We start from the raw sequence: 57,214 nt of genomic DNA on the forward strand, positions 1-57,214 counted from the left end.
TTTACGAGGGGGGCTTATTTCTCACATCGCCTTAAGCCGTTCGATACGGCTCTCAATCGGCGGATGGGTCGCAAACCAATTAGTCTTCTTTTGTTTCTTGCCGAATGGATTGGAAATATACATCGAGGCAGTTGCATCTTTAACATGCTTCATGCCTTTGTCATCACTGCTGATCTTGGTCAGCGCGTTGATCAATCCCTGCGGATCACGCGTCAATTCGACCGCCGAAGCATCGGCAAGGTACTCACGATTGCGTGATACGGCGAGCTGAACGAACTGTGCGACAATCGGTGCGAGAATGATCAGAACAAGCGCAATGATCATAAAAATCGGATTTGATTTTTCATTGTTGCGTTTATTGCTGCGGCCGCCGCCCCAGAAGAACATTCGCTGGCCGATGTCCGCGACAACAACAATAACGCCGACAAGTGCAATACAAAAAGTCATTAAACGAATATCATAATTTCGAATGTGGGAAAACTCGTGTGCGGCAACCGCGGCGATCTCCTCACGGTTGAGACGTTCGAGCAGGCCGCTGGTGAACGCGATTACACTGGATTCCGGCTTCATTCCGGTTGCAAATGCGTTCGGTGATGGATCATTGACAATGTAAATTTTCGGCATCGGCACATTAGCCGCAAGTGCCAGTTCTTCAACTACATTGAAGACCATCGGGTTGTCGCTTTTCTTGATCTCGTGCGCTCCGGCCATGCTCAGGACTTGGGCACGCGCACTGGCAAATGTGATCGGCACATAAAACGCGAGCACCACCGCAGCGATCACCGGCCCGGTCAGCATGTCCCCGTTCAGAAAATAGCCGACCGCCCAGCCGATCACAAGGACGAGGAAACAGAAAAAGGTGAGCAGCACAAGCGTTTTTCGCTTATTTTGTTGGATTTGTTGATAGAGCATGAGCGGCCTCCGTTAAAAGGTAACCTTAGGCACATCACGTTCAGCCTCGGGAATTGTGAGCAGCTCTTCTCTTTTGAAGTTGAACATACCGGCGATAATGTTCGATGGAAACGATTCACGCTTAATGTTGTAATCCTTCACCGTCTTGTTGTACAGCTGACGCGAATAGGCGACCTTATTTTCCGTCGTTGCCAGTTCTTCCTGGAGCTGCAGAAAGTTTTGGTTCGCCTTCAGATCCGGATAGGATTCTGCGAGTGCAAAAATCGATTTCAGCGCGCCCTCGATCTGGTTGTCCGCTTCGATTCGCTGCTGCGGCGTGCCGCTGATCAGGCCGTTGCGTGCTTCAATCACCTGATTCAGTGTTTCTTTTTCATGTTTCGCATAGCCTTTAACCGTCTCCACAAGGTTTGGAATCAAGTCATGGCGCCTCTTCAATTGTACATCGATCTGACTGAACGATTCCTGGACCCAGTTGCGCAGCTTGACTAAACCGTTGTATTGAGCAATAAAATAAATCACGATAATGGCTAAGATGGCAATAATAATCCATGTGGTCATAAGTTCCGCTCTCCTTCTATTCATGTTGCTTTAAGTATAGCATTTGTAAGTCATTCATTGCCTATTCATGTAATAATTCCTATAAGAAGAGGAAGAAAAAAATAAGAACTACGAAAAACAGCTCCTTACAATGTTGGAGGCCAGCTGCAAAACATGTGCATAAATTCAAGCCCTATTAATGACGTTGATCGTTCCATCCGGATATTCTTCATCAATGATACACGGAACCATAAGAAAAAAACGAGCGAGAAACACCTGGCCCTTACTTCCACAGGATGCGGCGGCCTTCGCGTTGCCCGTATAAAATAAGCGGAGATTTTCCGGTTACATGCATCGTAGTCTGTGTTTCGCGGGTACATAAGGATAATTTTTCCGCTTATGCACAGCGAAACTCTCCATTTTCACGTTTTTCGATTCGATAAGCGAAAATTCTCCGTCTATTTAAGCGATTTTTTCATTCATTTTCGAATTAAGCGGAATTTTTCCGTCTATTTCTCAGATTGGAAATCAGCATCTTATGACGTTGATCGTCGTGTCAGCAAGGCAAAACGATAAACGTTCTTTATCTGGAAGAAAAATCGGACAAAAAACGTCTGATCAAACCCACGCCTGGTTTTTAATGCGCCCCGGTTGCTCGCATCAACTAGTGCAACCGCGGGCAGTCCGGGAGTCTCCTCAAACAAGCAAGTGCCGGCGGGGGCGTCTCCCCCGGCCTGCACTCCCACGATAGTCTGGCACCTGCAATTTGTTCCACGACCTTTTGCTTTGAGAAAAAAGACAGCTTCTTCAAGCCGCCTTTTTTCAAATTATTCCAAACAAAAATCTTTAATCCGTTCGCGTTCGGCACGGGTGATACCGAACTCTCGTTCCAGGTACTTGCCAAACTTGCCGTAGTTGCCGAAAATAGAGCTGATCGAGGCATCCAGATATTCCTCATGCAACAAGAAACCTTCTTCAAAATTTTTCAGCTGCTTGCCGGATACATACTGCGCTGCCTCAGCAAACATTTCCCGATGATAAGTAACCAAAGTTTTATTCGAGAGCAGATAATCCTCCATAATCGTCTCGAAAGTCACACCCAATGTTCGCAAAAGCAGCATTGCGCCGACGCCGGTCCGGTCACGACCGCCCGCACAGTGGTGAAGCACTGGCAAATTTTCTTCCGGCTTCTTAAACAGCTGCATCAGCCGTTTATAGGATCTGTTCCGAATCGGCATTTCTCGATAAACCTGTGCAAATTTATCACGCGTAAACGTTTTATAAAAAGTCTCCGGATCCCATTCATCTCTGGCGGTCGATTTATCTTCCCCATTGACCGCGATCCGTTCATGCCGTTCATTTCCAATTTGCGGGTCTGGTTTAACAGCAGCTTCCGCCTTATCACGGTAATCATAGACGAGCTTGAGATTCAGGGGCTTAAGATTTTTCTTATCTTCATTCGTCATTCCGGTCAATTCCGCCGAACGAAAAAGGAGCCCTTTCTTTACTTTCCGTCCGTCCTTTGTCTTAATTCCGCCCATATCGCGAAAATTGTACACGCCTTCCAGAGGTAGCACCCGTTCCATCAATGCATCGCTTGCCATCAGCATCCCCTCTTCCCATTCACTGTTTCTTTTTCATTTATTCTATCATAATTTGTTGCTTCATTTGTTGCAGTCATGAAAATGATTTGTCAGTCTTTTATGAATGCTGATAAAAAAAAACTGAAACGATCTTGAAGCGGAACGAAATCATTTACACTATTTTTGACATAGTGTATGCAATGGATCAGACAAGTTTCTCTAATGTAACTTAGGACTGAGATGATCAATATGTGTTTAATCAAACTGCGTCACCCAGTTTTTATCACTTGCCGCTTTAAAACACATTTTGATCTGTTCCTGAGTATTCTTTTCCTCGGCAAGCGGCGGCAGCTCGTCAATCTCAAAGTACCCAGTCTCAGTGGTCTCAATGTTTTTCTCAAATTGTCCGCCAATGAGCGAGCAGAGTACAAACACCTTGCACACGCCATAGGCATACACCGGTCGATTATGGGCGTTGCGGTCTTGGACAGCAATAAGTCGAATCGGATCGACGTCCATTCCGGATTCCTCCTTGACTTCTTTGATCGTATTCGATTTTATCGACTGGTCCACGTCGACCCACCCACCCGGAAGCGACCATGTGCCAGCATTTTCCTTGACCAGCAAAATCCTGCCTTTTTGGAAAATCGCCGCGCGTGTATCAAGCTTCGGTGTCTGATAGCCCGTCTCATTGCAGAAAATCTCTTTGACATGATCAATTGAGAAGCCGGTTTTCAGGCTCAGCATTTCCGCCGCAATATCGCGGATACGCATGAATCGTTCCTGATCAAAGCAGTCTGTTGAATAGGCGAGACCGGCCTGTGCCAAGGCTTGAAGCTCCATCGCCCAGCTCAGCCAAGGCTTGTCCTTAAAAAGCTCGCTGTTTCTCTCATTCATGGAAATCCCTCCGATACATTATCTATGAAAAACGAATACAATCATGTACGATGATGGAAAGCACTTATCTCAATTTGAATTGAGGGTTCAGAATGAATAACAGTGACAAATTTACAGGTAAAGCCTCCATCTATGCGCGCTTCCGTCCCAACTATCCGCAGCCAATGATTGATTACCTGCTCACCGATACGAATCCGCAATTTACTGTGGCCGATATCGGATCTGGTACAGGCATTCTGACCCGGCAGCTACTTGATCGCGGTGCCAAAGTGATTGCTGTTGAACCTAATGAAGATATGCGTACGGCCGCGGAAAAATCACTCAGCGCGTATGCTCCGTTTACGTCAGTCCCCGGCAGTGCCGAGCACACGCAGCTTCCCGACCATTGCGTCGATCTGATCACAGTCGCGCAGGCATTTCATTGGTTTGATGCGACTCGTTTTAAGAAGGAATGCCGCCGCATTTTAAAGCCGGACCAAAAAGTCGCTCTCATTTGGAACAGCCGCATACCGGACGCGCCGCTTATTAAAGAAACCGAAGAAATCTGCAAAACATTCTGTCCAAATTTTCGTGGCTTCTCCGGCGGTAGTGACAATGATCGTTCAATTTTTTGCACTTTTTTCCGCAATGGCAAGTATTCTGTGAAGACCTATAGCCATCCGCTACAATATATGCTCGATGAGTTTATTGGCCGTCATTTATCGGCTTCCTATGCACCAAAGCCGGACAATGCAAACCACCAGCCGTTTGTTCAAGCGTTGGCACAGCTGTTTTACCGCTACGAACAAAACGGCGCAGTCTCGTTTCCAAATGAAACACGCTGCTATTATGGATGCGTCTAAAGATCAATCGCAGCCTTCATGCTCTGTGAAACAGGCAAGCCAATTTAGTTTATTTTTTTGAAGAACGGAGACTATAATAATCTTTGTTAGCATGATGGATGTTTCTGACGGTGATCGGATCGTGCGCCATCCTAGGCAACGTTCGATTCGGATCTATTTTATATTGTGAAAGAAGAGAAGTTAAGTCATGAATCAGACCATGAACAAGGACCAAGTCAAAACAACCGTTTTATCCGCATTCCGGTTCAGACACGCCTGCAAACAATTCAATCCGACAAAGAAAATAAGTGATGAGGATTTTCAGTTCATTTTGGAAGCCGGACGTTTATCGCCAAGCTCATTCGGCCTTGAACCGTGGAAATTTGTCATCGCGCAAAATAAAGACCTGCGCGCCAAACTCGCACCGGCAGCGTGGGGTGCAACCGAAAAGCTGAAAACTGCAAGCCACTTCGTGCTGATTTTGTCTCGGCTTCAATCCGGTCTGGATGCACATTCTGATCATGTTCAGCACATAATCAATGACATTCAGCAATGTCCGCCAGAGGTTGCCAAAACGATGACCGGTGCGATTGCTAACTTTCAAAAGGTGGATTTCACTCTCACCGATAATGAACGCGTCTTCTTCGAATGGGGCTGTCGTCAGTGTTACATTGCGCTTGGCAACATGATGACTGCCGCCGCGGAAATCGGTATTGACTCCTGTCCGATGGAAGGATTCAACAAGAAGCAAGTTGAAAAGATCCTTCAGGGCGAAGAAATTATTAACGGCCATGATTTCGGCATTGCCTGCATGGCCGCCTTCGGTTATCGTGCCAAGGAACCGCGTCCGAAAACGAGACAGCCGCTTGAAGACGTCGTCACGTGGAAAAACTAAGCCTTACTATAGAAGAGCCTGTGTACCTTTCATTGCACAGGTTCTTTTTATTTAACAATTTTATTACTTACTTTTTATAATCAAATGGAAAGAGGTGAAACGGTGAGCTATTTATATAAAATCGCCAGACCGGAAATGATTACCGAAACGACACTGATCCTTTTTACGATGCATGGCGTCGCCTTCAATTTTTACGACCTCAGAACCATTTCCGAAACCGGTGAAAAAAATTCGTACAGATTGATACGCAAAGTGGCCGGCCGTGTGGCTCCGGATTCATGTATTATGTGCCCGGTTTTTCGAAACAGACCGACAAACCTCCAAAATGGACCGATATTCGGCCAAATCACTGTCCCGTTTCGATCAGTGTCATTCTTTTTTGGGCGACCGTATCACGCATCTGTTTAAGCTCGGTAATCTTTTCATCCAATTTGCTAAGAAGTTCGTTCGTCTGATGCAGCATTTTTCTCGTCTGAGTCTCTGAGTTTTGAATTTTACTGTGTACCATCCAATCGGTCACAATGTTATCGAAAAAGTAGTCCGCGAAATTCAATAATTGATCATTTTCTAGATTAGAAAGCGCAATATCGGTAACATCGCTCAATTCATTCTGAAATTGTCTGAGCACTTGCTGGGCCTCGTGAATATCGCCACGGGCGTCATCCATTTTTCCATGTTTCATCGCTGTCGAGATGAAGCCCCCGCCGAACAGATCCGAATTCGACCAACTCTCCGCAGACCCCAATGATTTTAATGCGCGTTCAAGTGCGTCGCGCGCCTGGGTTCCTGCCGTGAACGCCTCACCATATTCTTTAAGGCTTGCACGGAGATCAGCCTCTTGATCCATCAACGCATAGAGTTCTTCGCTGAGCGGTGATTGAGCATCATGAATGAGCCGCTCTTTCTCCCGCATCCACGCAGCATAGCGCGCGTCCGCATGCTCCACGGATGTTAATCGGCTTTGCAGCTCCGTCAGTTCCTTTTTTATGTCTTCTGTTGTTCGGAGCGCCTCCTGATACTTCAGTTCCGCCGCCGCTGCTTCCTGCTTCTCTTTATCGATTTTTTCCAGTTTCCGTCCAATGATTGAATAAAGAATTGCCGGTATGCTGAATGACTCGATGCGATCAACATCCTTTTGTTCTTTATGAAGCATGGATTTCAGCATATGCACTTTTATCTCCTGCTGCTCCGCCTCATCTTGCAGACGCCCGAGTTGATCCTCCCATTTTTGTTTCTGTTTCATTTGTTCTTTGATTTCTTGAAGCTCTTTATCGAATCGATCCAGCATGGTAATCCCTCCTAATAATTAATCCATTTTCCAGCGAGTCGAAATAATACCGAAATAGCCAAAAGTAATAATACAGCCATGATAACTGTCGCACCTATAAAACCGGCAATTGATAATAATTGGGATTGAAAAGCATTTATGATCAGCAGTCCGTTAACTGGCACAAGCAGCAAAAGTCCGGTCATCAATCCCGGTGAGTACTTTTTTTCAATGATCGTCGATGACAGATGAACCAGCAAGACATTGAGAATCATCGCGCCGACATAACCAAAATAGGCGTATTTCAAAAACCACTGATCGGGATAAAAAAGATATAATGCCGTAATCAGCACCGCAACAGCTGTGACAAAAAGAACGGCAAACAAAAATTGATCCTGCGTCGGCCGTGGCCGCCTTTTCATTTTCAACGGCTGTGCGGATGCTCTCACAAGCCAGACGGCTTCCTCAGCATTATGAAGAAAAAAAGCAAGCAGGAAAAGCAGTAAAAGGTACGGGGCCATGGTAACCTCCTTATTTTTCAAGACATTTTATACCTGCAGAAAATCACGAAGCATGCGTATGGACTGAATGCCTAATTTTGCCGCTTCTTTACCATTGCACGCACTGTCGTCGATGAATCGTGCCTCTTGCGGTTCCACGCCCAATTCGTCCAGTACCGCTTGATACATCCGAGCATCCGGCTTCATCCCCCTAATTTTGATGAAACGATGAATGAAGAGAAATAGTCTCTCAGCCCCGCCTCAACAAACACGGCTTCAAGAGACGGCCATGCAACGGATACAACGGCCAGCTTGAATAAATGGCTCAACTCCGGGGTGTACGTGTAAACTTCTTCAAAAAAGATGTACTTTCTGCGATTAAAAACGAGATCCTCAGCCAAAGCCTGAATCGCTTTTCATCTAAATGTAATTCAGGTAAAATTGAATAAAATGGCTATATTCCCCCTCTTTGCTCTTGATTAAGGATTGGTGGTTCATGCAGGTTACCGCCATTGCGGACGCATGCCATCTTTTTTAAAAGAAATGGAGTGAAATTTGTGTTTATCGATGCAGGAATACAAATGCGGAGAAATAAACCAATGACCTGATGCAGGTTCATTCAAGATACGCCCTGAATCAATGAACAACGTCCGAACCTTATTCGCCATCGTCAATGGCTCCCCTCGCATCCTTTGTTTCATTTTTCTTTTCCGTCCATTCCGAGTCCAGCATGCCATAGACGATGTGGTCGACATAGCGATCGTAAAGCCATTCGGCCTGACGGATACAGCCTTCTTGCTTAAATCCGAGCCGTTCGGGCACCGCACGGCTTTTGGTATTTCCGACAGCGGCACGAATTTCCACCTTGTGCAGACTGAGTTCTTGAAATGCGATATCTGTCAGCGCACGGGCGGCACGCGTCATGATGCCATGTCCTTGATGACCCGCTCCAAGCCAATAGCCGATTTGCGCCGTTTTATTCATCGAATTGATCATGTTTAATCCGATTACCCCGACCGCCACTCTGTCGCATAAAATGACCATTGTCATTCCACGGTTCTCTCCATAATCTCTTTGCGCACCTTGAATGAACGTACGTGTATCGCCGACGGTTCTTGTCACATCGAGCCACGGCAGCCATTCACGCAAATAATTACGGGACTGCTCGCTCAGTTCGAAGATTTTCTTCGCATCCCGCAGATCAATGAGCTTCAATTCAAGTTCATTATCAACCTTGTGGATAAACATATGACGCATCCTCTCATTTTTTCTATTGTAGCATGCATGAGAGAAGTATATAGATTAAAATAGTTTAAAAACTGTATCAACATTGGAGGAAGTCTGATGAAAAAGGTATGGTTGCTATCACTCTTTCTACTGTTCTTGTCCCTATCTGCCGGATGCTCATCGGAACAGGAACCACCAAATGCCACGGTCAAGGTGCGTCATTCACAAGTAGAAACGGGAAAGGGCACGTACGAGTGGCGGTATGGATTTTTCTATCATAACGCGGCTGTTGCAGATGCCATTTCTCCATCGAAAATCGCAAAACGCATAGAGACTCGGCCGGTCGCTAGCGGCGATAAAGCGGTCATTTCGTTCTCCGATCAATCGCATCCAAAACTTACGGCACACATTTGGGACCATGAAAAAGCAAGAACAGAGCTGCCAGTTCACCAAAACCGGCTTACTCTGCCGACAAAGCCGGGAACCTATGTTGTTCTTCTCCACGCAAAATGGATACGTGGAAATTCTGATTATGTACTCTTTGTTAAAGTGTCCAAATAAATTTTATGCTGTCAAAGGAGATTTCTGCATGAGTCGTCATCCGAAAAAAACCGTCATTTTCATCACCGGTATGTCCGGCACTGGGAAATCAACAACGCTCGCCGAACTGGCGCGCAGAGGATACACCATTGTTGACACCGACTACGGAGGCTTCAGTATAGAAATGTCGCTTCCTGACGGACAAAGCTTTGAGCAGCTATGGCATGAGGAGCGTGTACGCGAACTTCTTGCCAAGCATGATGAAGGCATCCTGTTCCTCTCAGGATGCGTTCCCAATCAGGTTCAATTTTATCCTCAATTCGATGCCGTTGTACTCTTGTCCGCGCCTCTTGACACCATTCTCGAACGCGTCGCGTCGCGCAAAAACAATCCATTTGGGAATTCGGAAGAAGATCGTGAACAAATTAGAAGGGATTTCATTGCATTTGAACCGCTTCTGCGCGACGGGGCGACGGCCGAAATCGATACGTGCAGGCCACTTAATGAGGTCGCTGACAAACTCGAGGCAATCGCTAACGCCATTCACTAACCCATGGATTAAGAAAAACCGGGCAGAAAGTGCCGATCCTCACTTCCGCAGGATACCGTGGCTTTCGCGTTGCCTGCAGGACGCATGCGTAATTAGCGAAAGTTCCTTTTCTGTTAGTGAAAATTCTTCTACTCCAAAAGCGTTTTTGAATCATCAACCTTGTCTCGAACAGACATTTCTGTTTTTCACAAATCATTTTGATCCTTAATTAAGTAACGAGTAAAATAAGCGGAAATTTTCCGGTTATTTGCATCTTGGCGCTTCTTTCGCGGGTAAATAAGGGTATTTTTTTCGCCTATTTAAGCGATTTTTCCATTCATTTTCTAATTAAGCGGATTTCGTCCGTCTATTTCTCAGATTTGGCGCTTGCCTGATCGCCTAGCCGAATCTTATGACGTTGACTGTCGTACCAGCAAGGCAAAACGATAAACTTTCTTTACCTATGAAAAAGACGGCTTAGCATTCATTTTGAATACCAAGGCGCCCGTTTTGTTTAACATGTTTATTTTTCAAATCGCATCATCATTCTTATTTTTTCTGTAGCATCTCATACACTTGCTCCACGTCTTTATCCCCGCGACCGGAAAGGTTGACAATGATGCTCTCATCCTTTGGCAGTGTCTTTGCCAGCTTCATTGCGTAAGCAACGGCGTGCGCGCTTTCCAATGCCGGAATGATTCCTTCAACCTTCGAAAGGTTCAGGAATGCATCCAGCGCTTCCTGACCGGTCACCGTCACGTATTCGCCGCGGCCGGATGCCTTCAGATAGCTATGTTCCGGTCCGACGCCCGGATAATCCAGACCCGCGGCAATAGAATACGTTGGTTTAGGATTATTGTTTTCATCCACCAGCGCGTAACATTTGAAGCCGTGGATAATCGCCGGCACGCCTTCTGCAATGCTTGCCGCCTCAACCGGCTCCACACCGACAAGACGAACGCTCGGTTCGTCAATATAATGAGCGAACGCGCCGATCGCGTTGCTGCCGCCGCCAACGCAGGCAACAACCGCTACCGGCAGCCGGCCTTCTTTTTCCAGAATCTGACGTTTCGATTCTTCACTGATCACCGATTGAAAATGGTGTACCATCGTCGGATAAGGATGCGGACCAACCGCCGAACCAAGCAGATAAAAGGTCGTCTCATGGTTTTGAACCAGATCACCTAACGCAGCATCAACGGCATCCTTCAATCGTCCCTGCCCTTGTTCCACGGGCACGACTTCAGCGCCAAGCAGCTCCATCCTGAAGACGTTCAATGCTTGGCGTTCCGTATCGTATTTGCCCATATAAATGGTGCACGGCAGACCAAAGAGGGCTGCGACAGTCGCGGTCGCGACACCGTGCTGGCCGGCACCGGTTTCCGCAATAATCCGTTTTGCGCCCATTCGTTTCGCCAGTAAGATCTGGCCGATTGTGTTATTGATCTTGTGTGCACCTGTGTGGTTCAAATCTTCTCTTTTCAGATAGATTTTCGCTCCGCCCGCCTGTTCTGTCAGATTCTTCGAAAACGTCAGCGGGTTTTCGCGGCCTACATAGTCTTTCAAATAGTATCGCAGTTCCTTGTTGAACTCAGGGTCATTCTTGTACCTGTCAAACGCTTCAGCGACCTTCGCCAAAACCTTACGCAATTCTTCCGGGACATAGCTTCCACCGAATTCACCAAATGTTCCTGCCTCTGTTACTGCGCTCGTGCTCTTACTCATCTCTGCTCCACTCCTGTTCTTTTTTCGCGCCCGCCCTATAACAGACGCCGAAATTGCTGTGCTCTTCAAGTTTCCAATAGACAGATCGTAAAGTCAACATGAATTTTCAAACCGACACAAAATTTCAAATGAATTAATCGCGATCTTGTACATCTGAATTTACCGGTTCACGCGTGAAGCCTTGAGACCTGCTTCCTTGAAAATCAAGCATGCCGTAATCTCCTTCAGCCAGTTCTCCGTATTCTGAGCCATTTACATGAAACTCCATCTGATCTCCGCTTTCCACTTCAAATGTGGCATAATAATGTGTAGACACCATGGTTTGATTTCCGCCCGAAGTTTTTGTTCGTTTGCCCACAACTGAGGCGTGTACGCGAAGCCGCGGTTTTTGCTGATTCGAAGACCATGTTGTGATTCCTTTGATCGCGCTGACGACAATAATCGAGATAACGATAAAAAAAACAAGATAAAAGAAAATCTGCGTGCCCTGAAAAACGGCATCAAATGAGTCTCCGAACGAACCTCCCCGAATGGATTTGTATTTTCTATTTTTGGGTATTCGTATCTTGTTGTCATTGTCATTTTTTTCATTAGATCAAAAAATATTCCTGTACATGACTTCAGCAAAAAGAAAGTCAGGTGTTCGTGATGATCCAAGATAAATACATGAATTTAAAGTTAAGCGAAAGAGGAGCGATCATCAGTATCGTCACCTATCTCGTTTTGTCAGCATTGAAATTGTTTGTCGGTTTGAGCATGGGATCGCGGGCACTCAGTGCCGACGGATTTAATAATGTGACCGATATCGCCGCATCGGCCGCCGTTCTGATCGGCCTGCGCCTCTCCCAGCGCCCGGCGGACAGCGATCATCCATACGGTCATTGGCGCAGCGAAACGATTGCTTCGTTGTTTGCCTCTTTTGTCATGATGGCTGTTGGCGTTCAGGTCTTTTTCGACGGTGCGAGATCAGTTTTTACAGGACATGAGGAAAAGCCGGATCTTCTCGCTGCCTGGATCGGCTTATTCTGCGCCGCAGTCATGTTTTTCGTTTATGCGTATAATAAACGATTATCCACGCGGACAAAAAGCGCGTCGGTACTGGCAGCCGCTAAAGACAATCTGTCCGATGCGTGGGTCAGTGTCGGCGCAAGTGCCGGCATTATCGGTACGCAGTTTCATCTTCCATGGCTTGATTCGGTTGTCGCTCTTTTGATCGGCGTCATGATCTGCAAAACGGCGTGGACTATTTTCAAAGAATCGTCCTACAATTTATCGGATGGCTTCGACGATGAACTCTTGAACTCGTTTAACCAAATTGTTCATTCTGTCTCCGGTGTTGAAGGTGTTCGTGATATCCGCGGCAGAACTTATGGAAATAACACGGTCATCGATTTAGTCATCGTCGTTGATCCGAACATGGGGCTTAGAGAGGCGCACCAAATCTCATCGCAAGTGGAGAAAGTGCTGATGGACAAATACGATGTCTTCGATGTACATGTTCACGTCGAGCCAAACGAACACGATTAATTTAAAAATGAGGAACCCTCCATCATATCTTGTCATAGGGTATAGCGTTTAGCCCATTAAAAATGGAGGATGACGCACATGCAAGTAAATCCATCTGATCCTTCTTTTCACCTGTCCGCAGACTCAACGAAGACGATTGCTGAACGGCGTGATGCGAAGAATTACATCAGCCAATTGTTCGGGCCGCAATTTCCGGAAATAAAAAACGGATTTTTCAATGCCCATATGACCCGAGGCATCATCATTCAGCCGCACTGGCACACCAATGCTTCTGAGATGGTCTTCATGATCAGCGGTTCGGTGATTACATCAGTGTTTAATCCGTTTACGCAAAAGTTGATGAGTTATCAAATCGGTCCCGGTGAGGTTTCGATGCTGCCGAAAGGCTGGTTTCACTGGATTATCGCATTGACCGATGATGTCCATCTGCTGACTATCTTTGATGTGCCCACACCCGATGTTGTCTTCGGCTCTGATTTTCTCCGATTCACACCGGCAGAAGTGATGAACCGTGCCTATTGTATTGATCCTGCTGCCTACGCACAAACCGTCGCGCCGATCCGCAAATCAACTATTCTCGGTCCTCCGACAGACTGTGCTGGTGCCAATCTGCCGAATGTCAATCACGCTCAACCGAGCATTCAGCAACACCAGAGTTATTTTGCCGATCCCACAATGCCAAATCCAAACGCACGCTCACAAGAAAGAGCTTTTTAATGTGGTTGGAAAATTTCATTGAAGATAAGGATTTTTTTGTGATCAATACAAAGATTTAAACTTAAATCGAGTAAGGTTGGAATTTCACCCACAAAATCGTGCGTGAGCCTCTCGATTTGTACGGGTTCTACCATTTATTCTTTATGGGTCCCATCCTAATGAGCCATGTAAGAATAGTCAAGTTTTCTTTTGACCAGCTTTGCTTCAACCATTATTCAGTTCTGCGTGATCGGCCTCTGAGGTGTTGGAATTAGCCTTCATCAAAGGGTTTCTTACTCCCAAATCTGTAACGGAGACACCCGCCAAGTTGTTGTCCATTCCGAGCACAAAAAAACAGAGCCAACTGTGGCTCTGTTTTTTTAATGAATTACTCCCAGTATTTTTCATCACCAAAGTCAACATGAGTCGATACTGGTTCCCATGTTTCCAAATCCTTTTTAATCGATTTCAGCTGAAGACGCGCATTTTGAACAGCATCCTTGCCGAGCAGCAAATGAATGGGACTTTCTTCCGCTTCAATTGCTTTTATGATTGCTTGAGCTGCCAGCAACGGGCTTCCGGGCTGCGTGCCGGATTTCTTGCGTGTAAAAGTAATGCGCTGCTCTGCAGTATCTGCATAATCATCAATGATCTCTTTACGGTCCAATGCTGAACGGCCGGCCCAATCCGTGCGAAAAGCACCGGGTTCGACCAAAGTTACTTTAATACCCAGCGGGGCAACTTCTTTTGCCAAAGCCTGCGATAATCCTTCTACTGCAAATTTCGTTGCGTGATAGTAGCCGAATGCAGGGAATGCCGTCAAACCGCCTATTGATGAAAAATTGACAATGTGACCGCTGCGCTGTTTGCGCATGAAAGGCAGAACCGCACGCGTCAGATCGCTTAATCCCCAAAAGTTCGTTTCAAAAAGATTGCGGACCTCATGCTCGTCACATTCCTCGACAGCACCAAAATAGCCATAACCGGCATTGTTGACCAATACGTCAATCCTTCCGAACCTTTCAAAGACCTGTTTCACTGCGCTGCGAACATCCTTTTTTTTGGTAACGTCCAGTGTCAGCGCCATTGCCTGTTCCTGCCCGTCAACCAAATCATGAATTTGATCAACATGCCGTGCGGTCAGTGCAACCGGATAACCTTTTTTTATTAATACTTCTCCAAGGCTGCGGCCAAAACCGGTTGACGTTCCAGTAATTAACCATATTTTTTTCATCATTTCATCTCCCAATTTTTGATACAATGAAGTATACTTGTTGGAGTTAACTCCATGTCAAATGAAACGAGGCGGTTTTTTTGTCTTATTCCATTGGTGAATTTTCACAACTTGTCGGATTAAGTGCGGACACCCTGCGCTATTACGAAAAAGAAAACCTGATCTATCCCAATCGAGATAAGAACAACCGCCGAGTCTACACGGACGAGGATAAGTCGTGGCTTTTATTCATTTTAAGGCTGAAGGAAACCGCTATGCCCATTAAGCAAATCAAAACATATGCCCGCCTGCGTTATGAAGGAGATAAAACATCTCAAGAACGCATGCACCTTTTGCTGGAGCATCGAAAATTCATGCTCGAACAGCGGCGCACGCTTGATGAGAATATTGACCATTTAAATCGGAAAATCGCTAATTACCAGAAACAGTTAAATGAACGGCAAGGCATTCAATCATAACGAAAGATCTCTGTCTACTTTTAGACAAACTGCTTAACATAAATGACACGATCAACACAAACATCTATTGTATTTAAGCCAACGTTAATGCAATTCTTATAGATTGGGCTGATAAAATGCGCTATGATATTACCGCATAGACAAATAAGATATCGGTTGTGGATCGGAAAATACCGGATTTTCGCTTGAGAAACCGCAACCCGCGCGGATACCAAAAGAGCACAGAGCCGCTTTATCCCTGCACCATAAAAATGATCCGACTTCAGTCAATTTCTGCATAGCGCCGAATAAGCGCATCCATCGGTATTCCATCTGATAACGCACACAAATAGTCGGTCGCGGGATTGGTCCCCCGGTCAGCCCGATCATAAAGCGGCTCTAAAAAAACCGTTTCTTTTTTGCCGCGTCTTTCAAGACCGATTTGAGCAAGATCAAGAATAGACAGGATCAGATCACGCAGCTGATTTCGATCAATGAAATCCGGCATAATCCCCTTGCAAAAGACCTTGCGCAATGCTTCAGCATCCTGCCCATGACCGTATAGCACACGATCTCGCGCAAGCAGCTCTTTTAATTCCGGAAGCCTTTCGATAAGACCGATATGAAACGCCGCTACGGTCATGTTGTCTTTGATGGGCTGACAGCAGCAGCTGCGAAACTCAACGGTGCCGCGATAAGTTAAGTCTTCTAATTTGAATGTCCTTAGATACTGCAAATCTTCAATTTTCGGTGTGAAAACCATTTTTTGATAGGCCGACCCGTTCCAAAATTCACCGATTCGATCACTGCCGCTGAAGTAGTCGGAGACAGGAACCGGCGTAAAATTAATGTAGGTCCCATTCCGCATCACACAATACATGCTCTCCTGCTGCATATAATCAAGTAAATCCTCTATAGAAGCCAAATTCTGTCTATAAAAGCCAATGTTCTTCGGATTCAGCCCATGCATACTGTTTTCCCACAGCATATCGCGAACGCAAATAGCGTTCCCTTCTTCCTCAGGCATAACCGAATTTGAAAATAATAACGCCTTAATCGGTTCTAGTTTTTCAAATGTTTGAATAATCTCTAACAGTTCTGAATCATGAAGATCAATTTGTACTTGCGAGGCACAGGAAAACATTCCAAAATTAGAATAGGGATGAAAAAAATCAGGATGCCTATAGTACTTATAGAGTCCCAGAAAGTGAAACAGCATCCGATAACGTTCATTAGAGATGGGAGTGTTATCGTTCCTATTACGATAAGGATTCACACCCATTCCTGTCAGTGAATGACAAAAAGATCGGAGAAAGCGGCTGATAAAACGATAGTAAGTGACAAACCGTTCATTTAAAACGAAGAGATCGCTCTCTTTGCCAAGGGAAAGCTCCAGTGTATTGTAGGAGCAATCATACGACAGTGAGTCACCATGTTGGAGATCCTCAAGCAAAGAGACATGACCATCATCATCCCTCGCCAGTGTTTTCATGTGAAAACGATTGGCAAAAGCCGAGGTCAGCCGATGTACCACTGAAAAATCAACAGGCCGCGCATCCATATGAACAATAGGCATTTCAATTTCAATGCCGATGGATCTTTCTCTTTTGTTGGTAGTCGGAGCAATGTAGCGATCATAAAGGGCGTTTCTTACGGCAGCTTTGTTCATTGATCATTCTCCATCTTTTGGATTAAAACTTTAACAATGTCCCTAGATTATAGCACTGGAATCGGCATCAATCCAAATAGGATATACATGATTATTGAGTATTTGTCCGTCCAAGCTGCATCAAGCTTTAAGCATGTAATTTATATTTCAAAGAAACTTGTCTTACGATAAAAAAACAGTGAAATGTCTAGATTGACGAAAGTTAGTGGGGAGATGCTCCAATAAATAAAGTTCATTGATCAGCGGCTCCGTTTTTATGTATTGTGTATATAAATATGAAATAAGTGTCGATTCACAAAAAAGCCCTCTGACCCGAGCAATCAGAAGGGCTTTAAATTGTGTTTGAAGACGGAAATGTTCTCACCAAAAAGCACCACTAATCCCAAGGGCTGATTCGCGTCTTCTGTTTACAGGTCTTTAATGAATGAAATCGTTCGATTCACTTCGTGAAAGCCCGCACCGATATGAAAAGAATAACCGGACTGATTCGACAGCTCCGTGTCTGAAGCGATTTGCCGGCAGTCCTTAGCCTTCGCCCACAGTTCTGCCGCTTCCACTAAATTGTGCGCGACGCCATTACGTCTGCATTCAGGCTTCACATAAATTCCTTCTATATATCCTGTCGGGCTTCCAACTGTTCCCGCAGCATAATCATTCCGAATCGACATATGGATAAACGCAATGAATGCTCGCTCCCGCTTGATCATGTAAAACACATGGTTGGTGGAGTGAAGCAGCTTCTGTGTTTCCTCCAGCAATTCCTCACGTGTATGATGCGGCCACAGTTCAAGTTCCAGATTGATAAGTGCGTCCAGTTGATTGATTGTTCCTTTAAAAATTTCCATAGGAAACTCCTTCGTGCGCCATGTCTTCTCTTCTTATTTTACCGTGAATTCAAATAAGCGAAAGTAAAAAATATAGATTTTTTCTGTTAACTGCTGACTGTATCTTTCACTTCCATATACCCAGCATTAAAAGAGGCCGCCCTTTTGTGGACAGCCTCTTTTTCAGTTTTATTTAAGATAAGTTTTCACGTTCAGGTGACGCCGTATCTTTTTTCACCAAAAAAGATATGGTAATCAGGATCACCATGATTGCAAGACAGGTCAGCGTCCCGACACGATTTGCTGCGTTGATCACAAAGGTTATAAAAATTAACGTCAGCGAAACCAATCCGACAATAGTCATATATGGGAATCCGGCCATTTTGAAAAACGGGAGCTGTTTATAGCTCGGTCGCAGCTTCAATTCAGCCGCGCAGATTGCGATCCAGACAAGGCAAATGGTGAATCCGGGAATGCTCATTAATTGATTGATAATTTGACTGGGCGATAAGTACGCCAGCACAACACCGACAGCTAGGAAACTTGTCGTCAGTGCGATCCCGCCAAGCGGGACACCTTTTTTAGACAGTTTGCGCACAAAGCCCGGCGCTTCGCCGCGTTCAGCCATTGCATACAGCGTCCGCGTCGTCGCATAAATTCCCGAATTCGCTGCCGAAAGCACAGCAGTCAGCAGCACAAAATTCATCAAATGCGGCACACCCGGCAGACCAACCGCTTCAAACACTTGAACGAACGGACTGCTCTCAGTTGCAGAAACACTGCTCCACGGCATCATGCCGCAAATGATAATGATCGGTAGAATATAGAACATGATCACTCGCGATACAACGCTTTTAATGACCTTCGGCAGAACATGTTCCACATCCTTGGCCTCCGTTACCGTCAAACCGATCAATTCGGAGCCGCCGTATGAGAAGATAACAACAAGAAGTGCTGAAACCATTCCGCCGAACCCGTGTGGAAAAAATCCGCCGTATCCAAACAGGTTCTTCATTGGATTGGCAGGGCTCGGGACTATACCGAAAAGAATCAATAGTCCGAGAATAATAAACACAATGATCGCACCAATTTTGATTCCGGCGAACCAGAATTCGAATTCGCCATAAAGGCCAACCTGAAAAAGATTAATGCCGATAATAAACAAACCGCAAAGACCGGCAAGCACCCATAAAGGGACGCCGGGAAACCAATAATTGAGAAAGCTTCCCGCGGCCAGAATTTCAACAATCGTCACGATCATCCAGTTGATCCAATACAGCCAGCCGATCATAATTGACGTGCGAAAACCAAATGCCTGATGCATCAGGTGCTGAATGTTCAATCCCGGATAGGCAATCGCCATCTCCGCCAGCGCGACCATAACGATAAATAAAATCAGCCCACATACCAAGTAGGCAATTGTGACGCTCGGGCCAGCGATAGTCAATGTATCGCCGCTCCCTTTAAAAATGCCGGTACCGATCATTCCGGCCATAGCCATAAGCATAATATGGCGCGGCAGCAATCCGCGCTTTAATGATTGTTTCTTTTCTTCTGTTGCATGCATCATTCTTGTACCTTTCTCTTTATATTTAACACTTGCACTTTAATGCAATAAAGCGAGCAGCATTTTTAATTATACTTAGTTTCGGACGTCTGTCAATGGTCCGTATCCTACGAGCCTGTATTATCTCAGATCCAATCCCTTTCCTCTTACATAATCTGTCCAGAAGTCGAGCGGCAGATCCGCCGTGAGCATCTTTTTGTTTTTTCCCGACCAGCTTGCCTTTTGACTATTGCTGGAACGTGTTGTATAGTACCGCATTGTTTCTCGATCGTATTCTTCAACATCCGCTTTCAAATCCTTCGTGTAGTGGTCCTCAAAGAAAACCGCTTGTTGCGGAAGACGAGGCTTTTGCTCTGGAATCTGATCCGGTACACCAACCGCAAGACCGACAATCGGGATAACCAGCTCCGGCAATTCAAGCCAGCGTTCAAGCTGAGGGAGCGCGCGGGTCACCCCTGCAATAATCACACTTCCAAGCCCCAGAGACTCCGCCGCCAGATTCGCATTCTGCAAAGCAATTGAAGAGGAAACAAGCGCCATCTGATAGAAATAATTGAACGATAAATTACTTTTCATTTTTACCCGCTCTTCTTCGCTTGCAGTTTCCATCAAACGATAAAGATCAGCACAAAAGATAAATAAATAGCCGCATTCGACAATCGGCGGGTTCTCCGATCGACGTGCAAGCTCCTTCTTTCGATCTGGATCGGTGATACCAATGATTGAGTACGGTTGCATATTTGCGGAACTGGGTGCCTGCTGAGCCGCGTGAATAATTGCATTGATCTGTGCATGAGTAAGCGGCTGTTTCTTAAATTTACGGATTGATCAATGCTGATCTATGGTTTGTAAAACCTGATTCATAAAATCCTCTCCTTTTGGTTTCCACAGATACTATATTATATATGTTTTCTAAAAGAGTCAAATAGTTTCCTTGGAAACTTTATGTTATAATCATCGTAGTCAAAAGAGAGGATGTTACGCGATGAGCGATCATGAGGCACAGAACTATAAAAATAGGATTGGGAAAGCAATGCTGCGTTTGCTCGCCTATGAATCCAATGATGATTCCGAGAAGAGATGGCTGATCAATCGGATCGGTAATGAACGGATTTCGAAGCATCTGCACCGAATTTCTCCGCTTGCTTTACACACACTAGACGCCATCTGGAAAAAAGGACCGATTAATGGTGTTGCAATTGCTGATGAATTAGATGTAACAAAAGGTGCCATTTCAAAAGTAACCGCCAGGCTGCTTGATTACGGGTTCATTCGAAAAGAGAAACATCCGGGTAATAAGAAAGAAATTTATTTCTCAGCAACTCAGGATGGCGGGCTGGTCGCCGACTGTCATCAGGCGATGCATCAAAAAATGGATCAGCAGAGTATCGCATTAATGAGCGCGTATACGGCTAAGGATCTTGATTTAATCGCCGGTTTTTTGGAAAAATTAGCTGATCTTCGCCGGCCTTAAAGAACGACCACGCATTTACCGTGTGGAACGAGCAATATGCCGGTTCTCATTAATAAAAAAAGTCAGCGCCCAGGTCAGTACACAAAATCCGATAGCGACAAGAAATGCGGCATTCACACCGCTCAGCGCCGCATCGGTTTTCAGTAAATGGAATAAAGCAGGATCAGACCCGTACATGCTCTTTTCCGGCAATTCATTCTTGGTTACATCGGACATCACACTGATCAGAATGGCAGTACCGATTGATCCGATAATGGTGCGTATCGTATTAGTGACCGCAGTTCCATCACTCATAAGTGTATCAGGCAATGTATTCATGCCTGCCGTGGTCATTGGCATCATGACCATAGAGATGCCGAGAAAACGCACCGCATAGAGAACGATAATTGTGCCTAATTGTGTGCTCATGGTCAAAAAAACGAACGGAATTGTCCCTAATGTTAACAGCCCCATTCCTGTAACCGCAAGCTTGCGAATCCCTATTTTATCGAAAATAATTCCGGATAGCGGAGACATGAGCCCCATGACCACAGCGCCGGGCAGCATCACAAGTCCGGAAAAAAAGGCGCTTCCTCCTCGCACATTTTGAATATAAAGTGGCAAAACCAGTTCCCCGCCGAACATGACGACCATTAGTGTTCCGCCAACAACGACGGAAAGGCTGAACAGGGGTGAGCGAAAAACGCGTAGATTAAGCATCGGATTGTCTATGGTCAGCTCACGATAGATAAAACCAATAAGGCTGATTGCTCCGATCGTAAGCCCCGTGATTACAACGGGTGAGGACCAACCGTGATGACCGACACTGCTAAATCCATAAAGCAGTCCACCGAAGCCTAATGTGGACAGCGCGAGTGAGACAAAATCAATACTTTTCCGTTCAAGAGGAACAATTTTCCTCATCGCGGTTGGTGCAAGAAAAGCTGCCAATAGTGCAAAAGGGATAAAAGTACAAAAAAGAATGCGCCAATTGAAATGATCAATGATTAATCCGGCGCCGGTTGGTCCGATGACACGTGCAGAGGCAAGCACAAGACCGTCCAATCCCATCGCCATCCCTCTCTTTTTCTTTGGAAAAACGAGTAAAAGGATGGTCTGCATCAAGGGGATCATGATACCTGTCGCAACCGCCTGGATCAAGCGTCCAATCAACAAAGCTGGGAAATTAGGCGCCGACACTGCCAGCAAGGTTCCGGACAGAAAAATCAGCATGGCAGCCATATACAACTTTTTAGAACTGATACGATGCATCAGCATCCCCGTCACCGGAATCATGATCCCGTTCATCAGCAAAAATCCGGAGGTCAACCACTGCCCGGTATCCGCATCAATATGAAAATCGCGCATAATACCCGGAAGTGCAGTGGTGATGGCAGTATGGTTGGCGACAACGCAAAAAGTACCGACGAGCAGAACCGTAACCAAAAAAAATCGATTGTACGGTTTTCCGTCGCAATCGATGCTGCGCGTGTTCCCTTTCATTGCATCATTCTCCTTTAACATCGCGTTCAAATGGTTCCTATTTTTGTAGTATGGCTCAGTCGGCACTGATTCACTCATTGCAGCAGCGGATCACAAAATAGAATTGTAAAAAAACGCTCACCTGTATCGGTGCGCGCTTCCTGTGCTGTCCTTTTCACGATTGATCCGGCTGTTTTTGCTTCGCTTGCTTCTTTTGCATCTCTTTTTGCATCTTCTTCATTTCTTTCACACTCATCACCTGATGATTTTCGGGCAGGTAGAAAACATTGCGGGTCGAAACGAGAACATTTTTATTGCCACTGTATGCGAATAGTTTTTTATAAAAATCATTTTTGAACACACGGCGCTTCTTCTCAACCGCAAGATATGCCTCCTGATCCGTATTCTTTACCCTATTTTTATCGGTAATCTGTGTGTGCTTCATTTTCGGTTTACCCTGCTTCTCCACATTATAGATGTAGATCCGATCCTTGCCCGCATCTTGATGGAGCAGCATGAACGGAACTTGCGGACTTACCGCAGTACCCGTTGCGGAGTACAGCGAAACTTTTTGCGTATACACTTTTGTTTTCATACCGAAATGATTGTGCTCATTCATGATCAGCAATGTTTCGCTGCCAAGAAACACGATCAGTGCGAGTCCTGCCAAGCTGTAATGAAACCATCGATAGTTCGCGTATTTCTTCGATCCACTCGTGAAGATAAAGATGACGAAAAGTATGACACTTATGATTAACGTATATAAAATCACACCATCACTTCCTACTTAATTAATCAGCGCCTTGAGCAGCCGCCGGATGTTTCTCCTTGCTCTTAATGAAAAAGGTAAGAACGAGCGTCAGCAGGCAGAATAGAATGGCAACCATGAAAGCGGTATTCATGCCTTTTAAGGCAGCATCAATCGATTGATGCATGAATTGTGCCGGATCGCTGTGCTTCAAACTGCTGCTTGGCGCATTGTGTTTCGTCACATTCGTTAGAATACTGATCAGAACAGCCGTTCCAATGGACCCCGCCACCGTACGAATCGTATTGTTAACCGCGGTGCCATGGCTCATCAGTGAGTCGGGAAGTGCATTCATTCCGGCTGTCGTTACCGGCATCATAACCATCGAAATTCCTAAAAAACGTACGGCATACAGAACAATAATAGAAGCGTAGCTTGTATGCTGCGTCAGGAACATAAACGGCAATGTTCCGGCCGTCAAAAGAAAAATTCCGGTAATTGCCAGTTTACGCGAACCAATTCGGTCGAAAATCATGCCGGTCACTGGGCTCATCAAGCCCATGATGATGGCGCCGGGCAGCAGCATTAGCCCTGAATGCAGAGCACTTTCGCCTCTTAGGTTCTGAATATAAAGCGGAAGAACAAGCTCCGCTCCGATCATTGCCATCATAACGATACTGCTGATAACAACCGACAAGGTAAAAATCGGCGATTTGAATACTTTAAACTCCAGCATCGGTTCTTTCATTACCAGCTGCCGCCAAATGAATAGAACGATAAAGACGCAACCGATAATAAGCGGCCATATGACGCGGCCGTCCGACCATCCGTAATTGCCAACGCTGCTGAATCCATAGAGCATGCCGCCAAAACCAATGGTTGATAGCACAAGGGACAAGTAGTCAATCCGCGGATCTGTAAGCGGCACAACTTTTTTCATCGCTGCAAAGGCCAGCACAATGACTAGTGTCACAATTGGAATCATCATGTAGAAGAGCACGCGCCAGTTGTAGCTGTCGACAATCCATCCGGAAAGCGTCGGGCCGATCGCCGGTGCAAAGGCAACAACAAGTCCGCCCAGACCCATGACAATACCGCGCTTTTCTCTGGGCACAATTAATAGAGAAATGGTCTGCATCAGCGGCATCATTATTCCCGCACCCGCGGCTTGAATGATTCGGCCGGTTAAAAGGATCGAAAAGTTCGGTGCAACACCTGCTGCAATCGTCCCCAGTAAGAAAACGACCAACGCACTGATATACAGGGTTTTTGAGTTAATTTTATTAATAAGCAGTGCGGTAACCGGAATCATCACGCCGTTCATCAGCAAGAATCCTGAGGTGAGCCACTGTCCCGTTGCCGCCGTAATATCAAAATCTTTCATAATATCCGGGAGTGCCGTCGCAAGCAGTGTCTGGTTCAAAATCGTACAGAACGCACCGATCAGCAAAATAATAATTAAAAAGGTTCGATTATACGGTTTTCCGTTAATATCAACAGTCGTACTTTTTTGGGTCATGCATCTAACTCCTTTACTTGATACAAATAAATGCTAATTGTGATTTTATCTTGATTATTTGTACACAATTTCTCCCGCATATCCATGCAAATAAATTGTCCATAGTCGATGTTATCCCCCTTTTATGAACTTAATATGAATGAGGTTATTTATTTCATTAGTTAAGAAAATTATTTTGATCTGTACATCATAAGTGACGCCCTATGGCCCTCATGTACTGAATTCTTATCGATATGATTGAAAACGATGGGAATACACGAAAAAAACACCTTCTCTCTAAATTAAGGAGAAGGCGCTTTGTTTTAATCAGTGCGCGAATCCGGTCAGGTACTGCATCGGCACATTTGTGTCTTTATGCAACTTGGCAGCAGCTTCCAATGTCCAGTACGGATTTCTCAGCATACCGCGGCCAACAGCAACGAGTTCGGCATCTTCATTGCCAATCACTGCGTTAGCAAGCGCAGGATCATCCAGTCGACCAACGGCGATGACCGGCGTGCCGACCGCTTTGCGAACTTCTCGGGCAAATGGCACTTGATAAGCTGCGTGCGTCCCCGGTTTTCCGGCTGCGGCTATTGGACCTTCACCGCCGGCACTGACATGGAACAGATCCACGCCTGCTTCTTTGTACGATCTTGCCAAAGCGATACTATGATCCAGGCCATAACCGCCCTTGACATATTCAATGGCAGAAATACGCATAATCAGCGGCATACGGGCAGGCATTTCGCTTTTCGCAGCTCGTGAAACTTCAGTCCCGAACTTGGTAAGATCCTTGCCGTACTCATCGGTTCGTTTATTCGTAAAAGCCGATTGAAATTCATGAATAAGATAGCCATGCGCGCCGTGCAGTTCAATTGCGTCGAATCCTGCTTGAACCGCCCGTTTCACTGCCTGCGCATATTTATCAGGCATCGCTTTCACTTCATCAGTGGTTAATGCGCGCGGCGTTTTATACTGATCATTGAACGCAATTGCCGACGGGGCGACAGGAACCGGAGCATCCTGCGCTTTGCGCCCGGCATGCGCGATCTGAATGGCAACCTTTGCACCGTATTTATGGCAAGCGTCAACAATTCGCGCCAGCGCCGGGATTTGTTCATCTGACCAGAGACCAAGGTCATTGTCGGTAATTCGGCCATCTGGCTCGATATCAGTCATCTCAATAATAATCAGCCCCGCACCGCCAATCGCTCGGCTGACATAATGTACATAATGCCAATCCGTCGCAATGCCGTCCTTCTTCTCAACGGAATACTGGCACATCGGCGGCATGACAACACGATTTTTAAGTTTCAAGCCTTTGAACGTCCATGGTGTAAAAAGATCAATCATTTAGGTCACTCCTTAATTTAAGGTTAAAGTCGTATGAAATATTTGATTGGGATACTTTTTCCCCGTCATTTTTCCTGCATCAATCAATGCTTTAATGCGCCAATAAATAAATGTATCACCGACCCACTGATGATCGCGCAATTCAAAAATCACGGCGGTGATTAAACGAACGCAAGGAAAACCCTTGTGACTATATTCCTTCTGCCTGGCAAGCTTGCGTGCATGTCGTAAAATTTCGGCATCAAAGTGATCCGGCATCACAGGATGTACGCGGTCATCCGTCCAAATGCGCAGCAACGAAGGATCACCGGAGACACGCCGCCATTCGTTTTCCAATTGGCGACGCTTGTTTTCGGTCAACGGTGGACTCTGCGCGTATTTTTTAAACAGCATCGCCAACGTTACCGGAAGCAGTTCGCCGCTGCAGGCCGAGCGCACGCCTTCTCCAAACTCACCAAGCAGCTTTTTTTCATAGGCAGAGGGATTGATAACCCTAATCGAATTCGTCCGGCCGCGCAAAAGATAGACTACGAGATCGAGTCCGCACTGCTCCCAAGCATTGTCCGATGCCCAAATGGTAACCGGGACATGCTCAGGAATAGCTTTGATTGCGCTCAACTGATCAGCTGGGGAATCAATAGAATCGTTATCATAAGGAGGGTAGCCGTCCATCACATCTTTGAGCCAAGCCATTCGATTGCGCCATCCGTCCAATTCATCCAGTCGGGTTAATGGTCCATTTGAAAGATCCGTCGTGACGGCAATGACTTGTCCGCGCCGGGCATTAATACCGCCCAGCCCAACTTTCAAACTTCCGGCAGCCGAATCGCCAAACACAATATGCCAGTAACTTAACGCCGCCTCAGTCAGAGGCTGCTCCGGCTGCAAATGAATCAGATCTTCATACATGCGGCGAACGCTTTTTGTCAGACGCTTTTCATCCGGAACTTGACCTGCCATTTCTGCTTCTTGAAACAGATGCAGCAATATCCGCTTGCTTTCTCGTTCACCCAGTTGGTCAATGGCTTCCACTAGTTTCTCATACACTGACTCAATCGCCTCCATTTAAATCCTATCAAAATCGTTGAGTACTTACCAAACGTAAGGGCTCGATGAAAAGCTGACTGTCTCAATCGTCACACAACTTTTGATCATTTAGTTCGCATAACTTGCTTCAATTGCGCGAATACGCTTATAAAGAAAGTCATTGACCGGCGTCGGAATCCCATGCTTTTTGCCCAGTTTACGAATCGTGCCCGCAAACAGATCAACCTCGGTCGGGCGGTTCTGTAAGGTATCCTGTCGCATCGAAGGCATTCCTTCCGGGTTCAGATCGTCATTAATTTTTAACCAATGAGCAATCTCACTTTCTTGAAGCGGCACCCCTTCAGCATTGGCAACTTTGACCACTTCCTTCATCGCCGCAATGACCGTTTCGCGCGGTTTGCCTGATACCTGAATTCCGCCATAATTGGTCTCGAAGACCGCCGTCGACTGGTTCACACCTGTATTAACCATCAGCTTGCTCCACATTTTGTGGCGTATGCGGTCGGGAATTTCATAAGGAATCTCTGTTTTTTCAAACAGACGGGCAAGCGCGTCCACTTTTTCGCTTCGCGTGTCGTCGGGTTCTCCAAAACTGACAAAACCTATATTCTCATAGGTCAGTTTATTGCCGATTTTAGAAGCATCCATACCGGCGACAATACAATAAAGCAGTTGATCAAAACCAAACGCCTCACCAATCATTTGCTCACTAGAAATACCGTTCAGCACAGAGAGCAGAATCGTCTGTTTGCCGATTTGGTTTCCCGCACTTTCAATTGCACCTTTAAGTCCTGTGTATTTCACCGCAAAAATGAGTAGATCGGCAGGATCGCTTTGTTCGTTTGCATCCACATAGTGGAAGTCACACAGCTCCCCATTGCAGTAAATACCTTCTTTTTTGTATCGCTCGATCCGGTCATGATCGGCAACAATCCGTACCGCATCTTTGCCTAAATGATCGCTTAATTGCTTCCCATACATAATTCCCAACGCGCCGAGTCCCACAATCGCCACTGTTTTAATCTTCATTCTTTTCCTCCGGATCGTTTCATTTTTTCTGTAAAGTAACCTTACATCCAAGTATAAACGTTTCAAGCGAAAGCTCACAACTGATCAGCCATACATAGAAAAGGACACCAATTGCCAAACTATCCATGTAAATAATATGGAGGGTTTGAGTCTCGTGAATTTTATCATGCGTTTTATCGACTTTCATCCAAGCTGGCTATGGAAAGCCGTTGTTATTATTCTCTTTGGTATTCTGCTGATTCGCATTTCCGGACGAAAATCGATCTCGCAAATGACCATTCCGCAAACAGTCATTATGATCTCTATTGGGACATTACTTGTCCAGCCAATTAGTGGAAAAAGTGTCACTCTTTCCTTTGTGATCGGCGCTATTTTTGTACTCACCCTTTTTCTGATTGATTTCATTCAGCTGAAATGGGACTGGGCCGAGGCACTTTTTTCCGGTCATGCCAAGATCATTATAAAGAATGGAACATTGCGGATAAATCGTCTGAGGAAAATGAAAATGACCGTTGATCATATCGAAATGCAGCTGCGCCAAATGGGCATCGAGCGTATTGAAGATATCGAGATGGCGACGATTGAACAAAGCGGACAGATCGGCTATTTGCTCGTCTCCGATCAGCGTCCGGCGACAAAGAAAGACATTGCCGAACTGCGCAGCGATTTGAATGCCATCGCTCGTGCACTCAAAGTTCAACTGCCGTCCGCACAATCAGAAAAACATCCGAAGAGTAATCTATTTACAGAGATTGAGCAAGGACATAAGGGGCGTGTGCCACGAAAACTACGCTGAACATTTGTTCACAAAATTTCCGATACATCCGTTAATTTGGGATTTCATTATGATTTTTATAGGTTCGTTATGATAATCAACGTCAAAAATGTTGACGTGTGAACATCCCTATATAAACTGCCCTCAGAATCGATTCTGAGGGCAGTTTATTGTTTGATTTAATTTTCTCCGACAACCACTTTGCCGATCATTCGCCCGCTTTCAATGAGCTTATGTGCTTCGCGGAGATTTTCCGCATTCAATGGTGTCAGCTTTTTCGTTACCGTCTGCTTGATTACTCCGCTGTCCAATAGCGCCGCAATCTTTGTCAGGAGTTTATGCTGCTCAATAATGTCCTCGGTTTCAAAAGCTGAGCGCGTGAACATCGACTCCCAGCTGAACGTAGTGCTTTTAGACTTAATCAAATCAAGATTGATGTCTTCTCCAATTTCCACGATGGAGCAGATATGGCCTTGCGGCTTGATCACGTCATCCATGTTCTGCCAATGTGCCTTCGTATTATTCAGACATAATATGGCGTCAACCGTATCAAATGGAAGCTTTTCAAATTCATCCTTGAATGGATTTCTATGATTGATGACTTCATCCGCGCCGAGATCTTTCACCCATTGAACCGTTTCCGGGCGTGAGGCGGTCACCGTGACGTGCAGCCCCGCCCATTTGGCCAGCTGAACCGCTATTGAGCCGACGCCTCCGGCACCATTAATAATTAAAAGGCGTTTTCCTGTATTTTCTTCATGATGTTGCGCGCGAAACGGCAATCGGTCAAATAATGCTTCATAGGCGGTGATGCTAGTTAAGGGCATGCCTGCTGCCGTCAGGAAATCCAACGTTTTCGGCTTACGCGCGACAATCCGTTCGTCAACTAAATGCTGGTCGGCATTCGTTCCTTTTCGCGTGATGTCGCCAGCATAATAGATTTCATCACCAGGTTTGAAAAGAGTCACCTTTTCTCCTATCGCTTTGACGATACCGCTCGCATCATAGCCGACAATCCGCGCACCGTTCGTTCGTCCGTTCCGCGCATTTCGCACCTTCGTATCGACCGGATTAACGGACACAGCTTTTACTTGAACAAGCAGATCATGCCCTACCGGCCGCTGATCCGGAATCTCTATAGGAATAATGCTGTTCGAATTTGAAATGTCTGTCACTTCCAGTGTGCCAAATGCCTTCATTTTAACGCCTCCCAGCTTCTTTTCTTCGTTTCAAGCACACTTATAGTATAATGTCCTAAAGCAGCACGGCTAGAACGCACAATGGCGTAACGTAGAAACAAGAATGTAACCGAGGAGGCTTCGTGATGCGGAATCGAAAAGCAGGCTACGCATGCAAGCATTGTCCTGTTGAAACAACCCTCGATATCATCGGCGGGAAATGGAAAGGGGTTATTCTTTATCATCTAATGACGAAAGCAAGACGGTTCAACGAGATGCGTCGTCTCATGCCTAGTATAAGCCAGCGCATGTTAACGCTTCAGCTTCGCGAATTGGCAAAAGACGGCGTGATTCACCGCGAAGTGTTTCCCGTTGTCCCGCCAAAAACAGAGTACTCTCTGACTGCGTTTGGCGAAACGCTGAAACCGATTATTCAAGAAATGAAACGCTGGGGTGATCACTACGAGCAAACCCATCAGGACGTGCTGGAAAGAAACATCCATGCCGACTAAAAAATCGGTTTACCAAAACCTGCCGCACTTCTTGCGCTACCTATCTCTCGTTTCAAATCAAATTCATTCATCCACTCGAGCCCTCGCAGTCTCATCTTGGACTTCCCACATCTCATTCGCCCAACCCACTTTTTCTTCTATAACTGCAACCTACTTTTTTTAAATGCTTCATAATTGGGCATTTTTATTTTTGCTTCGAGATCAAAAAAACAGCGATTGAGTGGTTGGGTTCATTTTATATTCTCCCATTTTTTTAATCAGCCTTATTTTACTTGACCGCCCGCAAAGAACAGCAGCGGAGATCTTCTTTTCAATACCGTTTCTCCATTCATCATCTAGACACTTCATCCAATTAGTGTTATATATAATGTATAACAGATAGAACAAAAAAGGAGGCAGATCAGGTGCTTCTTTCCATCGATTTCGGATCGGATCAGCCGATTTATATGCAAATACGTAATGGAATTGTTACCGGAATTGCTTCCGGCACTTTGAAGGACGGCGATTCGCTGCCTTCTGTTCGTACTCTGGGAACGGAAATCGGCGTTAATCTCCATACCGTCAATAAAGCCTATCAATTGCTTCAAAGTGAAGGGTTTATTGAAATTCAGCGGCGGCGCGGAACCTTTATTAAAGCCGGAGATGCGGCAAAACATGCGGCCGAATTCTTGAAAAACTGCGGTGGTCCATTGAAGACACTTGTCTCCGAAGCAGTTACACGCCGCATTGATCGAGCCGTGCTCCACCAAATGATTGATCACATGTACGACGAACTGGAGGGTAATAAATCATGAGTGATACCAGTCTCACCTTATATGGCACTTATCTCATCGTCGCGGGCCTCTTGATTATTCAGCCTTGGTTTTCAAGAAAAAATGTGCTGTTTGGTGTGATTTTCGCCAGCCATTCAATCTGGGATCATGTTCAGGCAGCGTCGATCCGACACCGGTATTTGCTTAGTGCAGGTGGTACCGCGCTTGCGTTTTTCGTCATTCTTCTTTTACTCCCATTTTTCTTAACCGATGGAAAATGGTCATTGGGATTCAATGTTGTTATGCTCGCACTCATTGTCATTGACTCGTTTTTCTATATTCTTGCCAATCGACAGACACGAAAATTGAAGCAGAGTATGGGAGCGAATGGCCAACTGACGACGCAAAAAATTGTCGTTGATCTGGGCAAAAGCGACCGTGAGACTGTGCTGTCCCTCAAATGGCTTTTTCTCCTGATTCCTGTCTTCGTCGCCACATTGGCTGTCGTGTGGTTTGGCTATCCATATATCGCCGATTCAATCCCGACACATTTCGGAATCAGCGGACCCGACCGGTGGGCAGTGAAATCATGGCACGTCGTCCTTTCACCGGTAGTGTCAGAGCTTCTGCTCGGGGTACTTATTCTCTTTACCCGGCGCGCACCTGCATCCGTTAAAGGAAATCCGAATGCTGCTCCGGGTTACGCGCAGTATCGTAAAATGATGAATATCTTGCTGATCGTATTTTGTCTTTTATCAGAAATTCTGTTTTTTCTCATGGTTCTCAGCTTTATCACACCAATTCGACCGCTGTGGTTTTCGATTCTGTTTGTTGTTGATCTTGGTTTTCTGATCATGATGATCTTGCTCCATGCACGCTTTGTTCGCAGCAAACATGCATCGGGACCGATCCTTGATGACGACGGCAAGTGGATTTGGGGGATCTTTTATTTCAACCGCTACGACCCATCCATTTTTGTGGAAAAAAGGGTGGGAATCGGGTTCACAGTCAATATGGCCCGTCCGATTGCCTGGATTGTTTTGATCGGTATTATTATCATCGCCATTGTTTTCTCGCGGTAACATATTTACATCAACTTGCATGACTATTGGAGTGAATTCAATGATTCAAAATTATTTGCCGTTCCTGATTCCGATTATTGTGCTTGAACTTATTCTTGCCCTCTCTGCCCTGATTCATCTTTTACGGCATCAATCATTCAGATTCGGAAATCTGTTCATCTGGATCATCATTGTCCTTTTTCTGCAAATTATCGGCCCAATCCTCTATTTCACAATCGGCAGAGGTGAAGACGCATGAACGTTTTGGAAGTCCGGCACATTCAGAAAAATTTTGGCAGGCATCAGGTCCTGAGCGATCTCAACTTCGCCGTTTCCGAGCATTCTATTTTCGGCCTGATTGGAAAAAACGGGGCGGGTAAAACGACTGCGATGAAGATGATTCTAGGCTTTCTTAGGCCTGCCGGCGGAGAAATACGTGTGTGCGGTGAAAACGTGATTTATGGCAATACGGCAACAAACCGACTGATCGGCTACTTGCCCGATGTACCTGAATTTTACGGATATATGACTGCTAGAGAATATCTAACGATGTGTGGCAGGATCACCGGACTCACCAAACTGCAGACTCATGAATGGCTCCAAGAGCTTCTGCCGCTTGTCGGGCTTGATGGGATCAAGAGACGCATTCACAGTTTCTCAAGGGGCATGAAGCAGCGGCTTGGCATTGCACAGGCGCTGCTGAACAAGCCTAGGCTGCTGATTTGCGATGAAGCAACGTCGGCACTCGATCCTAAAGGCAGAAAAGAAATACTGGACCTGCTGTCAGTGGCTGCCGATCAGACAACCGTCCTATTTTCAACGCATATTTTGTCTGATGTGGAGCGTATTTGCGATTCGATCGGCCTGCTTCATGAGGGCAGGCTCGCCCTGCACGGAAAGCTGTCCGAGATTAAAAATACGTACAGAAAAGAAACCGTACGCATTGAAACACTTAATGAGGCGCAAGCAAGGCACTTGCTTGAGTGCCTCGATGCACGCTCATTTATTCAATCCGCTGAACGCAGTCAAAGTTCGGTAACGGTGCAGCTCCATGATCCTCAGAAGAACGGGCTTAAAATCATCGATATGCTATCCAATGAGCAAATACCCATTCTGAACTACGAGCTGCTTGAGCCGTCGCTCGAAAATGTCTTTTTGGATGTGATCAAATGAATGGATTTACCGCTTTTTTCAAAAAAGAATGGCTTGAAGCGATTCGAAATTACCGAGTGCTTCTATTGTTTTCCGTTTCCGCTCTTTTCGGTATGATGAGTCCACTGACTGCTAAAATGATGCCCGATATTCTTGCCAATGTAAAAGTTGAGGGAATGGTTCTCAAGATTCCGAACCCGACTTTCACTGATGCTTTTGTACAGTTTTTCAATAATTTTTCGCAAATGGGCATGGCTCTATTGCTGCTCGTCTTTGGCGGTGTGCTTTCTCAAGATCTTGTCAGAGGGACATTAATCATCCCGCTATCAAAGGGTTTATCCCGCCATGCGGTCATCCTTGCTAAATATACTGCCGCCTTAACTTTGTGGACATCAAGCTACGCGCTTGCTGCCCTGATCCATTATGGCTATACCCTCTATTTATTCAGACTCGTTTCAGTCAAGCATTTATTTTTCTCACTCTTCTGTCTCTGGCTGTTCGGCGCGTTTCTTCTTGCCGTTCTTCTGACAGCGAGCGTGATCGTGCGAGGTAGCTATGGCGGACTCTTTGTGACTGTTGCCGGGTTGGGAATTCTACTCATCTGCCAAACCATTTTCAGGATGGAGCGGTTTAATCCTTTGAGGCTCGCTTCAGAAAACATGGCATTATTAAGCGATAAGGCCGCGTTTGATCCGTTACTTACGATCGCTTGGATCACTGCGGGTTTCATTCTAGCCGCTCTGATCCTCGCCATGGCGATATTTAAGAAAAAAAGTATATAAGCTAACAACCTGCGTCCGTTTACAAACACCTGCCTGCATGAGAATAAGCAGGTGTTTTTTTCGTTATCGGAGTTTCCGCGTCCTCGGATTCGCGAATTAAGCTATAATAAAAACTGTTGCCAGAATTTTTTCCATCAATGCCGCACTATTTGTTAAGAAGGTGATCCCATGCTTCACATTCAGAACATCACGCTCCCGGAAACTGGACGAGTGATCGTTATATCCGACATCCACGGCGATCTGCAGCTTTTTCAGACGCTGCTTAAAAAAGTTCACTATACAACAGACGATACGCTCATCATCAATGGCGATTTATGCGAGCGAGGACCGGACAGTTTAGGCGTGATCCGCTTTGCGAGAAAACTGGTAGAGGAAAATGGCAATGCCTATATAACGGAGGGTAACTGTGATCGGTTGATTCATCATGCTTTCGATCATGATCCGACATTCTTTGATCATTTGGAGCGCAATCCACATTCGATTATGAATGAATGGCTGCAGGAACACGGACGCACCAACGCCGACTTTGACTCGGTCACTGATTTAGCGAATTTTTACAGGTCCAACTGTGGTGAGGAAATTGACTGGCTCTTCTCCCTGCCGACCGCTCTGGAAGCTGATCGTTATCTCTTTATTCACGCTGGAATCGACAACATCAAGGATTGGCAAGAAACCAGCCACCGCTCAGCCACTGCGCTCCCTCATTTTTATACCCGCAAGCATCAATGCGCAAAGACCGTTGTCGTCGGTCACTGGCCGGTTGTTAATTATCGCGCGGAAACGGTCACCTGCCACAACCCGATCATTGATCGCGATAAACGGATGATCTGCATCGACGGCGGGAATCAGGTACGCTTCGACGGACAGCTAAACGCGCTGATCATTGAACGCCATCCGCGGGGCGATCAGTTTTCCTACACATATGCAGATCATTTTCACCAATTCGCAACGATTAGAAAAGCGTATACCGCTCCAGCGGATTTCATCGGCACGCTGAATTATCCCAACTATGAAGTTAAGCTGCTTGTGGCCGGAAAATACTTCAGCCTCTGTGAAAATGTGAATTTGGGGCTCAAGCAATGGCTTAAAAATGACTATTTGGTGAAAAAGCTGGGCGCGCTTTTCGCGGACAACGATGTCAGCGCGAGTGGTTTGACAGTTGCGAAGAACGATCAGGTTGCCGTCATTAATGATAAATGCGCGGGCTATACACTCGTCAAAAAAGACGGAGCGGTCGGCTGGGTACCGAAGGAGTGTTTGTGAACTAGTTTCTTGCTTAAACAACAGGCAAAAAGCGCCCGTCCTTACTTCCGCAGGATGCGTTGACTTTCGCGTTGCATACAGGACATATGCGTAATTAGCGAAAGTTCCCTTCATACGGAAGTTCCTCTACTGTTAGTGAAAGCTCCTTTGCTCCAAATACCGTTTTGAATCATCAACCTTGTCTTGAACAGACATTCTATTTCACACTGGTAGGAAAGTATAAGAAAACATTTAAAGAAAACGAGTGTAAGCGCAACTAAGTCTTCGCCTTCGCCAGAGGCTTGGCGAAGCCAAGTTTTCTAATAACTCATTTTGATCCTCAATTAAGTAACGAGTAAAATAAGCGGAGATTTTCCGTCTATTTCTCAGATTGAGCGCTAACCTGATCGCCCAGCGGAATCTTATGACGTTTATCGTCGTCCCAGCAAGGCAAAACGATAAACTTTCTTTATCTGCAAAAACACCTGTACGGCGGTAAGTCGTTTTCCGCCTAACAGGTGCTTGCTTTTCAATCGGTTACCACTCAATCGCAATCTGAGTTCCGATTCCAATGTTCGGAATTGGCTTGCTTTCAAGATATAAGGTTCCTGCCAAATTCGCTTTCGTGCTGCCGTCGAATTTCATTGTGATATGACCAAGATCGGCAAGATTCTTCTGAACGAGGCGTCCAACTGCAGTTATCTTAAATTTACTTTTATCTATTGACACGTATTGTCCTGTTTGGATTTGATCATGAACCGACGTTACATTGATGCCGAAGCAATAGTCTTTTAATCCTTCAGGTGCCTCATTGCCGAACAAAATGAGCATTTTTTCTTGAAGAAACTCTTTTGCCAGTTTGCCGATACTTTTAATTTCTGTTTTGTAGATCACTGCGTTTTCCGCTGATTTTCTTTTTATTCCGAACATGATTCACCCTCCTTTAATCACGCGATCGATATCTTTTATACATAGAGTCCGAAGCTGCACAGCCAAGCAAGAACAACACGCGGCACACCGGTTAAAAACCGAGAATAGAGAACAGCCGGAACACCAACCTCTACCGTTTCCGGCTTCGCTTCAGCAAGACCTAATCCGACCGGCACAAAGTCACAGGCGTTCTGCGTGTTAATCGCGAAGAGGGCCGGCAATGCTAATTGCGGTGGAATATTGCCCTTACCGATTTCCACACCGATCAAGGTTCCGATGATTTGTCCGATGACTCCGCCAGGACCAAGAAGCGGTGAAAGGAATGGCAGCGAACAGATAAACCCAATCAGCATCAGCCCCCATATGTTACCGGCAAGCGGAGACATCACTTTGCCAAACCATGTTCCGACCCCTGATCCTTGAATGATTCCGATGATCATCGCCACAAACGCCATAAATGGAAGAATTGTATTAAGCATTGTTTGAACGGCGTCACGTCCTGCCTGATAGAGCGTGCTGACTACTTTGCCTGCGCCAAGTCCGATTTTCGTAAACAGGTCTTGATGCTCGCTCGCCGCTAAAGTCTCGGATATCTTTTTATCCGAACTGTATCTGTAGGTTTTCTGCGTGTCTGACGGTGTCGCTTCACTCTCCTCGGATGAATCGGTTGAACCTTCCCATGCTGAAATCTGATCAACACCGACATTCGATACATAGATATGCTCATTAATATACTGAGCGAGCGGTCCGCTTTTACCGGTTGGCATGACATTTATCGTTGGGATGCCCTTTTTCGGATAGATCCCGCATCGGAGCGTTCCACCGCAATCGACGATCGCCACTGCCATTTCTTCATCCGGTACACTGGTTTTAAATCCGTTCACCGGAACCCCTCCGGTAAGCTCCACAAGTTTGTCGACAATCGCCGGCCTGTTCCCGCCACCGACAATATAAACGATTTTGTCTTTTCCTTCTCTTGGTGTGATGATCAGCGGTCCGCCATAACCACCGCTTCCTTTGACAACCCGAGCTGATTGATACATACTGTTCACCCTCTCAACTATTTTTTAGATCAGCGGTTTTACTTAACGTCACGTTTTGCTGCTTCGAAACCCATCCGGTCATAAAGTCGGTAATCCATCCGCAGAAGAAATTGGCAACAAGGCCGACAAGCAAATAGCGGATGGCAAGAGGGGTAGTGTCGAGCCCCAATTGTTGAACACCTTGGGCGATGCCAAGCCAGATAAAGAGTTCGGCAGCATTAATATGCGGGAATACGCCGTTACTCGTATGACAAAAATAAGCTGCGGATGCGAAGTAACTTGGCTTGTAATATTCGGGCATAAATCGTCCGAGCGAGTGCACCATTGGATTGGCCAGCATAAATGCACCGAGAAAAGGCAGTACCATATATCTTAGAATCGGATTACTTGCAGACTTGGCTGCCAGCTTGTTAATTTTATCAGCGCCGATTAAACCGATTAGCGCGTTCATTGCAACGAGAAGCATAAGTACAAGCGGTACAATGCCGGTCATCCACGACATAAACGTCTTGCCACCCATTTGAAAAAGATAGATAAATCCTTTTGCGGCACTTACTATCAGATCCATTTGACTCACCCCTGATTATTTGATTTCCGTGCGTTCTGAAATAAGCTCTTAATCATTAATGACATGCCTGCCATCGGTGTTTTCGGAGCGTCTTTAATTACTCCGCCATTCGCGACAACTGTGTAATTATGCACACTATTCGCAATCGCCTTCTGAAGCAGCTTGTTGCATCGTTTCATTTTCATTTCCGGCAGATGCTGAATATTCTCATGAATAAATTCGTTCATTTCATGAAAACGGGCGAATATGGTCACGCCTTGCATTTTCCGTGCATCCACGATATTTCCGTCAGGATCAACGGTAAAAAAGACAATCGTTCCGGACTTGAAATGTCCTTTTTTTCGTCCAATGGCTACCTTCCCTTTTCGGCGCATCTCCACAAATACATTGGAAAAATGCTTGATTTGAAAATATCCGAAAAAAAGTTGCAGAAGGAATGCGCCGCCAATAAAAAACATCAGGATATAGAAAAGCATCTGCCTCACCTCTCATCGAGTGTTGAAACTGCACAGTGTTTTGACATGTGCCCGAATTTCCGAGCAGTTCATTTTATCCAGATTTTTATACAGAGAATCGCCATTTTTTGCAAGCGTTATCATTTCGTCATATAGTTGTACGAGCAGCGTTTCATTGTGCTGACTTTCCGGAATGCCGAGTAAAAAGATCAACCGCGCTTTGCCTTGATCCCCTTTATTTTCAGGGGAACAGATGCCGACGGAAAGCACAATCTCCTGACTGCCTTGATTGATCGTATGTGGAAAAGCGATACCCTGATCAAAAATTGTCGCTTTTACCCGTTCTTTCTTTAAAATGCGTGCTCTGAACGCTGCATCCACAAGCCTTTTTTTCTCAAGCCGATCCATCATCACCGACAGATTTTCAATATATGATTTCTGCCCGGAAAGGATAAAGAACCGGTCTTCATGAAACAATTGGCTGGTAAGTGAAAGAGACGGATGAACACTCTTTATATTCAGCGTCTCAAGTGCCAAGCATTTCCTGATTTTTTCTGCCAGCTTCTGTTCATCAAAAATATCTTTCACTTCAATGACCGGTCCGGGCATATTCGGAAGCGGGACCGTAGAAAAAATCAGATCAAACGGTTTCATTTTTTCCTGACTCACCGATAGTGAAGAAAATAGCTGTTTCTCAACCTGCTCTGGAAGGATTTTATTGAGCTGCATCGAAATGATGCGTGCCGATCCTCGACCGGTGTCGCAGACAATCGCAATCCGCTTGATCCGTGACAGCGGTTCTTCCTGTTCGATAACCGCAATACCGAAATAATAGGCAAGGTAGCTGAGCTCCTCATCCGTCACTTTAATCCCGTAACGCGCATCAATGACTTCGCTTGCGATCTCCGCCATCTCATAGGCGAGCGGATATTTTTCCCGAACTTCAGTAATCAATGTATTGTGAATCGCGACACCGAAAATTAAGCGATTCAGCATGAACATGAGATGATCGGCCAATTCACGCTCAATATCAGCAAAGTTGATTTCGATATGCAGCTGCTTTGCCACGCGATGCCCAATCTCATCAATCAGCTGCCAAATGGATTCGGGAAGCGATGCTGCTGCGGCATCCGGCGGATGAACCGGGGAACGGCGCCCCAGAATCGGGATCGTTAAAAACGCCCGTTCCATTACCGGAAGAATTCCACAGCGTTTTTTAAGTCGGCCGGCAAGGGTATCAACCTTCTGGTATTCCTTTGTACCAATAATATCATTGAGGCTGAAGGTTTCATTAAAGGTCTCTAAGGGATGCGTTGCCGAACGCCGAAGTGCAATGCCAATGTAGCGGGAAAACGATCTTTCCGTAGCTTCCGCCAGCTCATTATCGACTGCAAACCGATGCACCCAATCCTTAATTTCCTCATCTGGCGGACAATCAAAAAGATGCTCATTATTTTGCAGAATGTAAAGGCGTTTTTGCCATTCCGAACCGCTTAATTGTATGCCTTTGTTTGGCATCCCCAGAATATGCAGATCATAGCCATCAAAAGTCACACGAAGTCGGCGCAGATCATTATTCAGCGTCGATCGGCTGACATGCAGCTGTTCCGACAAATCATCGATCAACAGCGGTTTCTCCGCATCAAGTAATTGAACGGCCAGTTTTTTCACACGGTTTCCTGGTGTATCCCAATCCGTTTGCATATTGCCGATTTCCCGAATTGCTTTCTGAATGGTCCGCTCATTTACAATGATCAATTGGTAACGGCCATCTGTTAACTGTATCTCGCCAGCAGACTTCAAGTCATGGTTCAACAGCATCACATCATTACGAATCGTTCGTTTCGTCACCGACAATGCTTCAGCCAATTCATCAGTCGAAGGACTGACGCTGCTCTGAAGTTCATTAAGAATGATTGAGAGACGTTCGTTTCGCGTCCATCTGCCCATGTTCTTCCCCTCTCATCACTTCGGCCGGAGAGACTCAGCCGTTTCAGCCTCTTGACTTGCCGCCTGTAATATTAATCGTTGTCCCTGTAATATAGCCAGCACGATCGGAAAACAGATAAGCAACCAGATTACCGATATCATCCAACTTTCCCGGTCTTCCAAGGGGAATTGATTTTGAGTAATCGGTCCCCAGTTGATCAACCGTGATATTTCTTGTGTAGGCAAGCGCTTCATTGTAAGCATCGGTGGTTAGGCCGGTTTTTTCATTGATGCCCGGGGCAACAGCCACGACGCGAATATGATGACCGCCTAGTTCTTTTGCCCATGATCGTGTGAATCCGTTCACCGCCCCCTTTGTTGCCGAATAACAGCTTTGTCCGTTCGAGCCTTCCATCCCCGCTTCAGAAGAAATGTTGACAATAACACCCTTACCCGTTTTCAGAAATTCCCGGACAACTGCCTGTGTCATAAAAAAAACACCTTTTTGATTCACATTAACCATGAGATCAAACGCCTTTTCATCTAGTTCATATTCCGGTTTTTCACCTCTGAAGTCAACCAGCAGACGCGGCAAATTAATGCCGGCGTTGTTGACCAATCCGTCAATGGTTCCAAAATGATCGGCAACATGGCGCACGGCTTTCTCCGCGCTTCGCTTATTTGTGACGTCGAGCTGAACATAATAAATACCCTGGTCATCCTGAGTCCCCGTCTCCGCATTCAGGTCACCGACAACCGCCTGCGCGCCTGCGCGACTTAATGTTTCAGCAATATGCTTACCAATCCCCGACGCGCCTCCTGTGACAACAATTACTTTCTTTTCCAGTCCAAGCCATCTATCTGCCATTTTCTTCTCTTCCCTTCGTATCTGTCTGTTCTCTTACTACATTTTCATTATAATAGCGCTTACATTATTGATTAATACAGACTTTTTCCGATTTTTTGGAAAAAATTTGTATGAAACCAATGAATAGTTGCTATTTTTTTCGTTTATGATAAGATTGACCTGTAAATAAATAGGCCATGACGTTGACCATTAAGCGGTGCATGCACCTGATAACGTCTACCTTGACATCCTTTAGAAGGATTGTTTGAGGTAGGCGTTTTAATTTTTTTTGAGGAGGATGAACGATGCAAAAGAAGATTGAATCCGTCAAAGCAAGAGAGATTTTTGATTCACGAGGTAATCCGACGATTGAGGTTGATGTTCAGTTAAATGATGGAGCCTTGGGTCGTGCGAGTGTTCCTTCAGGTGCGTCCACAGGGGACAGGGAAGTCGTTGAATTAAGAGACGGCGGATCCCGCCTTAGAGGAAAGGGCGTCCTCAAAGCCGTTAACAATGTCAATGGACCCATCCGTAAAAAAATGATCGGTGAGTCGCCATATGATCAGCACCATATCGATCAGCTTCTCATCGAACTCGATGGGACCCCTACAAAAAAGAATCTTGGCGCCAATGCGATTCTTGGTGTATCACTTGCTGTCTGCCGGGCCGCCGCGCTCACTGAACGGATGCCGCTCTATCGTTACCTCGGAGGAGTGGACTGTGAGCTGCCGCGTCCGTTTTTCAATGTTATCAACGGTGGAAAGCATGCAGATTCGGGAATCGATATTCAGGAATTTTTAATCACGCCCATCGGCTTCGACCATTTTCGTGAAGGCCTTGAAAGTATTGATAATACGTACCATAAATTGAAAAGCATCCTGGCAGATAAAGCACTCGTCACCTCCGTTGGCGACGAAGGTGGGTTTGCACCGCATCTCGGATCAAGCGAAGAAGCAATTGAAACATTAATTGAAGCCATAACAAAATCCGGGTACCAGCCGGGCAAAGATATAGCTATCGCCATTGATCCTGCCTCCAGTGAGTTTTATAAAAACGGGACCTACCACTTTGAGGGGAAACAGTTAAGTTCGGAAGAGATGATCCGTTATTATCAACAGCTGATTCAAAAGTATCCAATCATTTCTATTGAAGACGGACTCTCAGAACACGATTGGGAGAGCTGGGTACCGCTTACAAAACAGCTTGGCAAAAAGGTTCAATTAATCGGTGATGACATTTTTGTTACAAATCCCGCGATATTCAGTGAAGGAATTAAAAAAGGAATCGCCAATTCTATTTTGATTAAGCTTAATCAAATCGGTACAATTTCGGAAACGATTGAGACAATCAAAAAGGCACGTCGCGCCGGATATACAACCATGATTTCGCATCGTTCCGGAGAAACAGAAGATACATTTATTGCCGATTTTGCTGTTGCAATGGGGGCAGGCCAAATAAAAACGGGCGCAATGGCGCGAACAGAGCGTGTTTCAAAATACAATCAATTCTTAAGAATTGAAGAAGAGCTCGGCCAAGATACGATCATGACGCCTTTTCCGTTTAAAGAAAATTTGTCGCACCCAAGCCTTTGAGCATGGACTGTGAACTTATGCATGGTGTGCAGAAATTACGGCATTCATGGATAGCCACGTCTACAGCATAACACAGGACGCGACACCGTAAAGTTCCCTACCTTTCAATAGATCCAGTACAATCATTTACCCTTGCCAAATAGATGGCAAGAGTTTTTTCTACTTCAATGACCGAGGGTGATCGAATGAAGAGTCTTTTAAGAATCATTGTTAATGAAACCGCCGAAACGGATCATAAGCAAATTCTTTATGAGTGGGTGAAACACTTTCTTTGGGAAAAAGGATTTCCGGGCTTAACGATCCGCCGCGGAGAAATGAACCTTGATAATCAGGGCAGACGCCATATCAGTATTCTTGAAGATCAGCCCTTCAATGATCTGGCACTGATCATTGAAACGGTGCATGACAATGAACAGATCAAAGCAGTTATTCCAGAACTTGAAAAACATATTCCACACGGACAAATCAGTGTAACAAAAGGAATGGAGGAAAAAGATATGAGTGACCACAGATATTTTACCGTCAAGGTCTATACTAAGGAAGAAAACTCATGGTTTAAAAAGGAAGAGTATGAAAAAGTGCTGACTTTTTTTCAAAAGAAAAACGCAATCTGGACTTCCGTCACAAAAGGAATTGTCGGATATGGTAAAGATCGCGTCATTCATCGCCAAAAAATATTTTCAGTCAGTGAACAAACACCGGTTGTTGTTGAATGTATCATTTCTTCCGACCATTTGACGGATCTGTTGGCCGGCTTAAAAAATCTCGTTGAAGAAGGCGCTGTATTTACAACACCTGTTCATTTGATTATAAACAAGTGAACCACATCGGCTACTTGCATGCCGAGCTTCTAGGAACATTGCACCTTGCCCAAAAAATGGGTAGAGATCACAGCTCTTTTACTAAGGCTTGTTCCAAGCCAGTAGGCAATATTTGGGCAACTTGGTTTCGTCTCATAAGCGCAGCATAGAACATACGATCGCTTTTGTCAATATGGTCGCCAGACACCTGATTCCTCGGCAATGAATAACCGGATTTCTCAGCTGGCAGGTGACCTATATAAAACATCCCGGAGGCATGCATACGTGTATTATATACTTTTAATTATTTTCGGCATACTAGGTGCCCTTGCCAGATATTCTTTACAATTATTGCTCTATAATCCAGACTTTCCACTCGCAACGCTGATGATAAACCTGCTCGGCTGCTTCCTGCTCGCTGTGGTCACTCAATTTCTTATATGGGTGCCGTTTCTCACCGCACGTACAGTCTCGGCTATTGGAACCGGTTTTGTCGGTTCATTTACAACATTTTCAACCTTTACATTGGAAACGTTCCAGCTACTGCAAACCGGTCGTTACATGACCGCCATCGGTTATCTTCTGATCAGCAGTTTTGGAGGTCTGGCTGCGTGTACCTTAGGGCTTCAAATGAGCAAATATTTTTTAAAAAAGGGGCGATCGGTCAATGCTCGCTAATTACCTTGCAGTAGCTCTGGGTGCACTATTTGGCGTACTTGCTCGTGTTTTACTTTCCAATTGGATTAAGAAGAAATGGACCGTAACATTCCCTCTGGCTACATTTATTGTCAATATATCCGGATCTCTGGCACTGGGGATACTGACCGGACTAAGTTTAGGGCCCCGTCTCTCACTCCTTTTTGGTACAGGACTGATTGGCACCTATACGACCTTTTCAACCTTTAATCTCGAAAACAGCAAACTCATTCGAAGAAAAAAGGGAACAGTTTTTTTAATCTATTGTGGCGGTTCTTATCTATTTGGCATTGCGGCTATTTTTTTCGGGTGTTCTCTTGGTAAAATGATGCGGATAATGATAGGGCTTTAAACAAAGACTTAAAAAGACGACTCAGAAATTCAAAAAAGAATTTGAGCCGTCTTTTTTGCAAGGTATGAGTGCCTTGCAAATTCCGAAGAGATTCACCAATCCGACATCTGATCACAATCCCAACGAGTTCATTTTATACAGTATTTGTCTCACATCGCTACGCCTGCTGCGATCTGTCAGCAAAATCAGCGTGTCCCCTGAACGAATCATTGTATCTCCGTGAGGAATCACTTCGTGCTCACCGCGCCGAATGCTGATCAACAATGCATCACTGGGCCAATGTATGTCCCGAACAAGCTGTTTTTCCAATTGACTGCCGGCAAACACCGGAAGTTCCAAGCGATCATTTTTACCACTAAGCTGATTTAACTTCTTTCCTAAATTCAACCGCTCTAAAAGTGATTCATAGATCGGCGCACCGCCAAGCATATCAACGACAACATAAGCAATAAATGAGGTGACAGCAAGCGGCATGAGATGACTGAGATTCCCTACCATTTCAGTGATTAAAATAATCGCAGTGAATGGCGCCTTACCAATCCCTGCAAAGTAACCGGCCATCGCAAAAATAACACAGTTCATCAAATAAACACCCGACATCAATCCGAACTGTATCATTAAGGTCCCATAGACAACTCCAATCAATGCGCCAAGAGTCAAAATGGGCAAAAAGATACCACCGGGAAGACCGGACCCATAAGAAATCATTGAAAAAACAAACCGAAGCACAAACAGTGCGAACAGGATCCAAACAACTGAGGGAAGCTTTTGAACGCTCAAAATCAGCTGATTTCCGCCACCCAGTGTATCAGGTAAAAAGATACCGACTGGAATCACCAGTAGCATGGGGATGAATCCATGAAAATGGCGTGGCAGCTTCGACGCAACCGCCGCATACATTCGAGGCATAAAAAGCAATGACCTTTGATAAACAAAACCAAGAACACCAAGAATAATACCTAATAAAATGAGATGCCCATACAGATAAAGTGGAAAACTCGCCTGATAGTGAATATGAAGAACCGGTACAAGACCAAAGAAGTTCGATGAGATGAAATTTGCGCCAAGGGCAGCGGCCAGAGATGTCATCCATACCAATGGAGAAAAATTGTGATAAATCTCTTCCCAATACGAATAAGGTTCCAGCAATCGGCGCATTGAATGCGGCCGATAAACCGGCCGCAGAACCGCACGCAATAAAAATCCGACGCGACGATTCCATTGAGTTTATTTGTTCCGCAACCCCCTGACCAATCGCGGCACCTAATTGAATAGAAGGACCTTCCCGACCCAGAAATAACCCTGAACCGATACCAAGTATTCCCGTGATCCATTTTCTCCATAAAACTTGCCACCAATTCATTTTTAAATCGCCGGCAAGCTGACCTTCTACCTGGGGAATCCCTGAACCCATAATATTGGGTTCAGAACGAACAAGTATGCCAATAACCAGAGCGAGCACACCATTAACTAGAATCATGACAGCAATTAACCATAGATGAGAAGGAATCATTTGATAAAGATGCTGCCAAATACGCACGGACGATTCAATGAACAAGCGAAACAAGCTGACTACCGTTCCTACAAGCAAACCAACCAGCAATCCTTCCGATATGAATCGTAATCGAGTTGTGTCAAAATTTTTTTCGGTTTTCTTTTTTTCTAATCGTTTCATTTTATCACTTCTTGTCGATTTCCTATCAGTGTTCAATAAGTTTATTGTAACCTTCATTTGTCTATGACGAAGCAATTTTTGTCTTTACAAAAATCAGGTGATGATACAAGAAAATCCGATGATCACAGCGTCAGACTTCTGAGGCAAAAAATCGCTCTACACAGATTTTTTACAACCTGTTAACTCCGCTCATAGTGAATCTCTTTATTTCAGATTTTTTATAATAAGATAGCACAATGACCACGATTATTTTTTGCTGCATTACTTCCTGCTAGAAAAATATACGCAGTAACGATGACTTTGGATGTTAAAAATTCTGCAGCGTCCTTGCAAATATAGGCAGAAAAAATGAGCAGTCCGATTAAAGACTGCTCCGCTGCTCTCTATTTAATTTTCCGCAACAGCTGCCACTTTTAAATGACCCGCTCCGCCGTCCTTTTTCTTGGGTCTTCTCAGTGTGAAACTCAGAACCAGACCAACGAGTGCAATGCCGATCAGTACGGTAAACGTATCACCAAACGAAGAAGCAAGAGCTTGGAGCGGCTGAACGCCATCCTTTAAATGCACTTCCATCCTTCCTGAAAGAATGGTTGACAGGCCGGCAACGGCAAAAGACATCATGACCTGTTGAAAGGCATTTGTCAGCGAGGTGACGCGACTAACGATTTGCTCAGGCGCTGCCTGAATGATATGTGTATTCAGCGGCATCATTGATAATCCCATCCCGGCGCCAAGCAGTGCCAACGGGAGAATGAGTGCACGCGAGCCGTCACTTGCTGAGATTCCTGACAGGAAATATGCTGCTGAAGTAACAAAAATCAAACCGGTCGCTACAACGGGACGCGCGCCGAGACGGTCAAACAGCCGCCCGCCTATAGGCATAAAGACAGCTGCCGCCGCTGCCTGCGGCAGTATGGACAAGCCGGATTCAAAAGGAGAAAATCCCTTCCCCTGCTGCAGGAAAAGCGGAATCAGAAACATGGTGCCAAATAAGGCGATCTGCGTCACCCACTGGACAATGATGCCTCGTGAAAAGTCGGAAGAAAGAAAAACGCGAAGCTCCAATAACGGCTGCCTGCGCCGCAGTTCAACACCAACGAACAGAATGAGCAGAATACCGCCGACAATCAGACTGGTAAGCGTCTGCGCGGATGTCCAGCTTGTTCCGCCTTCACTGACACCATAGACGAGTGCAGCGAATGCGAGCGGAGCAAGAATCATGCCAAGAACGTCCAGCGCCGGAACCGATTGCCGCGCCAGATTGGGCAAGGTCCGTAGACCAACCAGCAGTGCAATAATGCCGACAGGCAGGTTAATCAGAAAGATCCAGTGCCAGCTCGCATACTCAACGAGCCAGCCGGACAAAACGGGACCCAGCGCAGGCGCAAGAAGCATCGGAATGCCAATCATGCCCATCACTGAGCCAACCTTTTCCCTCGGGCTGAGGCGATAGACAAAGGCCATCGCAATTGGGGCGACCATACCGCCGCCCAATCCCTGTATAATACGGAACGTCACCAGTTCGTGGATACCCGAAGCAAGCGCACAAAGACCCGAGCCAATCGTAAACATCAGAACTGAAAATAAAAAGACGCGTTTTGCGCCAAAACGGTCGGACAGCCATCCGGCGAGCGGAATAACCGCCGCCTGTGCCAATGCATAGCCGGTTACGGCCCATTGTACCACTGATATTTTACTGTCAAAGTCCTTGACGAGTCCCGGAAGCGCGACATTCATTGCCGTTCCGTCAAGAATGACCATGAACATACCAACGATGATCGCAAGTAGCGGCGCAATAATTTCTTTAATTGTGACTGCCTGAACAGGCGCCGCATGTTCATTTTCTAAAGCCATTTTCCAACCTCCCACGTTTCTCACAGTACAAACTTCTCGCTTATTGTTGACCCGTCAAAGAATCCTGTTTACAATAAATCAAAGAAATGAACTGTTTGTGCGGACAATTGTCCGATTGATTAAAAATCATAACGGACAGCTGTCCGCATGTCAAACAATTTGGCTTGCTCAATGAGAAAGGGACCTGCTCATGGATGAAAAAACAAAACGGCTTGATACGGATGAACGAACCGCACTGATTTTGCAAACAGCCGAAACACTATTTGAAGCACATGGCGTTGAACAAGTCAGCATGCACCAGATTGCTCAATCGGCAGGTGTCGGTCAGGGAACAGTGTACCGTCGTTACGCAAACAAAGGTGATTTATGCATGGCTTTGATGCACCGGCAATTCCACAAGCTTCAGCAGCACACGGCAATGATTTTGGCTCAGCCGGTCTCTTTTCGGCAACAATTGAAAGACATAGTTAAAGCACATATTCATTTTCTTGAAAGCCATGTCGCTTTCATTGAAACGATTCATGATACCGCTATGTGCGCAGAAAAGAAACAACTCTTCTACGAATCACAGCCCTATCAATTTCTTCACGGGGTTCTTTGTACATTGCTCAATAAGTCAGTTGCTGCTAAGCAAGCACGGCCAATCCAAACAGACTTTACGGCGCATATGATGATCGCCTCGATCAATCCCAAGGTCTATCTCTACTTGCGCAAGAAAAAGCAATACAGTGAACGCGAAATTGTCGACTCGTTTGCTCAATCGTTTATTGATCCATTGTATTATAAATAAAAACTTTCACCAGCTTAGAAAAGGATCAAGCTGATGAAAGTTATTGTGTTTCGCAACTGCTTTGTAAGAAAAATTTGATGTCGGCCAAGTCTTAGTCCTTTGCTGTGGCAAAAATCATATATTTTCATTTAGAAAAACGCGCGCAATCCCTGATGCTTATGTTCCATTTTCATCACCTGCTCATGCATGCGATGAATGATTTGCGGTACATCCATCGGGTCAGCGATCATTTCGATGAGACATAGTTGTGCGAGGCATTTCTTTTCTGATTCGGCAATTGCTTCGCGCAGTTCACTTTCCGATGATACTTGAACAGTGAACGGTTCATGTCGAAAGACTCTCAGCAATTGATAATAATCCCAATCGGGGAAATTATTATACACTGTACTTTTGACCGTATTAATGTATTTTTCAATGGTGTAGCCTTTGTTGTTCAGGACAAAGATAATCGGCTTGCAGCCGTATTCAAGCATAGAGCTTAGCTCCTGCACATTCATCTGCATTGAACCTTCACCGGTAAAGAGCAGAACGCGTCGATTAGGAGCAGCGACACATGCGCCAAATGCCGCCGGAAGCGCATAACCGATCGCGCCCCATCCGCCTTGCGTGATATAGGTAACTCCTTTTTTCAATCGAGTCTCCGCCAATCCCCAAGCAAATGTTCCGGATTCGGTAACAACAATGTCCCGCTTCTGAAACATAGTCTGGAACTGCGGATAGTAGCCATCCGCAGATAGCGTGCCATCGTCCGTCTTTTGGTGATCAAAAGGAAACACCGGCTGCTGCGGCAAGGTCCATGAATGATCCCCTGTTGGAAACGCATCAATCATATCATCAATGATAATGTTCGGATACATTGTTTTTCCGATTTGAACATAATTAGGCATCACATTAATGACCGCGAGCGGATCAATGGTGTCGGTAAACAGTCCGGTATTGTAATCGTTCCAAACCGCTCCGAACGCAAGCACACAATCCGAGTGTTCAACAAGCTGCCGCGCTGCTTCATTGCTGCCAAGTTGTCCACAGTAAAAGCCCGCATAGTTAGGCAGGCTCTCGTCACAAGCCCCTTTTCCCATCATCATCGTGACAAATGGAACATTCATTTTCTGAGCAAGTTCTTCTACCCGCTCACCAAGCCCATAGTGCATTGCGTAAACATCAGGAAGGATAATGGGGCGTTCGGCGGTTTGCAAGCGCGTGGAAATCATTCGGACAGCTTCTTTTAATGAAGCTTTATCCGTTTTCTTTCGCTGCGGGTTTTCCGCTCTCGAAGTCATCGTTGCGTTCACAACGTCCGTAGGGATCGTCAAATAAACAGGTTTCTTTGTTTCCCGAGCCTTGGCGATTGCATTGGGGATCTCAACACCGGCATTTTCCGGAGTGATGGCGGCCGCATAGGCCGTAATCTGCTCGTACACTTTTTTAAACGTGTCAAAATTACCGTCGAGCAGCGTATGATGCATCAGTTTGTGCTGCGTCTGCAACATCGCTTTCGGACCACCGACAATATGGATGATCGGCACCGATTCGCTATAGGCGCCGGCAATGGCATTACAGGCGCTCAATTCACCAACTCCGAACGTCGTGATCAGCGCACCAATCCCCTTTACACGCGCATAGCCATCAGCCGCATAACCCGCATTCAACTCATTCCGACAGTGGACAAAATTAAGTTCTCCATCCCTTTCAATCTGATCAAGCAATGAAAAATTATAATCACCCGGCACCCCGAAAATGTCTGTAATGGTTTCGTTTTTCAAGCACTCAAATAAAAATTCACCAACCTGCATCACTCTGCCCCCTTGTTAAAAGTTAATATGCCTTATTTTTTACCAAGTGGGAAAGAGATATGTGTGAATGTCCATAGCTGCGATTACTGCGTTGTTTCAACAAAATCGATTTACATAGTGTACCGTTTTCGTTTGACCCTATATTAATGAAAAGACATTAACCACACGCATTGCCATTGCTCGACGGCATCGCTATTTGAGGAGCAATAATTCTGTGACTAAATCCGCTTTTATAAAATTGAGCATCGCCATGACCATTTTTGGTTCGATTGGCTTTTTCTCGCGTTTGACCGGTCTTCCGTCTATGGAATTGGTTTTTATTCGCTGCATCAGTACTGTTTTTCTCTCCGCCTACTGGCTAATCAGCGGACACTACCGGCAAGAAAAGTGGCGGAGAAAAGAAATGGCCACCATCATAATCGGCGGCGTCTTTCTTGTCTTGAACTGGATTTTTTTCTTCGCTTCATTTGAAAAAACGGCGATCACTGTCGCCATCTCGATTTACAATTTAGCGCCAATTCTTGTTCTGGTGATCGGCTGGATCTTTTTCAAAGATCGAATCAAATGGATCGGTGTTGGCGCAGTTACACTTGCTTTTATTGGCACCGTGCTGATTTCAGGGGCCCATCCAAGCGACCTGATGAGCAGAACATCGATTGCCGGACCGGTCTATGCGACAGCCCCATTTCTCCGCCAAGCAGTGCCAGTGGAAGAATCAACGCCCTCGATCCGTCTTCCGCTGAAATCCTCGATAACAGATAGGCCGCTGATGTAATAAATACTAAGCCGGTAATGACAACGGGCCGCGCGCTGAATCCCTTACCCTGCTGAAGAAACAGAAGAATGAGAAACATCGTTCCGAACAATGCGATTTGTGTGATCCACTGAACAATGATCCACCGTGTAAAATCAGCGGAACGAAAAACGCGAAGCTCTAATAGCGGCTGCTTGCGCCGCAGTTCCACAATAACAAATAAAATAAGTGCAATCCCACCGACAACCAATCCGGTAATCGTCTTTGCAGATGTCCAACTTGTCCCACCTTCACTCACACCATAGGCAATTGAAGCAAAGGCAATCGGTGCGAGAATCATGCCTAGAAAATCCAGTGCAGAAACGGATTGACGCTCCAGATTCGGCATCGTACGAATGCCCGTAATAACGGCGAGCACACCGACAGGAAGGTTAGAAAAATCCAATGCCAGCTCGCATAATCAACGAGCCATCCTGATAAAACCGGGCCGAGTGCCTACCCTGTTACCACCCACTGAACAACAGAAATCCTGCTGTCAAAATCTTTTACAAGTCCGGGAAGGGCGACATTCATTGCCGTTCCATCCAAAATGACCATGAACATACCGACAATGATTGCGAGAAGTGGCGCAATAATCGCTTTTATCGACGTTGCCTGACCAGAACGAATGTCTGATGTTTTCTTTAAAGCCATCTGTCATCCTCCATTTTACTTACCCTTTATCCTGTGCCCTCATTATTGACCTGTTTTCATTTAATGTTTACAATAAATCAAGAGAAAAGTTAGTCACTGCGGACAATTGTCCGCTTGTCAAATGATTGACCCTGACAAAAAAGGAGACCTGTTTTGCATGCCTGATCAAGCGCAGCGCAAAGATGCCAACGAGATAAGCGAATCTATTTTGCAAACAACTGAAGCCCTATTCTCGAAACACGGTGTTGAGAATGTCAGCATGCATCAGATTGCCAAAGCTGCAAATGTAGGACAAGGCACAATATATCGACGCTACGCAAACAAAGGTGGTCTTTGCATGGAGCTCTTGCATGAACAGTTCAACCTGATGCAGGCAAAAACCGCCGCATACTTAGAGAAATCACAATCAAAGCCTGCAAAAGAACGATTGCAAACATTGTTGAAAGAACATATTCACTTTCTGGGGACCCATGTTGCACTTATTGAAACCATTCATAACTTCATGACCTGTATGGGAAAAAAGAGGCTGCTATGATCGAAAATATGAACAAAACATTAATTGACCCGCTATTTTCTTAGATGATTAAAAAAATATTGACATCAAACGAAAAGTCGTTTATATTTTCATTGACCGATCAGTTAATTAAAATATAATTTGATTCTGCCTCCAGCTTGACGTCACCCACTCAACTTGGCTAACATTGACCATGAGGTGAATGAATCGATGAACGAATCAACACATAAAAAGAAATTAACCAGTCGAGATTTGCAAGCCATTGAACGCAAAAAGCAGTTGCTCGACTCTGCGCGGAATTTATTTGCTGAAAAAGGCTTCCACAATACCTCGACAAAAGAAATTAATCGAGCAATTGGCATGGCAGACGGACTCATGTACTATTATTTTCCAGAGGGAAAGCAGCAGATTCTCGATGCGGTCATTCAGGAAGCGACTGAAAGCAAAGCGGAATTTATCAGTCAGATCTTACAGAACGTGAATCCTGACGATTCGGTCCGTGACATGCTTGTTGGGATAGTACGTTCTATGTGGGCGCTGATAACTACCGACAGTAACCGAAAAGCACTATTAATCATGTTTCACGAGCAACCACTGTTGAAAAAAGAACAGACTTCATGGATCGTCGATACGTTTCATTCGGTCGTTGAGCAAATTGCCGATCTGCTTGATGAACGGGTACAGCGCGGGGAGCTTCGGCCGCTCAACTGCCGACTGATGGCCCGCCAGCTGTCCGCCCTCTTTCAGAGTTACCTTTTTGAGCGTGTCTTCATTTTGGGCGAGCATGAATTAGACGAGGATTCCGAACGTTACTTTTTGATGAACGCCGATTTCTTGCTTGAATGCTGGAAATGAAACAAATTGAAGGAAATACCAGCTTTCAATTGTATTTTTATTCACTGATTGGTCAATGAATTTATAGGGGGCTTCATATGTTACGTGTTTTTACTCGGAAATCATTTTGGCTGTATCTTGTCATCGTCGTTTTGGTTCTCTCGATCTTTTCTTTCGCTCAATTTGGTCCATCAAGCACATCAAAAATTAAAGGTTTAAAGGTTGCCCTTGTTAATGAAGATCAGGGACCAAATGGAAAAGTCATTAAGGAAAAGCTGCAAGACGCATTCGACAAATCAGATGCACCGATTAAGTGGGTTTCTCGCAGCAGTCTCCATTCGGCAAAAAAAGGAATGGAAAACAAAGACTATTATGCGGCAGTCATTATTCCTGAAAATTTTACGGAGCAGCTCACAACGCTCCAAACCGTAAACCCGCAAGCAGCAGGGATTGAATTATGGGTAAACCAAGGCATGAACGCCCAAGCTGCAACAGCCGTTCAAACGATTTTCGCTAAAGTATCCACGAAATTAACGGCGACCATTAGCAATCAGACACTTCAAGTGGCAGATGCACATCATTTGAAACTAACTCCTGCACAGGCAAAGGTGCTGACACAGCCGATTGACACAGAGATCCACTTGATAAATAAAGTCGGCACGCATAGCGCCGGCGGCAACGCTCCGGTACTGTTGACAATGCTCGTTTGGCTCGGCGGACTCATCAGCTCACTGCTTATGTGGCGCACCTTCAAAAAGATGGGCAATGACTCACTGTCACTGCGCCTCACCGTTGGGCAAACGCTCGCAGGTCTTGTCCTCTCCTTCACTCAGGCGCTCACGCTGCTCACTGTGGTCAGCGGCATGATGAATCTTCATGTGCCGAATACTTGGAACCTGATTTGGGCGCTCACATTCAGTGCATTCGTTTATTATTTGATTCAAACAGCGGTTCTGGACTGGCTCGGGTTCAAGGGATGGCCAATTGTTATTCTGATTTGGTTCTTCGGATCACCGCTACTCCCTTACCCTCCGGAAATGCTGAACCATTTCTTCCGCTACTGGATTCACAGCTGGGTGCCGGTACGTTTCGGCATGGAAACGATCAAAGATGTGCTCTACTTTGGTGCAAAAGCGGATTTATGGACGATGGCTTCAATCCTCGGTTATATCGGACTTGGCGCACTCATTTTTGTACTTGGTGCCGGATGGTGGCAAGGACGTAAGAATCTCAAATCAATCTAAAGTTAATAAAAAAGATGAGCCTGTCTCTATTAGACAGGCTCATCTTTTTTTGTGCTCTAAACTTGTCCTTCGTTTAAGCCTGCATCGCTTGCTTCAACAAACGCAAATGGTGATGTCTGACGACAAAAAAGTAGATGGTTTGAAGTACCAGGAATGAACCGATGACGGCAATCACACTGCCGCTAATCGAAAAGTGAATCAGGTTATGAAGTGCGATAAACGCGACGCCACTGTGCAGTATCGCAATAATGAGCGGAAGAAAGAACAGAAATGCGAGCTGACTGGTGACAATTTTTTTGAGCTCAACCTGCTTTAAGCCAATTTTATTCAGCATTTTATACTGGCTGATGTCGCGCTTCTGATCACTGTAAAGGCGCAAATAGAGGAAGCCTGCGGCAAAGGTGTAAAAAACAATGCCGCACAGAACCGTCAAGAGCAGCAGCAACCCGTTTTCCTGTTTCGTTCGCTGCCAGTTCAGTGCCAGAGAATCGAAATTAAGATAATAGCCATTTTTTGTATATTTTTTACTGTGAGTAAATCGATAATAGTTGTTTTCAATTTTCCTCGATGCCTGAATGGTTTCTCTCCATTGAGATGTATGCAGAACGACATAATTCATTGAGTAAAATTTATCTTTTGACCGAATGTCCAGTTGATCCGTCACTTCATCGGGAACAATACTCACGTATGCGTTCGGGTTGTTCGCGCTGACGCCTACTAACCCCGGAAATCGATTCAAGGCAGCGACACTTTTGACTTTCATCAAGCGGATTGATTTGTTCACTCTCAGCTTGATCGTGTCCAGTCCCTCACTCGATTTCAAATGCTTTTCCGCAGCCGCTGTATACGGAAGCAGGACGCTTTCATTCTTCTTCAAATACACCGGTTTTTTCCCCTGCAAAGCAAGCAATTGATTATAATCTGAATTGCTGATCAGCTCACCCGTACTGCCGGCAACATCAATAATCCTGCTATAGTAGATCCGCCCATAGGCCTTCTTATACCGGTCAATTCCTGAAGCCCGCAACTCCTGCTCCGCCCCATCAATGAGCGAAAGGGCAACTGCCCGATCACTTATGTACGTGAATGCGTAGGGACTGCTCACCTCAGTTGTCAGCTCCGAACTTCCGATTGCCGTACTTGTACCTACAGCAGTCATCGCTGTCGCAAAGATAATGGCAATAATGAAAAGCGTACGGACATTATCGCTCATACGGAAAATCAGTTCGGATAAACTGAGCAGATTGGTTCGATGAAAATAGAGGTTTTCCTGTTTTTTTAACATATGGAGCAAGTAAACGAGCAGTTGACTGAAGAAGAAATAGGTTCCGTTGACAACAAGAATAACGCCTCCGAAAAGCGGAAGAAAAGAAAAGGATATTCTGTTTGATATGTTTAAAACGATACCGTATCCGGACGCAATCAGAAGGCCTGCAAATATAGCGAGCGCTGCATGCGCATGCGGTTCCTTTTTCGCCATGCTTTTCGAATCAATCAATGTACGAACATGACCCGTGCGCACGGTCAGTGTCGTGAGCAGACTAATCAGCACAAACATCACGCCGAAGACGAGAAATGTGATGGCAATCGGCCTCCACGGAAGATAAAAAGCGAGTGAATGATCGAGCGCCAGCAGATTTGAGCAAACAAGCAAGATCACTTTTGAAAAAGCAAAACCATAGAAGATACCGGCAATTATGGCCGCGAATCCGGTCAAGACATTTTCCGTAAAGATCAGACGAACCATTTGTTTTCTGGAAAGCCCTTGAATAAATAAAATACCAAACTCATACTTTCTCATCTTTAAAAAAGTACTGACTGCGTAAAAAACTGCAAACGCAGAGAAAATGACGATCACGACCTAGCTGATTTGAAAACCAATCGTTGCAAGCTCGCTCATGCTCCCATTCACTGAGTTGATTTGTCCGGATAAATCGGGATGAAAAATGAGCAACGCATAAATAAAAAACATCGACACGGCGAAAAAACTACTGAAAAAGTAAGGTCCATAGACCTTTGGATTACGTTTAACATTAAGCATCGCGAAACGGAAAAAGGTCATCTTGGACCCCCTCCCAGCAGTTTCAGAGTATCCATAATCCGCTGGTAAAAATCCGTCCGGCTATCTCCTCGATAGATTTCATTATAGAGCGAACCGTCTTTGATAAACACCACCCGGCTGCAAAAACTTGCCGCTTGCGGATCATGAGTAACCAACAGGATCGTTGCCTCTTCCTCGCTGTTCAATTGTTCGAGCAGCTGCATGACCTCGGCGCTGTTTTTCGAATCCAGATTTCCCGTTGGTTCATCAGCCAAGAAAAGTTCCGGATTGTGAATGATTGCGCGCGCAATTGCCGTTCGCTGCGCCTCACCGCCTGAAATCTCGTACGTTCGTTT

Annotated in this window: 61 protein-coding genes and 2 pseudogenes (1 of these 63 cut by a window edge); 25 read left to right on the top strand and 38 right to left on the bottom strand. The window is 45.5% G+C overall.

Annotation, left to right across the window (positions count from 1 at the left end; genetic code table 11):
* Nucleotides 1–21: 21 nt before the first annotated feature.
* From htpX to NIE88_RS15640, 4 genes are all read right to left on the bottom strand, one after another.
* Complete coding sequence (gene htpX / locus NIE88_RS15625; protein WP_253063525.1) at nt 22–912, bottom strand: zinc metalloprotease HtpX; 891 nt, start codon at nt 910–912, stop codon at nt 22–24.
* Nucleotides 913–924: 12 nt separating this feature from the next.
* On the bottom strand, nt 925–1,470 hold the full coding sequence (locus NIE88_RS15630) for a LemA family protein (protein ID WP_253063526.1): 546 nt from the start codon (nt 1,468–1,470) through the stop codon (nt 925–927).
* An 806-nt stretch (nt 1,471–2,276) separates the two neighbouring features.
* Nucleotides 2,277–3,053 carry a tyrosine-protein phosphatase gene (locus tag NIE88_RS15635; RefSeq protein ID WP_253063527.1) on the bottom strand — a complete coding sequence of 259 codons (777 nt, stop codon included), beginning with the start codon at nt 3,051–3,053 and terminating at the stop codon, nt 2,277–2,279.
* Nucleotides 3,054–3,287: 234 nt separating this feature from the next.
* On the bottom strand, nt 3,288–3,929 hold the full coding sequence (locus tag NIE88_RS15640; RefSeq protein WP_253063528.1) for an NUDIX hydrolase N-terminal domain-containing protein: 642 nt from the start codon (nt 3,927–3,929) through the stop codon (nt 3,288–3,290).
* 92 nt (nt 3,930–4,021) lie between these two features.
* Here NIE88_RS15640 and NIE88_RS15645 point away from each other — a divergent pair, with 92 nt between their 5' ends.
* Both NIE88_RS15645 and NIE88_RS15650 read left to right on the top strand, forming a co-directional pair.
* Nucleotides 4,022–4,771 (top strand): class I SAM-dependent methyltransferase, encoded by a 750-nt coding sequence (locus tag NIE88_RS15645; RefSeq protein WP_253063529.1) that lies wholly within the window; start codon nt 4,022–4,024, stop codon nt 4,769–4,771.
* A 187-nt stretch (nt 4,772–4,958) separates the two neighbouring features.
* Complete coding sequence (locus NIE88_RS15650; RefSeq protein WP_253063531.1) at nt 4,959–5,645, top strand: NAD(P)H-dependent oxidoreductase; 687 nt, start codon at nt 4,959–4,961, stop codon at nt 5,643–5,645.
* A gap of 346 nt (nt 5,646–5,991) precedes the next feature.
* Here the strand turns inward: NIE88_RS15650 and NIE88_RS15655 are convergent, their stop codons facing one another.
* From NIE88_RS15655 to NIE88_RS15675, 5 genes are all read right to left on the bottom strand, one after another.
* Complete coding sequence (locus NIE88_RS15655; protein WP_253063533.1) at nt 5,992–6,933, bottom strand: hypothetical protein; 942 nt, start codon at nt 6,931–6,933, stop codon at nt 5,992–5,994.
* A gap of 11 nt (nt 6,934–6,944) precedes the next feature.
* The gene (locus NIE88_RS15660; RefSeq protein WP_253063535.1) at nt 6,945–7,433 is read right to left on the bottom strand and encodes an HXXEE domain-containing protein; all 489 of its coding nucleotides are present in this window, start codon (nt 7,431–7,433) and stop codon (nt 6,945–6,947) included.
* A 27-nt stretch (nt 7,434–7,460) separates the two neighbouring features.
* Nucleotides 7,461–7,619, bottom strand: coding sequence for an HAD-IA family hydrolase (locus NIE88_RS15665; RefSeq protein ID WP_253063537.1), 159 nt, complete (start codon nt 7,617–7,619; stop codon nt 7,461–7,463).
* Nucleotides 7,616–7,813 (bottom strand): hypothetical protein, encoded by a 198-nt coding sequence (locus tag NIE88_RS15670; RefSeq protein ID WP_253063539.1) that lies wholly within the window; start codon nt 7,811–7,813, stop codon nt 7,616–7,618. Before NIE88_RS15670 ends, NIE88_RS15665 begins: the two co-directional genes overlap by 4 nt.
* A gap of 256 nt (nt 7,814–8,069) precedes the next feature.
* Entirely contained in the window at nt 8,070–8,660 is a 591-nt protein-coding gene (locus NIE88_RS15675) for a GNAT family N-acetyltransferase (RefSeq protein ID WP_253063541.1), read from the bottom strand.
* Nucleotides 8,661–8,756: 96 nt separating this feature from the next.
* Here NIE88_RS15675 and NIE88_RS15680 point away from each other — a divergent pair, with 96 nt between their 5' ends.
* Entirely contained in the window at nt 8,757–9,200 is a 444-nt protein-coding gene (locus NIE88_RS15680; RefSeq protein ID WP_253063543.1) for a hypothetical protein, read from the top strand.
* A gap of 28 nt (nt 9,201–9,228) precedes the next feature.
* Nucleotides 9,229–9,729 (top strand): shikimate kinase, encoded by a 501-nt coding sequence (locus tag NIE88_RS15685; RefSeq protein ID WP_253063545.1) that lies wholly within the window; start codon nt 9,229–9,231, stop codon nt 9,727–9,729.
* 528 nt (nt 9,730–10,257) lie between these two features.
* On the opposite strand, the gene trpB is transcribed toward NIE88_RS15685, so the two are convergent.
* The gene (gene trpB / locus NIE88_RS15690) at nt 10,258–11,433 is read right to left on the bottom strand and encodes a tryptophan synthase subunit beta (protein WP_253063547.1); all 1,176 of its coding nucleotides are present in this window, start codon (nt 11,431–11,433) and stop codon (nt 10,258–10,260) included.
* Nucleotides 11,434–11,566: 133 nt separating this feature from the next.
* Nucleotides 11,567–11,998: a DUF2500 domain-containing protein gene (locus tag NIE88_RS15695; RefSeq protein ID WP_309247049.1), complete on the bottom strand. Its 432-nt coding sequence runs from the start codon at nt 11,996–11,998 to the stop codon at nt 11,567–11,569.
* An 83-nt stretch (nt 11,999–12,081) separates the two neighbouring features.
* Between NIE88_RS15695 and NIE88_RS15700 the strand changes: the two genes are divergently transcribed.
* A complete protein-coding gene (locus NIE88_RS15700) occupies nt 12,082–12,960 on the top strand; it encodes a cation diffusion facilitator family transporter (RefSeq protein WP_253063549.1) in 879 nt (292 codons plus the stop codon).
* Between the two features lie 78 nt (nt 12,961–13,038).
* Nucleotides 13,039–13,677, top strand: a complete 639-nt coding sequence (locus tag NIE88_RS15705; protein WP_253063551.1) for a cupin domain-containing protein — start codon at nt 13,039–13,041, stop codon at nt 13,675–13,677.
* Nucleotides 13,678–14,044: 367 nt separating this feature from the next.
* On the opposite strand, the gene NIE88_RS15710 is transcribed toward NIE88_RS15705, so the two are convergent.
* On the bottom strand, nt 14,045–14,890 hold the full coding sequence (locus tag NIE88_RS15710) for an oxidoreductase (protein ID WP_253063553.1): 846 nt from the start codon (nt 14,888–14,890) through the stop codon (nt 14,045–14,047).
* 80 nt (nt 14,891–14,970) lie between these two features.
* Between NIE88_RS15710 and NIE88_RS15715 the strand changes: the two genes are divergently transcribed.
* Nucleotides 14,971–15,348, top strand: a complete 378-nt coding sequence (locus NIE88_RS15715; RefSeq protein ID WP_253063554.1) for a MerR family transcriptional regulator — start codon at nt 14,971–14,973, stop codon at nt 15,346–15,348.
* A 262-nt stretch (nt 15,349–15,610) separates the two neighbouring features.
* Here the strand turns inward: NIE88_RS15715 and NIE88_RS15720 are convergent, their stop codons facing one another.
* The 4 genes from NIE88_RS15720 to NIE88_RS15735 all read right to left on the bottom strand — a co-directional run bounded on the left by NIE88_RS15720 (nt 15,611) and on the right by NIE88_RS15735 (nt 20,212).
* Complete coding sequence (locus tag NIE88_RS15720; protein WP_253063555.1) at nt 15,611–16,996, bottom strand: glutamate-cysteine ligase family protein; 1,386 nt, start codon at nt 16,994–16,996, stop codon at nt 15,611–15,613.
* 407 nt (nt 16,997–17,403) lie between these two features.
* Nucleotides 17,404–17,841, bottom strand: a complete 438-nt coding sequence (gene aac(6'), locus NIE88_RS15725) for an aminoglycoside 6'-N-acetyltransferase (protein WP_253063556.1) — start codon at nt 17,839–17,841, stop codon at nt 17,404–17,406.
* A 172-nt stretch (nt 17,842–18,013) separates the two neighbouring features.
* The gene (locus tag NIE88_RS15730; protein ID WP_253063557.1) at nt 18,014–19,390 is read right to left on the bottom strand and encodes an amino acid permease; all 1,377 of its coding nucleotides are present in this window, start codon (nt 19,388–19,390) and stop codon (nt 18,014–18,016) included.
* 117 nt (nt 19,391–19,507) lie between these two features.
* A complete protein-coding gene (locus tag NIE88_RS15735; protein WP_309247050.1) occupies nt 19,508–20,212 on the bottom strand; it encodes a nitroreductase family protein in 705 nt (234 codons plus the stop codon).
* A gap of 160 nt (nt 20,213–20,372) precedes the next feature.
* On the opposite strand from NIE88_RS15735, the gene NIE88_RS15740 reads away from it, so the two are divergent.
* A complete protein-coding gene (locus tag NIE88_RS15740; RefSeq protein ID WP_253063558.1) occupies nt 20,373–20,861 on the top strand; it encodes a MarR family transcriptional regulator in 489 nt (162 codons plus the stop codon).
* Between the two features lie 15 nt (nt 20,862–20,876).
* Here NIE88_RS15740 and NIE88_RS15745 read toward each other — a convergent pair whose 3' ends face one another.
* From NIE88_RS15745 to NIE88_RS15770, 6 genes are all read right to left on the bottom strand, one after another.
* Nucleotides 20,877–22,343: an MDR family MFS transporter gene (locus tag NIE88_RS15745; RefSeq protein ID WP_253063559.1), complete on the bottom strand. Its 1,467-nt coding sequence runs from the start codon at nt 22,341–22,343 to the stop codon at nt 20,877–20,879.
* A 154-nt stretch (nt 22,344–22,497) separates the two neighbouring features.
* Nucleotides 22,498–23,094 carry a DUF4811 domain-containing protein gene (locus NIE88_RS15750; protein WP_253063560.1) on the bottom strand — a complete coding sequence of 199 codons (597 nt, stop codon included), beginning with the start codon at nt 23,092–23,094 and terminating at the stop codon, nt 22,498–22,500.
* Between the two features lie 19 nt (nt 23,095–23,113).
* Entirely contained in the window at nt 23,114–24,589 is a 1,476-nt protein-coding gene (locus NIE88_RS15755) for an MDR family MFS transporter (protein ID WP_253063562.1), read from the bottom strand.
* Between the two features lie 306 nt (nt 24,590–24,895).
* Entirely contained in the window at nt 24,896–25,924 is a 1,029-nt protein-coding gene (locus tag NIE88_RS15760) for an NADH:flavin oxidoreductase/NADH oxidase (protein WP_253063564.1), read from the bottom strand.
* 12 nt (nt 25,925–25,936) lie between these two features.
* Nucleotides 25,937–26,971, bottom strand: a complete 1,035-nt coding sequence (locus tag NIE88_RS15765) for a DUF1835 domain-containing protein (protein WP_253063565.1) — start codon at nt 26,969–26,971, stop codon at nt 25,937–25,939.
* Nucleotides 26,972–27,079: 108 nt separating this feature from the next.
* Nucleotides 27,080–28,000 carry a ketopantoate reductase family protein gene (locus tag NIE88_RS15770; RefSeq protein ID WP_253063566.1) on the bottom strand — a complete coding sequence of 307 codons (921 nt, stop codon included), beginning with the start codon at nt 27,998–28,000 and terminating at the stop codon, nt 27,080–27,082.
* 154 nt (nt 28,001–28,154) lie between these two features.
* Between NIE88_RS15770 and NIE88_RS15775 the strand changes: the two genes are divergently transcribed.
* Nucleotides 28,155–28,796, top strand: coding sequence for a DUF421 domain-containing protein (locus NIE88_RS15775; protein WP_253063567.1), 642 nt, complete (start codon nt 28,155–28,157; stop codon nt 28,794–28,796).
* Between the two features lie 158 nt (nt 28,797–28,954).
* On the opposite strand, the gene NIE88_RS15780 is transcribed toward NIE88_RS15775, so the two are convergent.
* A complete protein-coding gene (locus NIE88_RS15780) occupies nt 28,955–29,974 on the bottom strand; it encodes a zinc-binding alcohol dehydrogenase family protein (protein ID WP_253063568.1) in 1,020 nt (339 codons plus the stop codon).
* 125 nt (nt 29,975–30,099) lie between these two features.
* Between NIE88_RS15780 and NIE88_RS15785 the strand changes: the two genes are divergently transcribed.
* The 7 genes from NIE88_RS15785 to NIE88_RS15815 all read left to right on the top strand — a co-directional run bounded on the left by NIE88_RS15785 (nt 30,100) and on the right by NIE88_RS15815 (nt 35,475).
* Nucleotides 30,100–30,465, top strand: a complete 366-nt coding sequence (locus NIE88_RS15785) for a winged helix-turn-helix transcriptional regulator (protein ID WP_253063569.1) — start codon at nt 30,100–30,102, stop codon at nt 30,463–30,465.
* A 404-nt stretch (nt 30,466–30,869) separates the two neighbouring features.
* Entirely contained in the window at nt 30,870–31,259 is a 390-nt protein-coding gene (locus NIE88_RS15790; protein ID WP_253063570.1) for a GntR family transcriptional regulator, read from the top strand.
* Complete coding sequence (locus NIE88_RS15795; RefSeq protein ID WP_253063571.1) at nt 31,256–32,299, top strand: DUF5808 domain-containing protein; 1,044 nt, start codon at nt 31,256–31,258, stop codon at nt 32,297–32,299. The genes NIE88_RS15790 and NIE88_RS15795 overlap by 4 nt, the downstream gene beginning before the upstream one ends.
* A 40-nt stretch (nt 32,300–32,339) precedes the next feature.
* Entirely contained in the window at nt 32,340–32,537 is a 198-nt protein-coding gene (locus NIE88_RS15800; protein ID WP_253063572.1) for a PLDc N-terminal domain-containing protein, read from the top strand.
* The gene (locus tag NIE88_RS15805; protein ID WP_253063574.1) at nt 32,534–33,451 is read left to right on the top strand and encodes an ABC transporter ATP-binding protein; all 918 of its coding nucleotides are present in this window, start codon (nt 32,534–32,536) and stop codon (nt 33,449–33,451) included. Before NIE88_RS15800 ends, NIE88_RS15805 begins: the two co-directional genes overlap by 4 nt.
* Nucleotides 33,448–34,212 (top strand): ABC transporter permease, encoded by a 765-nt coding sequence (locus NIE88_RS15810; protein WP_253063576.1) that lies wholly within the window; start codon nt 33,448–33,450, stop codon nt 34,210–34,212. Before NIE88_RS15805 ends, NIE88_RS15810 begins: the two co-directional genes overlap by 4 nt.
* A 168-nt stretch (nt 34,213–34,380) precedes the next feature.
* The gene (locus NIE88_RS15815) at nt 34,381–35,475 is read left to right on the top strand and encodes a metallophosphoesterase (RefSeq protein ID WP_253063578.1); all 1,095 of its coding nucleotides are present in this window, start codon (nt 34,381–34,383) and stop codon (nt 35,473–35,475) included.
* 516 nt (nt 35,476–35,991) lie between these two features.
* On the opposite strand, the gene NIE88_RS15820 is transcribed toward NIE88_RS15815, so the two are convergent.
* Genes NIE88_RS15820 through NIE88_RS15845 form a run of 6 tightly spaced genes read right to left on the bottom strand, consistent with a single transcriptional unit; the run spans nt 35,992 to nt 41,247 of the window.
* Nucleotides 35,992–36,384: a PTS glucitol/sorbitol transporter subunit IIA gene (locus NIE88_RS15820; protein WP_253063580.1), complete on the bottom strand. Its 393-nt coding sequence runs from the start codon at nt 36,382–36,384 to the stop codon at nt 35,992–35,994.
* Between the two features lie 35 nt (nt 36,385–36,419).
* Nucleotides 36,420–37,427 carry a PTS glucitol/sorbitol transporter subunit IIB gene (srlE, locus tag NIE88_RS15825; RefSeq protein ID WP_253063582.1) on the bottom strand — a complete coding sequence of 336 codons (1,008 nt, stop codon included), beginning with the start codon at nt 37,425–37,427 and terminating at the stop codon, nt 36,420–36,422.
* Nucleotides 37,428–37,440: 13 nt separating this feature from the next.
* Nucleotides 37,441–37,995, bottom strand: coding sequence for a PTS glucitol/sorbitol transporter subunit IIC (gene srlA, locus NIE88_RS15830; RefSeq protein WP_253063584.1), 555 nt, complete (start codon nt 37,993–37,995; stop codon nt 37,441–37,443).
* A 5-nt stretch (nt 37,996–38,000) separates the two neighbouring features.
* Nucleotides 38,001–38,471, bottom strand: coding sequence for a transcriptional regulator GutM (locus NIE88_RS15835; protein WP_253063586.1), 471 nt, complete (start codon nt 38,469–38,471; stop codon nt 38,001–38,003).
* A 12-nt stretch (nt 38,472–38,483) separates the two neighbouring features.
* Complete coding sequence (locus tag NIE88_RS15840) at nt 38,484–40,400, bottom strand: BglG family transcription antiterminator (RefSeq protein WP_253063588.1); 1,917 nt, start codon at nt 40,398–40,400, stop codon at nt 38,484–38,486.
* 43 nt (nt 40,401–40,443) lie between these two features.
* Nucleotides 40,444–41,247 carry an SDR family oxidoreductase gene (locus NIE88_RS15845; protein ID WP_253063590.1) on the bottom strand — a complete coding sequence of 268 codons (804 nt, stop codon included), beginning with the start codon at nt 41,245–41,247 and terminating at the stop codon, nt 40,444–40,446.
* A gap of 284 nt (nt 41,248–41,531) precedes the next feature.
* Between NIE88_RS15845 and eno the strand changes: the two genes are divergently transcribed.
* The 4 genes from eno (at nt 41,532) to NIE88_RS15865 (ending at nt 44,666) form a co-directional block, all read left to right on the top strand.
* Nucleotides 41,532–42,818 (top strand): phosphopyruvate hydratase, encoded by a 1,287-nt coding sequence (eno, locus tag NIE88_RS15850; protein ID WP_253063592.1) that lies wholly within the window; start codon nt 41,532–41,534, stop codon nt 42,816–42,818.
* Nucleotides 42,819–43,003: 185 nt separating this feature from the next.
* On the top strand, nt 43,004–43,639 hold the full coding sequence (locus tag NIE88_RS15855; RefSeq protein ID WP_253063594.1) for a DUF190 domain-containing protein: 636 nt from the start codon (nt 43,004–43,006) through the stop codon (nt 43,637–43,639).
* Between the two features lie 264 nt (nt 43,640–43,903).
* Nucleotides 43,904–44,296 (top strand): fluoride efflux transporter FluC, encoded by a 393-nt coding sequence (locus NIE88_RS15860; protein WP_253063596.1) that lies wholly within the window; start codon nt 43,904–43,906, stop codon nt 44,294–44,296.
* Entirely contained in the window at nt 44,286–44,666 is a 381-nt protein-coding gene (locus tag NIE88_RS15865) for a fluoride efflux transporter FluC (RefSeq protein WP_253063598.1), read from the top strand. The genes NIE88_RS15860 and NIE88_RS15865 overlap by 11 nt, the downstream gene beginning before the upstream one ends.
* Nucleotides 44,667–44,777: 111 nt before the next feature.
* On the opposite strand, the gene NIE88_RS15870 is transcribed toward NIE88_RS15865, so the two are convergent.
* The 3 genes and pseudogenes from NIE88_RS15870 to NIE88_RS15880 form a co-directional block, all read right to left on the bottom strand.
* Nucleotides 44,778–45,824, bottom strand: a complete 1,047-nt coding sequence (locus NIE88_RS15870; protein WP_309247047.1) for a ClC family H(+)/Cl(-) exchange transporter — start codon at nt 45,822–45,824, stop codon at nt 44,778–44,780.
* A gap of 25 nt (nt 45,825–45,849) precedes the next feature.
* Nucleotides 45,850–46,398 (bottom strand): annotated as a pseudogene (locus NIE88_RS22625) (chloride channel protein); the annotation flags it as partial.
* Between the two features lie 330 nt (nt 46,399–46,728).
* Entirely contained in the window at nt 46,729–48,195 is a 1,467-nt protein-coding gene (locus tag NIE88_RS15880) for a DHA2 family efflux MFS transporter permease subunit (RefSeq protein ID WP_253063602.1), read from the bottom strand.
* A 190-nt stretch (nt 48,196–48,385) separates the two neighbouring features.
* Between NIE88_RS15880 and NIE88_RS15885 the strand changes: the two genes are divergently transcribed.
* Entirely contained in the window at nt 48,386–48,985 is a 600-nt protein-coding gene (locus NIE88_RS15885) for a TetR/AcrR family transcriptional regulator (protein ID WP_253063604.1), read from the top strand.
* 128 nt (nt 48,986–49,113) lie between these two features.
* Here the strand turns inward: NIE88_RS15885 and NIE88_RS15890 are convergent, their stop codons facing one another.
* A complete protein-coding gene (locus NIE88_RS15890; protein ID WP_253063606.1) occupies nt 49,114–50,778 on the bottom strand; it encodes an alpha-keto acid decarboxylase family protein in 1,665 nt (554 codons plus the stop codon).
* A 250-nt stretch (nt 50,779–51,028) separates the two neighbouring features.
* Here NIE88_RS15890 and NIE88_RS15895 point away from each other — a divergent pair.
* Nucleotides 51,029–51,337, top strand: a pseudogene (locus NIE88_RS15895) (EamA family transporter); the annotation flags it as partial.
* A 37-nt stretch (nt 51,338–51,374) separates the two neighbouring features.
* On the opposite strand, the gene NIE88_RS15900 reads toward NIE88_RS15895, so the two are convergent.
* Both NIE88_RS15900 and NIE88_RS15905 read right to left on the bottom strand, forming a co-directional pair.
* On the bottom strand, nt 51,375–51,977 hold the full coding sequence (locus NIE88_RS15900) for an efflux MFS transporter permease (protein WP_253063647.1): 603 nt from the start codon (nt 51,975–51,977) through the stop codon (nt 51,375–51,377).
* Between the two features lie 50 nt (nt 51,978–52,027).
* Nucleotides 52,028–52,225: a hypothetical protein gene (locus tag NIE88_RS15905; protein ID WP_253063608.1), complete on the bottom strand. Its 198-nt coding sequence runs from the start codon at nt 52,223–52,225 to the stop codon at nt 52,028–52,030.
* 157 nt (nt 52,226–52,382) lie between these two features.
* Here NIE88_RS15905 and NIE88_RS15910 point away from each other — a divergent pair, with 157 nt between their 5' ends.
* From NIE88_RS15910 to NIE88_RS15920, 3 genes are all read left to right on the top strand, one after another.
* Entirely contained in the window at nt 52,383–52,760 is a 378-nt protein-coding gene (locus NIE88_RS15910) for a TetR/AcrR family transcriptional regulator (protein ID WP_253063610.1), read from the top strand.
* Nucleotides 52,761–52,949: 189 nt separating this feature from the next.
* Nucleotides 52,950–53,594 (top strand): TetR/AcrR family transcriptional regulator, encoded by a 645-nt coding sequence (locus NIE88_RS15915; RefSeq protein ID WP_253063612.1) that lies wholly within the window; start codon nt 52,950–52,952, stop codon nt 53,592–53,594.
* Nucleotides 53,595–53,671: 77 nt separating this feature from the next.
* Complete coding sequence (locus tag NIE88_RS15920; RefSeq protein ID WP_253063614.1) at nt 53,672–54,817, top strand: YhgE/Pip domain-containing protein; 1,146 nt, start codon at nt 53,672–53,674, stop codon at nt 54,815–54,817.
* Nucleotides 54,818–54,890: 73 nt separating this feature from the next.
* Here NIE88_RS15920 and NIE88_RS15925 read toward each other — a convergent pair whose 3' ends face one another.
* The 3 genes in view from NIE88_RS15925 to NIE88_RS15935 are tightly spaced (at most 3 nt apart) and all read right to left on the bottom strand, a layout consistent with a single transcriptional unit that may run on beyond the window.
* A complete protein-coding gene (locus tag NIE88_RS15925; RefSeq protein WP_309247048.1) occupies nt 54,891–56,675 on the bottom strand; it encodes an ABC transporter permease in 1,785 nt (594 codons plus the stop codon).
* A 3-nt stretch (nt 56,676–56,678) separates the two neighbouring features.
* The gene (locus NIE88_RS15930; protein WP_253063618.1) at nt 56,679–56,879 is read right to left on the bottom strand and encodes a hypothetical protein; all 201 of its coding nucleotides are present in this window, start codon (nt 56,877–56,879) and stop codon (nt 56,679–56,681) included.
* Nucleotides 56,876–57,214, bottom strand: partial view of an ABC transporter ATP-binding protein gene (locus tag NIE88_RS15935; RefSeq protein WP_253063646.1) — the end only. 411 nt of this gene lie beyond the right edge of the window; the window shows 339 of its 750 coding nt (coding positions 412–750); its start codon lies beyond the right edge, outside the window; its stop codon occupies nt 56,876–56,878. The genes NIE88_RS15930 and NIE88_RS15935 overlap by 4 nt, the downstream gene beginning before the upstream one ends.

Origin of the sequence: Sporolactobacillus shoreicorticis, assembly GCF_024125445.1 — a bacterium.
GTDB lineage: Bacteria > Bacillota > Bacilli > Bacillales > Sporolactobacillaceae > Sporolactobacillus > Sporolactobacillus shoreicorticis.

Excerpts from the sequence above, each read along its gene's own strand:
- htpX (WP_253063525.1), bottom strand. The coding sequence starts at position 912 with ATGCTCTATCAACAAATCCAACAAAATAAGCGAAAAACGCTTGTGCTG.
- NIE88_RS15630 (WP_253063526.1), bottom strand. The coding sequence starts at position 1,470 with ATGACCACATGGATTATTATTGCCATCTTAGCCATTATCGTGATTTAT.
- NIE88_RS15635 (WP_253063527.1), bottom strand. The coding sequence starts at position 3,053 with ATGGCAAGCGATGCATTGATGGAACGGGTGCTACCTCTGGAAGGCGTG.
- NIE88_RS15640 (WP_253063528.1), bottom strand. The coding sequence starts at position 3,929 with ATGAATGAGAGAAACAGCGAGCTTTTTAAGGACAAGCCTTGGCTGAGC.
- NIE88_RS15645 (WP_253063529.1), top strand. The coding sequence starts at position 4,022 with ATGAATAACAGTGACAAATTTACAGGTAAAGCCTCCATCTATGCGCGC.
- NIE88_RS15650 (WP_253063531.1), top strand. The coding sequence starts at position 4,959 with ATGAATCAGACCATGAACAAGGACCAAGTCAAAACAACCGTTTTATCC.
- NIE88_RS15655 (WP_253063533.1), bottom strand. The coding sequence starts at position 6,933 with ATGCTGGATCGATTCGATAAAGAGCTTCAAGAAATCAAAGAACAAATG.
- NIE88_RS15660 (WP_253063535.1), bottom strand. The coding sequence starts at position 7,433 with ATGGCCCCGTACCTTTTACTGCTTTTCCTGCTTGCTTTTTTTCTTCAT.
- NIE88_RS15665 (WP_253063537.1), bottom strand. The coding sequence starts at position 7,619 with ATGAAGCCGGATGCTCGGATGTATCAAGCGGTACTGGACGAATTGGGC.
- NIE88_RS15675 (WP_253063541.1), bottom strand. The coding sequence starts at position 8,660 with ATGTTTATCCACAAGGTTGATAATGAACTTGAATTGAAGCTCATTGAT.
- NIE88_RS15680 (WP_253063543.1), top strand. The coding sequence starts at position 8,757 with ATGAAAAAGGTATGGTTGCTATCACTCTTTCTACTGTTCTTGTCCCTA.
- NIE88_RS15685 (WP_253063545.1), top strand. The coding sequence starts at position 9,229 with ATGAGTCGTCATCCGAAAAAAACCGTCATTTTCATCACCGGTATGTCC.
- trpB (WP_253063547.1), bottom strand. The coding sequence starts at position 11,433 with ATGAGTAAGAGCACGAGCGCAGTAACAGAGGCAGGAACATTTGGTGAA.
- NIE88_RS15700 (WP_253063549.1), top strand. The coding sequence starts at position 12,082 with ATGATCCAAGATAAATACATGAATTTAAAGTTAAGCGAAAGAGGAGCG.
- NIE88_RS15705 (WP_253063551.1), top strand. The coding sequence starts at position 13,039 with ATGCAAGTAAATCCATCTGATCCTTCTTTTCACCTGTCCGCAGACTCA.
- NIE88_RS15710 (WP_253063553.1), bottom strand. The coding sequence starts at position 14,890 with ATGAAAAAAATATGGTTAATTACTGGAACGTCAACCGGTTTTGGCCGC.
- NIE88_RS15720 (WP_253063555.1), bottom strand. The coding sequence starts at position 16,996 with ATGAACAAAGCTGCCGTAAGAAACGCCCTTTATGATCGCTACATTGCT.
- NIE88_RS15730 (WP_253063557.1), bottom strand. The coding sequence starts at position 19,390 with ATGATGCATGCAACAGAAGAAAAGAAACAATCATTAAAGCGCGGATTG.
- NIE88_RS15740 (WP_253063558.1), top strand. The coding sequence starts at position 20,373 with ATGAGCGATCATGAGGCACAGAACTATAAAAATAGGATTGGGAAAGCA.
- NIE88_RS15745 (WP_253063559.1), bottom strand. The coding sequence starts at position 22,343 with ATGAAAGGGAACACGCGCAGCATCGATTGCGACGGAAAACCGTACAAT.
- NIE88_RS15755 (WP_253063562.1), bottom strand. The coding sequence starts at position 24,589 with ATGACCCAAAAAAGTACGACTGTTGATATTAACGGAAAACCGTATAAT.
- NIE88_RS15760 (WP_253063564.1), bottom strand. The coding sequence starts at position 25,924 with ATGATTGATCTTTTTACACCATGGACGTTCAAAGGCTTGAAACTTAAA.
- NIE88_RS15770 (WP_253063566.1), bottom strand. The coding sequence starts at position 28,000 with ATGAAGATTAAAACAGTGGCGATTGTGGGACTCGGCGCGTTGGGAATT.
- NIE88_RS15780 (WP_253063568.1), bottom strand. The coding sequence starts at position 29,974 with ATGAAGGCATTTGGCACACTGGAAGTGACAGACATTTCAAATTCGAAC.
- NIE88_RS15785 (WP_253063569.1), top strand. The coding sequence starts at position 30,100 with ATGCGGAATCGAAAAGCAGGCTACGCATGCAAGCATTGTCCTGTTGAA.
- NIE88_RS15795 (WP_253063571.1), top strand. The coding sequence starts at position 31,256 with ATGAGTGATACCAGTCTCACCTTATATGGCACTTATCTCATCGTCGCG.
- NIE88_RS15800 (WP_253063572.1), top strand. The coding sequence starts at position 32,340 with ATGATTCAAAATTATTTGCCGTTCCTGATTCCGATTATTGTGCTTGAA.
- NIE88_RS15805 (WP_253063574.1), top strand. The coding sequence starts at position 32,534 with ATGAACGTTTTGGAAGTCCGGCACATTCAGAAAAATTTTGGCAGGCAT.
- NIE88_RS15810 (WP_253063576.1), top strand. The coding sequence starts at position 33,448 with ATGAATGGATTTACCGCTTTTTTCAAAAAAGAATGGCTTGAAGCGATT.
- NIE88_RS15815 (WP_253063578.1), top strand. The coding sequence starts at position 34,381 with ATGCTTCACATTCAGAACATCACGCTCCCGGAAACTGGACGAGTGATC.
- NIE88_RS15820 (WP_253063580.1), bottom strand. The coding sequence starts at position 36,384 with ATGTTCGGAATAAAAAGAAAATCAGCGGAAAACGCAGTGATCTACAAA.
- srlE (WP_253063582.1), bottom strand. The coding sequence starts at position 37,427 with ATGTATCAATCAGCTCGGGTTGTCAAAGGAAGCGGTGGTTATGGCGGA.
- srlA (WP_253063584.1), bottom strand. The coding sequence starts at position 37,995 with ATGGATCTGATAGTAAGTGCCGCAAAAGGATTTATCTATCTTTTTCAA.
- NIE88_RS15835 (WP_253063586.1), bottom strand. The coding sequence starts at position 38,471 with ATGCTTTTCTATATCCTGATGTTTTTTATTGGCGGCGCATTCCTTCTG.
- NIE88_RS15840 (WP_253063588.1), bottom strand. The coding sequence starts at position 40,400 with ATGGGCAGATGGACGCGAAACGAACGTCTCTCAATCATTCTTAATGAA.
- NIE88_RS15845 (WP_253063590.1), bottom strand. The coding sequence starts at position 41,247 with ATGGCAGATAGATGGCTTGGACTGGAAAAGAAAGTAATTGTTGTCACA.
- eno (WP_253063592.1), top strand. The coding sequence starts at position 41,532 with ATGCAAAAGAAGATTGAATCCGTCAAAGCAAGAGAGATTTTTGATTCA.
- NIE88_RS15855 (WP_253063594.1), top strand. The coding sequence starts at position 43,004 with ATGAAGAGTCTTTTAAGAATCATTGTTAATGAAACCGCCGAAACGGAT.
- NIE88_RS15865 (WP_253063598.1), top strand. The coding sequence starts at position 44,286 with ATGCTCGCTAATTACCTTGCAGTAGCTCTGGGTGCACTATTTGGCGTA.
- NIE88_RS15870 (WP_309247047.1), bottom strand. The coding sequence starts at position 45,824 with ATGCGCCGATTGCTGGAACCTTATTCGTATTGGGAAGAGATTTATCAC.
- NIE88_RS15880 (WP_253063602.1), bottom strand. The coding sequence starts at position 48,195 with ATGGCTTTAGAAAATGAACATGCGGCGCCTGTTCAGGCAGTCACAATT.
- NIE88_RS15885 (WP_253063604.1), top strand. The coding sequence starts at position 48,386 with ATGGATGAAAAAACAAAACGGCTTGATACGGATGAACGAACCGCACTG.
- NIE88_RS15890 (WP_253063606.1), bottom strand. The coding sequence starts at position 50,778 with ATGCAGGTTGGTGAATTTTTATTTGAGTGCTTGAAAAACGAAACCATT.
- NIE88_RS15905 (WP_253063608.1), bottom strand. The coding sequence starts at position 52,225 with ATGGCTTTAAAGAAAACATCAGACATTCGTTCTGGTCAGGCAACGTCG.
- NIE88_RS15910 (WP_253063610.1), top strand. The coding sequence starts at position 52,383 with ATGCCTGATCAAGCGCAGCGCAAAGATGCCAACGAGATAAGCGAATCT.
- NIE88_RS15915 (WP_253063612.1), top strand. The coding sequence starts at position 52,950 with ATGAACGAATCAACACATAAAAAGAAATTAACCAGTCGAGATTTGCAA.
- NIE88_RS15920 (WP_253063614.1), top strand. The coding sequence starts at position 53,672 with ATGTTACGTGTTTTTACTCGGAAATCATTTTGGCTGTATCTTGTCATC.
- NIE88_RS15930 (WP_253063618.1), bottom strand. The coding sequence starts at position 56,879 with ATGACCTTTTTCCGTTTCGCGATGCTTAATGTTAAACGTAATCCAAAG.